This is a genomic window from Sphingomonas sp. GM_Shp_2 (assembly GCF_026540875.1).
Taxonomy (GTDB): Bacteria; Pseudomonadota; Alphaproteobacteria; order Sphingomonadales; family Sphingomonadaceae; genus Sphingomonas; species Sphingomonas carotinifaciens.
The window spans coordinates 1-55,999 of sequence record NZ_JALNUQ010000003.1 but is presented as its reverse complement, the minus strand read 5'-3'; the positions used below and the strand labels follow the sequence as shown (position 1 = coordinate 55,999).

General features: G+C 67.6%; 55 protein-coding genes (1 of these 55 cut by a window edge). 23 read left to right on the top strand and 32 right to left on the bottom strand.

Annotated features, from left to right (window positions below; genetic code table 11):
- From lpdA to OXR08_RS01740, 11 genes are all read right to left on the bottom strand, one after another.
- On the bottom strand, positions 1-489 hold the 5' end (the start) of the coding sequence (lpdA, locus tag OXR08_RS01790; protein ID WP_267347338.1) for a dihydrolipoyl dehydrogenase. It extends 906 nt beyond the left edge of the window; only the first 489 of its 1,395 coding nucleotides appear in the window; it begins with the start codon at positions 487-489; the stop codon falls past the left edge of the window.
- 110 nt (positions 490-599) lie between these two features.
- Positions 600-1,832, bottom strand: coding sequence for a 2-oxoglutarate dehydrogenase complex dihydrolipoyllysine-residue succinyltransferase (gene odhB / locus OXR08_RS01785; protein WP_267347337.1), 1,233 nt, complete (start codon positions 1,830-1,832; stop codon positions 600-602).
- 100 nt (positions 1,833-1,932) lie between these two features.
- Positions 1,933-4,911 (bottom strand): 2-oxoglutarate dehydrogenase E1 component, encoded by a 2,979-nt coding sequence (locus OXR08_RS01780; RefSeq protein ID WP_267347336.1) that lies wholly within the window; start codon positions 4,909-4,911, stop codon positions 1,933-1,935.
- Positions 4,912-5,018: 107 nt separating this feature from the next.
- Positions 5,019-5,903 (bottom strand): succinate--CoA ligase subunit alpha, encoded by an 885-nt coding sequence (gene sucD, locus OXR08_RS01775; protein WP_112382031.1) that lies wholly within the window; start codon positions 5,901-5,903, stop codon positions 5,019-5,021.
- 82 nt (positions 5,904-5,985) lie between these two features.
- Positions 5,986-6,948 carry a malate dehydrogenase gene (gene mdh, locus OXR08_RS01770; protein ID WP_112382030.1) on the bottom strand — a complete coding sequence of 321 codons (963 nt, stop codon included), beginning with the start codon at positions 6,946-6,948 and terminating at the stop codon, positions 5,986-5,988.
- Positions 6,949-7,149: 201 nt separating this feature from the next.
- Positions 7,150-8,271 (bottom strand): cell division protein ZapE, encoded by a 1,122-nt coding sequence (gene zapE, locus OXR08_RS01765; RefSeq protein WP_267347335.1) that lies wholly within the window; start codon positions 8,269-8,271, stop codon positions 7,150-7,152.
- A gap of 128 nt (positions 8,272-8,399) precedes the next feature.
- Entirely contained in the window at positions 8,400-9,179 is a 780-nt protein-coding gene (locus tag OXR08_RS01760; RefSeq protein WP_149682188.1) for a succinate dehydrogenase iron-sulfur subunit, read from the bottom strand.
- A 155-nt stretch (positions 9,180-9,334) separates the two neighbouring features.
- Positions 9,335-9,913, bottom strand: coding sequence for an ATP-dependent Clp protease proteolytic subunit (locus tag OXR08_RS01755; RefSeq protein ID WP_267347334.1), 579 nt, complete (start codon positions 9,911-9,913; stop codon positions 9,335-9,337).
- A 184-nt stretch (positions 9,914-10,097) separates the two neighbouring features.
- Positions 10,098-11,009, bottom strand: a complete 912-nt coding sequence (locus OXR08_RS01750; RefSeq protein WP_267347333.1) for a glycoside hydrolase — start codon at positions 11,007-11,009, stop codon at positions 10,098-10,100.
- 63 nt (positions 11,010-11,072) lie between these two features.
- Positions 11,073-11,465 carry a hypothetical protein gene (locus OXR08_RS01745; protein WP_267347332.1) on the bottom strand — a complete coding sequence of 131 codons (393 nt, stop codon included), beginning with the start codon at positions 11,463-11,465 and terminating at the stop codon, positions 11,073-11,075.
- Between the two features lie 51 nt (positions 11,466-11,516).
- Positions 11,517-12,578 (bottom strand): SDR family oxidoreductase, encoded by a 1,062-nt coding sequence (locus tag OXR08_RS01740; protein WP_267347331.1) that lies wholly within the window; start codon positions 12,576-12,578, stop codon positions 11,517-11,519.
- Positions 12,579-12,680: 102 nt separating this feature from the next.
- Between OXR08_RS01740 and OXR08_RS01735 the strand changes: the two genes are divergently transcribed.
- Positions 12,681-13,061: a helix-turn-helix domain-containing protein gene (locus OXR08_RS01735; RefSeq protein ID WP_112382025.1), complete on the top strand. Its 381-nt coding sequence runs from the start codon at positions 12,681-12,683 to the stop codon at positions 13,059-13,061.
- 16 nt (positions 13,062-13,077) lie between these two features.
- On the opposite strand, the gene OXR08_RS01730 is transcribed toward OXR08_RS01735, so the two are convergent.
- The 4 genes from OXR08_RS01730 to sdhC form a co-directional block, all read right to left on the bottom strand.
- Positions 13,078-13,617, bottom strand: a complete 540-nt coding sequence (locus OXR08_RS01730) for a hypothetical protein (RefSeq protein ID WP_267347330.1) — start codon at positions 13,615-13,617, stop codon at positions 13,078-13,080.
- A gap of 186 nt (positions 13,618-13,803) precedes the next feature.
- On the bottom strand, positions 13,804-15,609 hold the full coding sequence (sdhA, locus tag OXR08_RS01725) for a succinate dehydrogenase flavoprotein subunit (RefSeq protein WP_112382023.1): 1,806 nt from the start codon (positions 15,607-15,609) through the stop codon (positions 13,804-13,806).
- Positions 15,609-15,992, bottom strand: coding sequence for a succinate dehydrogenase, hydrophobic membrane anchor protein (gene sdhD / locus OXR08_RS01720; protein ID WP_112382022.1), 384 nt, complete (start codon positions 15,990-15,992; stop codon positions 15,609-15,611). The genes sdhA and sdhD overlap by 1 nt, the downstream gene beginning before the upstream one ends.
- Positions 15,992-16,405 carry a succinate dehydrogenase, cytochrome b556 subunit gene (gene sdhC / locus OXR08_RS01715; protein WP_112382021.1) on the bottom strand — a complete coding sequence of 138 codons (414 nt, stop codon included), beginning with the start codon at positions 16,403-16,405 and terminating at the stop codon, positions 15,992-15,994. Before sdhC ends, sdhD begins: the two co-directional genes overlap by 1 nt.
- A gap of 190 nt (positions 16,406-16,595) precedes the next feature.
- Between sdhC and OXR08_RS01710 the strand changes: the two genes are divergently transcribed.
- Genes OXR08_RS01710 through OXR08_RS01695 form a run of 4 tightly spaced genes read left to right on the top strand, consistent with a single transcriptional unit; the run spans position 16,596 to position 21,037 of the window.
- On the top strand, positions 16,596-17,957 hold the full coding sequence (locus tag OXR08_RS01710; RefSeq protein ID WP_112382020.1) for a methyl-accepting chemotaxis protein: 1,362 nt from the start codon (positions 16,596-16,598) through the stop codon (positions 17,955-17,957).
- 26 nt (positions 17,958-17,983) lie between these two features.
- Positions 17,984-19,351, top strand: coding sequence for a methyl-accepting chemotaxis protein (locus OXR08_RS01705; RefSeq protein ID WP_240313426.1), 1,368 nt, complete (start codon positions 17,984-17,986; stop codon positions 19,349-19,351).
- Between the two features lie 32 nt (positions 19,352-19,383).
- On the top strand, positions 19,384-20,091 hold the full coding sequence (locus OXR08_RS01700) for an SDR family oxidoreductase (protein WP_112382270.1): 708 nt from the start codon (positions 19,384-19,386) through the stop codon (positions 20,089-20,091).
- A gap of 10 nt (positions 20,092-20,101) precedes the next feature.
- A complete protein-coding gene (locus OXR08_RS01695; protein WP_267347329.1) occupies positions 20,102-21,037 on the top strand; it encodes a 50S ribosomal protein L11 methyltransferase in 936 nt (311 codons plus the stop codon).
- A 221-nt stretch (positions 21,038-21,258) separates the two neighbouring features.
- Here OXR08_RS01695 and OXR08_RS01690 read toward each other — a convergent pair whose 3' ends face one another.
- Positions 21,259-24,396 (bottom strand): efflux RND transporter permease subunit, encoded by a 3,138-nt coding sequence (locus OXR08_RS01690; RefSeq protein ID WP_112382018.1) that lies wholly within the window; start codon positions 24,394-24,396, stop codon positions 21,259-21,261.
- A 4-nt stretch (positions 24,397-24,400) separates the two neighbouring features.
- A complete protein-coding gene (locus OXR08_RS01685) occupies positions 24,401-25,576 on the bottom strand; it encodes an efflux RND transporter periplasmic adaptor subunit (protein WP_267347328.1) in 1,176 nt (391 codons plus the stop codon).
- Between the two features lie 204 nt (positions 25,577-25,780).
- On the opposite strand from OXR08_RS01685, the gene OXR08_RS01680 reads away from it, so the two are divergent.
- A complete protein-coding gene (locus tag OXR08_RS01680; protein WP_267347327.1) occupies positions 25,781-26,518 on the top strand; it encodes an SIMPL domain-containing protein in 738 nt (245 codons plus the stop codon).
- A gap of 151 nt (positions 26,519-26,669) precedes the next feature.
- On the opposite strand, the gene OXR08_RS01675 is transcribed toward OXR08_RS01680, so the two are convergent.
- The 3 genes from OXR08_RS01675 to OXR08_RS01665 all read right to left on the bottom strand — a co-directional run bounded on the left by OXR08_RS01675 (position 26,670) and on the right by OXR08_RS01665 (position 27,727).
- Positions 26,670-26,927, bottom strand: coding sequence for a GlsB/YeaQ/YmgE family stress response membrane protein (locus OXR08_RS01675; protein WP_112382015.1), 258 nt, complete (start codon positions 26,925-26,927; stop codon positions 26,670-26,672).
- A gap of 181 nt (positions 26,928-27,108) precedes the next feature.
- Positions 27,109-27,408 carry a DUF1153 domain-containing protein gene (locus OXR08_RS01670; RefSeq protein ID WP_112382269.1) on the bottom strand — a complete coding sequence of 100 codons (300 nt, stop codon included), beginning with the start codon at positions 27,406-27,408 and terminating at the stop codon, positions 27,109-27,111.
- Between the two features lie 91 nt (positions 27,409-27,499).
- A complete protein-coding gene (locus OXR08_RS01665; RefSeq protein ID WP_112382014.1) occupies positions 27,500-27,727 on the bottom strand; it encodes a hypothetical protein in 228 nt (75 codons plus the stop codon).
- A gap of 195 nt (positions 27,728-27,922) precedes the next feature.
- On the opposite strand from OXR08_RS01665, the gene mnmA reads away from it, so the two are divergent.
- Together mnmA and OXR08_RS01655 are read left to right on the top strand one after the other, a co-directional pair.
- Positions 27,923-29,029, top strand: a complete 1,107-nt coding sequence (gene mnmA, locus OXR08_RS01660) for a tRNA 2-thiouridine(34) synthase MnmA (RefSeq protein WP_267347326.1) — start codon at positions 27,923-27,925, stop codon at positions 29,027-29,029.
- On the top strand, positions 29,026-29,286 hold the full coding sequence (locus OXR08_RS01655; RefSeq protein WP_267347325.1) for a UvrB/UvrC motif-containing protein: 261 nt from the start codon (positions 29,026-29,028) through the stop codon (positions 29,284-29,286). The genes mnmA and OXR08_RS01655 overlap by 4 nt, the downstream gene beginning before the upstream one ends.
- Here the strand turns inward: OXR08_RS01655 and OXR08_RS01650 are convergent.
- Genes OXR08_RS01650 through pdxH form a run of 3 tightly spaced genes read right to left on the bottom strand, consistent with a single transcriptional unit; the run spans position 29,283 to position 31,610 of the window.
- Entirely contained in the window at positions 29,283-30,077 is a 795-nt protein-coding gene (locus tag OXR08_RS01650) for a PhzF family phenazine biosynthesis protein (RefSeq protein WP_267347324.1), read from the bottom strand. The two genes, OXR08_RS01655 and OXR08_RS01650, sit on opposite strands and share 4 nt — an antisense overlap.
- A 10-nt stretch (positions 30,078-30,087) precedes the next feature.
- Positions 30,088-31,035 carry a cation diffusion facilitator family transporter gene (locus OXR08_RS01645; protein ID WP_112382010.1) on the bottom strand — a complete coding sequence of 316 codons (948 nt, stop codon included), beginning with the start codon at positions 31,033-31,035 and terminating at the stop codon, positions 30,088-30,090.
- A complete protein-coding gene (pdxH, locus tag OXR08_RS01640) occupies positions 31,032-31,610 on the bottom strand; it encodes a pyridoxamine 5'-phosphate oxidase (RefSeq protein WP_267347323.1) in 579 nt (192 codons plus the stop codon). The genes OXR08_RS01645 and pdxH overlap by 4 nt, the downstream gene beginning before the upstream one ends.
- Before the next feature lie 121 nt (positions 31,611-31,731).
- Between pdxH and OXR08_RS01635 the strand changes: the two genes are divergently transcribed.
- The 4 genes from OXR08_RS01635 (at position 31,732) to OXR08_RS01620 (ending at position 38,517) form a co-directional block, all read left to right on the top strand.
- Positions 31,732-32,586, top strand: coding sequence for a Ku protein (locus OXR08_RS01635; RefSeq protein ID WP_112382008.1), 855 nt, complete (start codon positions 31,732-31,734; stop codon positions 32,584-32,586).
- Between the two features lie 48 nt (positions 32,587-32,634).
- Complete coding sequence (gene ligD, locus OXR08_RS01630) at positions 32,635-35,076, top strand: DNA ligase D (protein WP_267347322.1); 2,442 nt, start codon at positions 32,635-32,637, stop codon at positions 35,074-35,076.
- Between the two features lie 88 nt (positions 35,077-35,164).
- Entirely contained in the window at positions 35,165-37,636 is a 2,472-nt protein-coding gene (locus OXR08_RS01625; RefSeq protein ID WP_267347321.1) for a circularly permuted type 2 ATP-grasp protein, read from the top strand.
- Positions 37,636-38,517 (top strand): transglutaminase family protein, encoded by an 882-nt coding sequence (locus tag OXR08_RS01620; RefSeq protein ID WP_267347320.1) that lies wholly within the window; start codon positions 37,636-37,638, stop codon positions 38,515-38,517. The genes OXR08_RS01625 and OXR08_RS01620 overlap by 1 nt, the downstream gene beginning before the upstream one ends.
- A 33-nt stretch (positions 38,518-38,550) precedes the next feature.
- On the opposite strand, the gene OXR08_RS01615 is transcribed toward OXR08_RS01620, so the two are convergent.
- On the bottom strand, positions 38,551-38,805 hold the full coding sequence (locus OXR08_RS01615) for a hypothetical protein (protein WP_112382004.1): 255 nt from the start codon (positions 38,803-38,805) through the stop codon (positions 38,551-38,553).
- 101 nt (positions 38,806-38,906) lie between these two features.
- Between OXR08_RS01615 and OXR08_RS01610 the strand changes: the two genes are divergently transcribed.
- The 8 genes from OXR08_RS01610 to OXR08_RS01575 all read left to right on the top strand — a co-directional run bounded on the left by OXR08_RS01610 (position 38,907) and on the right by OXR08_RS01575 (position 44,252).
- On the top strand, positions 38,907-39,860 hold the full coding sequence (locus tag OXR08_RS01610) for a J domain-containing protein (protein ID WP_267347319.1): 954 nt from the start codon (positions 38,907-38,909) through the stop codon (positions 39,858-39,860).
- A gap of 7 nt (positions 39,861-39,867) precedes the next feature.
- Positions 39,868-40,836 carry a YihY/virulence factor BrkB family protein gene (locus OXR08_RS01605; protein ID WP_267347318.1) on the top strand — a complete coding sequence of 323 codons (969 nt, stop codon included), beginning with the start codon at positions 39,868-39,870 and terminating at the stop codon, positions 40,834-40,836.
- Positions 40,833-41,636: an enoyl-ACP reductase FabI gene (fabI, locus tag OXR08_RS01600; protein WP_112382001.1), complete on the top strand. Its 804-nt coding sequence runs from the start codon at positions 40,833-40,835 to the stop codon at positions 41,634-41,636. Before OXR08_RS01605 ends, fabI begins: the two co-directional genes overlap by 4 nt.
- A 4-nt stretch (positions 41,637-41,640) precedes the next feature.
- A complete protein-coding gene (locus OXR08_RS01595; protein ID WP_267347317.1) occupies positions 41,641-42,168 on the top strand; it encodes an N-acetyltransferase in 528 nt (175 codons plus the stop codon).
- Between the two features lie 20 nt (positions 42,169-42,188).
- Positions 42,189-42,431, top strand: coding sequence for a DUF4160 domain-containing protein (locus OXR08_RS01590; protein ID WP_149682209.1), 243 nt, complete (start codon positions 42,189-42,191; stop codon positions 42,429-42,431).
- Positions 42,415-42,669: a DUF2442 domain-containing protein gene (locus OXR08_RS01585; protein WP_149682210.1), complete on the top strand. Its 255-nt coding sequence runs from the start codon at positions 42,415-42,417 to the stop codon at positions 42,667-42,669. The genes OXR08_RS01590 and OXR08_RS01585 overlap by 17 nt, the downstream gene beginning before the upstream one ends.
- Positions 42,666-43,733 (top strand): chorismate synthase, encoded by a 1,068-nt coding sequence (aroC, locus tag OXR08_RS01580; RefSeq protein WP_267347316.1) that lies wholly within the window; start codon positions 42,666-42,668, stop codon positions 43,731-43,733. Before OXR08_RS01585 ends, aroC begins: the two co-directional genes overlap by 4 nt.
- A gap of 63 nt (positions 43,734-43,796) precedes the next feature.
- On the top strand, positions 43,797-44,252 hold the full coding sequence (locus tag OXR08_RS01575; protein ID WP_267347315.1) for a hypothetical protein: 456 nt from the start codon (positions 43,797-43,799) through the stop codon (positions 44,250-44,252).
- Positions 44,253-44,655: 403 nt separating this feature from the next.
- Here OXR08_RS01575 and OXR08_RS01570 read toward each other — a convergent pair whose 3' ends face one another.
- From OXR08_RS01570 to OXR08_RS01545, 6 genes are all read right to left on the bottom strand, one after another.
- A complete protein-coding gene (locus tag OXR08_RS01570) occupies positions 44,656-45,945 on the bottom strand; it encodes an adenylosuccinate synthase (RefSeq protein WP_267347314.1) in 1,290 nt (429 codons plus the stop codon).
- Between the two features lie 112 nt (positions 45,946-46,057).
- Entirely contained in the window at positions 46,058-47,026 is a 969-nt protein-coding gene (locus OXR08_RS01565; protein ID WP_267347313.1) for a glutathione S-transferase family protein, read from the bottom strand.
- 54 nt (positions 47,027-47,080) lie between these two features.
- Positions 47,081-48,181, bottom strand: a complete 1,101-nt coding sequence (locus tag OXR08_RS01560) for an ATP phosphoribosyltransferase regulatory subunit (protein WP_267347312.1) — start codon at positions 48,179-48,181, stop codon at positions 47,081-47,083.
- Positions 48,178-48,522 (bottom strand): DUF559 domain-containing protein, encoded by a 345-nt coding sequence (locus tag OXR08_RS01555; protein WP_267347311.1) that lies wholly within the window; start codon positions 48,520-48,522, stop codon positions 48,178-48,180. Before OXR08_RS01555 ends, OXR08_RS01560 begins: the two co-directional genes overlap by 4 nt.
- Before the next feature lie 171 nt (positions 48,523-48,693).
- Positions 48,694-50,271, bottom strand: coding sequence for a phosphoglycerate dehydrogenase (gene serA / locus OXR08_RS01550; protein WP_267347310.1), 1,578 nt, complete (start codon positions 50,269-50,271; stop codon positions 48,694-48,696).
- 163 nt (positions 50,272-50,434) lie between these two features.
- Entirely contained in the window at positions 50,435-51,589 is a 1,155-nt protein-coding gene (locus OXR08_RS01545) for a phosphoserine transaminase (RefSeq protein WP_267347309.1), read from the bottom strand.
- A gap of 241 nt (positions 51,590-51,830) precedes the next feature.
- Between OXR08_RS01545 and OXR08_RS01540 the strand changes: the two genes are divergently transcribed.
- The 3 genes from OXR08_RS01540 to OXR08_RS01530 are packed head-to-tail and all read left to right on the top strand — an operon-like array spanning position 51,831 to position 54,047.
- The gene (locus OXR08_RS01540; RefSeq protein ID WP_267347308.1) at positions 51,831-52,427 is read left to right on the top strand and encodes a DUF4328 domain-containing protein; all 597 of its coding nucleotides are present in this window, start codon (positions 51,831-51,833) and stop codon (positions 52,425-52,427) included.
- A gap of 39 nt (positions 52,428-52,466) precedes the next feature.
- Positions 52,467-53,117, top strand: a complete 651-nt coding sequence (locus OXR08_RS01535; RefSeq protein ID WP_267347307.1) for an extensin family protein — start codon at positions 52,467-52,469, stop codon at positions 53,115-53,117.
- Between the two features lie 45 nt (positions 53,118-53,162).
- Positions 53,163-54,047 carry an LOG family protein gene (locus OXR08_RS01530; RefSeq protein WP_149682220.1) on the top strand — a complete coding sequence of 295 codons (885 nt, stop codon included), beginning with the start codon at positions 53,163-53,165 and terminating at the stop codon, positions 54,045-54,047.
- A 107-nt stretch (positions 54,048-54,154) separates the two neighbouring features.
- Here the strand turns inward: OXR08_RS01530 and OXR08_RS01525 are convergent, their stop codons facing one another.
- Together OXR08_RS01525 and OXR08_RS01520 are read right to left on the bottom strand one after the other, a co-directional pair.
- Positions 54,155-55,204, bottom strand: coding sequence for a nitronate monooxygenase (locus tag OXR08_RS01525; protein WP_267347306.1), 1,050 nt, complete (start codon positions 55,202-55,204; stop codon positions 54,155-54,157).
- A gap of 7 nt (positions 55,205-55,211) precedes the next feature.
- A complete protein-coding gene (locus OXR08_RS01520; protein ID WP_149682222.1) occupies positions 55,212-55,904 on the bottom strand; it encodes a cytochrome c family protein in 693 nt (230 codons plus the stop codon).
- Positions 55,905-55,999: the final 95 nt, after the last annotated feature.

Genomic DNA, 55,999 nt, shown 5'->3' with positions numbered 1-55,999 from the left:
GGTGGAATCCACCACCACCTTCTGGTCGATCTCGACGCCGGGCAGCGGGGTCACCGACGAGCCCGTCGCGATCACGATGTCGCGCGCGGTAACCGTTTGTTCGCCGACGGTTACGGTGCTGGCGTCGGTGAAGCTCGCCTTGCCCTTCAGCCAGGTGACCTTGTTCTTCTTGAACAGGTACTCGATACCGCCGGTCAGCTCACCGACCGCCTTCTTCTTCTCCGCATGCATCTGCTCGAGGTTCAGCTTCGCGCCCTCCACCTCGATCCCGAACTTCGCAAACGCCCCGTGGCTCGCTTCCTCGAACAGTTCGGAGGCATGGAGCAACGCCTTGGACGGGATACAGCCGACATTGAGGCAGGTGCCGCCCAGCGTCTCGCGCGATTCGGCACATGCGGTCTTCAGGCCCAACTGCGCCGCGCGGATCGCCGCGACATAGCCGCCGGGGCCCGCGCCGATCACCAGGACGTCATAGTCGTACTCAGCCATTTGTCTCTCCCGTTCCCCGGCCTTCGGGGTCCAGCCTTACGGGATCCGTCCCGCTGCGGTCGATATGTGAACGGACCCTCGCCGAAACGAGGGCCCGGCAAGGGTCGTTCTTACAGGTCGATCAGGACGCGCGTCGGATCCTCGATCGCGTTCTTCAGCGCGACCAGGAAGGTCACCGCCTCGCGACCGTCGATCAGGCGGTGGTCGTAGCTGAGCGCGAGATACATCATCGGGCGCACCACGACCTGGCCGTCACGCACCACCGGACGCTCCTCGATACGGTGGAGGCCCAGCACCGCCGACTGCGGCGGGTTGATGATCGGGGTCGACATCAGCGAGCCGAACACGCCGCCGTTCGAGATGGTGAAGGTACCGCCCTTCATCTCGTCCATCTTCAGCGTGCCGTCCTTGGCGCGCTTGCCGAAGTCGCCGATCGTCTTCTCGATGCCCGCGACCGTCAGGTTCTGCGCGTCGCGGATCACCGGCACGACCAGGCCGTTCGGGGCCGACACCGCAACCGAGATGTCCGCATAATCGTGATACACGATCTCGTCGCCCTCGATCGAGGCGTTGACGGCCGGGATGTCCTTCAGCGCCATCGTCGCGGCCTTCACGAAGAAGCCCATGAAGCCCAGGCGCACGCCGTGCTTCTTCTCGAACAGATCCTTGTACTTGGCGCGCGCCTCGATCACCGCGGTCATGTCGACGTCGTTGAACGTCGTCAGCATCGCGGCGCTGTTCTGCGCTTCCTTCAGGCGCTTGGCGATCGTCTGGCGGAGGCGGGTCATCTTGACGCGCTCTTCCTTGCGCTCACCCGTTGCAGCCGACGCCTGCGGTGCGGCAGCGGCCGGAGCGGCAGCGGCCTGCGGCTTGTTCTGCGCAGCGGCAGCCACGTCTTCCTTGGTGATGCGGCCGTCCTTGCCGGTACCCTTGATGGTCGAGGGGTCGAGACCATGCTCCAGGATCGCGCGGCGAACCGACGGAGACAGCGCGGCAGGCGAGTCGCCCGCGGGCTCGCTATCGGCCGATGCGCTCGGCACAGGCGCCGATGCCGGGGTGGCGGTCACCGCAGGCTCCTTGGCCTCCGTCTTCGCAGGGACCGAACCACCGGCATCGACGGTGGCGATCAGCGCACCGACCTGCACCGTGTCGCCGACCTTCACCGCATGGTCGCCCATCACGCCCGCCACCGGCGAGGGCACCTCGACCGAGACCTTGTCGGTCTCCAGGCTCGCGATAGGCTCGTCGACGGCGACCGCGTCGCCGGGCTGCTTCAGCCATTCACCCAGGGTCGCTTCGGTGATCGATTCGCCGAGCGTCGGCACCAGAACTTCAGTCGCCATTGTTTCTATCCTTCTGCCCCGGCGCGGCCGGGGGCCCAGTTGCGCAACGATCCCCGGTCAGGTGCTGCGCGGTTCATCTGCTTGCCCGACCGGGCGGCGATCAGCTCGACGGTCCCTGCGTGGGGCGCGAGGCGGTGGTGCCCTCCTCGCCGCGCGTGCGACGAATCTCGTCGCGCACATTGTGGCCCAGCGCATCGGCGACCAGTGCCCCCTGCTCGGCGGTGTGCCGCTTCATCAGGCCCGTGGCGGGCGATGCGGCCGCGGTACGGCCGGCATAGCGTGCCCGCTTCACCGACGATCCGGCTGCCGCCAGCGACTCCTCGATCAGCGGCTCGACGAAGAACCAGTAGCCGTTGTTCTTCGGCTCTTCCTGCGCCCACACCACGTCCTGCAGGTTCGGCATGCGCTTCACCCGTTCCGCCAGCGCGTCGCCGGGGAAGGGATAAAGCTGCTCGACACGTACGATCTGCGTGGTTTCGTCGCCCGCCGCATCGCGCGCCTCCAGCAGGTCGTACGCCACCTTGCCGGTGCACAGCACCAGCCGCGTCGTCGCCTCGTCGGCCGCGCCATTGGGGTCGGACAGGATACGCCGGAAATGGCTGTCGGACTGGAAGTCCTCCGCCTTCGACACCGCCAGCTTGTGGCGCAGCAGGGACTTGGGCGTGAAGAGCACCAGCGGCTTGCGGAAGTTGCGGTGCATCTGCCGGCGCAGCAGGTGGAAGTAGTTGGCCGGCGTGGTCACGTTCGCGACCTGGATGTTGTCGCCCGCGCATGCCTGCAGGAACCGCTCGGGCCGTGCCGAGCTATGCTCCGGACCCTGCCCCTCGTAACCGTGCGGCAGCAGCATCACCAGGCCGTTGGCGCGCAGCCACTTGGCCTCGCCGGAGGTGATGAACTGGTCGATCATGATCTGCGCGCCGTTGACGAAGTCGCCGAACTGCGCCTCCCACAGCACCAGCGTCTTCGGGTCGGCCAGCGCATAGCCATATTCGAAGCCGAGCACGCCATATTCGGACAGCGGCGAGTCGAGCACCTCGAACCGGCCATGCTCCACCGTCTGGAGCGGCACGTATTTGTGCTCGTCGGTCTGGTCGACCCACACCGCATGACGCTGCGAGAAGGTACCGCGACCCGAATCCTGCCCCGACAGGCGTACGCCATAGCCTTCCGACAGCAGCGAGCCGAAGGCCAGCGCCTCGCCCGTCGCCCAGTCGAAATTCTCGCCCGTGCTGAACATCTGCCGCTTGGCATCCAGCACGCGGGCCAGCGTCTTGTGGATCTGGATGCTGTCGGGAACCGTGGTCAGCGTGCGGCCGATCGCGTCGAACAACTTCTTGTCCAGCCCCGTCTCGACGTTGCGGCGACCCTGGTCACCCTCGCGCGGCGCCGACAGGCCGGACCAGCGCCCGGCGAACCAGTCCGCCTTGTTGGGCTTGTATGCCGCACCCGCCTCGAACTCGCCTTCGAGCAGCGTCGTATACTGCTTGACGTTCTCGTCCAGCCACGCCTGGTCGATCACGCCCTCGCCGATCAGGCGCTTGGCGTAGATGTCGCTGACGCCCGGATGCTGGCGGATTTCCTTGTACATCAGCGGCTGGGTGAAGCCCGGCTCGTCGCCCTCGTTGTGACCGAAGCGGCGATAGCACCACATGTCGATCACGATGTCGCGGTGGAACTTCTGGCGGAATTCCATCGCCATCTTGGTGGCAAAGGTCACCGCCTCGGGATCGTCGCCGTTCACATGGAAGACGGGCGCCTGAACCCCCTTCGCCACGTCCGACGGATAGGGCGAGGAACGCGCGAATTGCGGGCTGGTGGTGAAGCCCACCTGGTTGTTGATGATGAAGTGGACGCAGCCGCCGGTGTTGTAGCCCCGGATGCCGGAGAAGCCGAGGCATTCCCAGACGATTCCCTGCCCCGCGAACGCCGCGTCGCCGTGGATCAGCACGGGCAGCGAGGCGCTGTGATCCTTCAGGTCGCTGGCGATCGTCTGGATCGCGCGGGTCTTGCCCAGCACGACCGGGTTCACCGCTTCCAGGTGCGACGGGTTGGCGACCAGCGACATGTGCACCTTGTGCCCGTCGAACTCGCGGTCGGTGGAGGTGCCCAGGTGATACTTCACGTCGCCCGAACCGCCGATGTCATCGGGGTTGGCCGAGCCGCCGGCGAATTCGTGGAAGATCACGCGCAGCGGCTTGCCCATCACATTGGCCAGCACGTTCAGGCGGCCGCGATGCGCCATGCCGAACACGATCTCGCGCACGCCGTACTGGCCACCATATTTGATGACCGATTCCAGCGCGGGGATCATGCTCTCGCCGCCATCCAGGCCGAAGCGCTTGGTGCCGACATATTTCTTGCCGAGGAACTTTTCCCACTGTTCGGCCTCGACCACCTTGTTCAGGATGGCCTTCTTGCCGTCGGTGGTAAATTCGATCGCCTTGTTCTGGCCTTCCATCCGCTCCTGCAGGAAGCGGCGCTCCTCGACATCGACGATGTGCATATATTCCAGGCCGACATTGCCGCAGTAATTCTTGCGCAGCGTGTCGACCAGTTCGCGAACGGTTGCCCATTCGAAGCCCATCGTGCCGCCCAGATAGATCTTGCGGTCGAGGTCGGCGTCGGTGAAGCCGTAATATTCGGTCTTCAGATCCTCGGGCATCTCGCGCTTGGCGAGGCCCAGCGGATCGAGATTGGCGGCCAGGTGGCCGCGCACCCGGTAGGTGCGGATCAGCAGCTGCGCGCGGATCGCGTCACCGGCCGCCTTGACGATGTCGTCGGTGGAGGGCGCCGCCGCTGCCGGTGCGGCCGGCGCTGTCTTGCCGCCACGCGCGGGCTTGGGCGCGGGCTCCATCTGCGTGGGATCGAGCCCTGCGGTCAGGTCGTCGGTGGTGGTCAGCGGCCACCGCTTGTTGGTCCAGCTCGGAGCCCCGACACCCTGCTCCAGCCCTTCGAAAAAGCTGCGCCAGCCGCCGTCGACCGACGACTGGTCGGCCTGGTACTTGGCATAAAGCGCCTCAATGAACGCCGGGCTGACGCCGGTGGCGATGTCGCTGAAATCCTGACCTTCGTAGCCCATCGTCATTGTCCTTCTGCCCCTCCCGATCGCGAGGGGGTGATGAGGGCGACAGGTTCCGCGACACCCGCGCCCTTAGGGCCGCCTCCCCGGCGGGGGAGGCGATCACCTTACTTGTTCAGCACCGACAGCAGCGTCGAGCCGAGTTCCGAGGGGCTGGCCGCGACCTTGATCCCGGCCTCTTCCATCGCCGCGATCTTGCTCTCGGCATCGCCCTTGCCGCCCGACACGATCGCGCCGGCATGGCCCATGCGGCGGCCCGGAGGGGCGGTGCGACCCGCGATGAAGCCGGCCATCGGCTTGCTCCGACCGCGCTTGGCCTCGTCCTTCAGGAACTGTGCCGCCTGCTCCTCGGCATCGCCGCCGATCTCGCCGATCATGATGATCGACTGCGTCGCCTCGTCGGCGAGGAACAGTTCCAGCACGTCGATGAAGTTCGTGCCGTTGACGGGATCGCCGCCGATGCCGACCGCGGTCGTCTGGCCTAGGCCTGCATTCGAGGTCTGGAACACCGCCTCATAGGTCAGCGTGCCGGAGCGCGACACGACGCCGACCGAACCCTGCTTGAAGATCGAACCGGGCATGATGCCGATCTTGCACTCGCCCGGCGTCAGCACGCCGGGGCAGTTCGGGCCGATCAGGCGCGACTTCGAACCCGAAAGCGCGCGCTTCACGCGCACCATGTCGAGCACCGGAATGCCTTCGGTGATCGTCACGATCAGCGGGATCTCGGCGTCGATCGCCTCCAGGATCGAGTCCGCGGCGAAGGGCGGCGGTACGTAGATCACGCTGGCATCGGCACCGGTCTTCGACTTGGCTTCGGCGACCGTGTTGAACACCGGCAGGTCGAGGTGCGTCGTGCCGCCCTTGCCCGGCGTGACGCCGCCGACCATCTGCGTGCCGTAGGCGAGCGCCTGCTGCGTGTGGAACGTGCCGGTTTCACCGGTCATGCCCTGGGTGATGACCTTGGTATTCTTGTTGACGAGGATGCTCATGGGGGCTCCCGTTGGACGTTGCCCCCTTGTTCAAGGGGCTAAAGATGCCCGCGCGTCGACCATCCGCGCGCGGGCGTTGAAATCAGGCGAGCGTGCCGTCGATGCCCTTGCACGCGACCAGCAGTTCCTTGACCGCATCGACCGAGACCTGAAGATTGCCCTTCGCCTCGTCCGACAGCTTGACCTCGACCACCTTCTCGACGCCGTTCGCGCCGATCACCACCGGCACGCCGACATACAGGTCGTCGATGCCGTACTGGCCGGTCAGGTGCGCCGCGGCCGGCAGGATGCGCTTCTGGTCGTACAGATAGGCTTCCGCCATCGCGATGCCGCTGGTGGCGGGCGCGTAATAGGCCGAACCGGTCTTCAGCAGCGCGACGATCTCGCCGCCGCCGCCACGGGTGCGCTTGATGATCTCGTCGACCTTCTCCTTGGTGGAGAAGCCCATCTCGATCAGGTCGCTGACCGGGATGCCGCTGACCGTCGAATATTCCAGCACGGGCACCATGGTGTCGCCGTGTCCGCCCAGCACGAAGGTGTTCACGTCCTTCACCGACACGCCGAACTCGTCGGCGAGGAAGTGGCTGAAGCGTGCCGAGTCGAGCACGCCCGCCATGCCCACGACCTTGTTGTGCGGCAGGCCGGAGAATTCGCGCAGCGCCCACACCATCGCGTCTAGCGGATTGGTGATGCAGATCACGAACGCATCCGGCGCATTCGCGGCGATTCCCTCGCCGACCGCCTTCATCACCTTCAGGTTGATGCCGAGCAGATCGTCGCGGCTCATGCCGGGCTTGCGGGCGACACCGGCGGTGACGATGATGACATCGGCCCCGGCGATGTCCGCATAATCGTTGGAACCCTTGATGTTCGCGTCGAAGCCCTCGACCGGGCCGCACTGCGACAGGTCCAGCGCCTTGCCCTGGGGAACGCCTTCGACCACGTCGAACAGCACGATGTCACCGAGACCCTTGAGGGCTGCGAGGTGCGCGAGCGTGCCGCCGATATTGCCGGCGCCGATCAGCGCGATCTTCTTGCGGGCCATTCCAATCCTTCTCCGTGATGGACGTGCGTGATTGGTCATGCGGACTACGCCGATTGCCGGCATGCCGCAACCGCTAAAGCACGCGGTTTTGCATTTTAATTGCAACTGGTTCGCAAGAGCAATAGGGCGCCAGAGGCGGCAGCGCCACTGTTTCGGCAGGCTCTCTGACTGGCTGGTCCGAGCAGGTGCGCGGCACGCTCGCTACCGCGTCTCCTCGTCAGCGCCGTGACCCTTGGCCAGATACTCTTCCGAGCGCATCTCCTCCAACCGGCTGATCGTACGCTCGAACTCGAAGCGTCCATCCCCGGTTTCGTAAAGATCGGCGGGCTGCGCATCCGCTGCGGCAAGCAGCTTCACCTTGTGTTCGTACAGCGCGTCGATCAGCGCCACGAAGCGGGCCGCCTCGTTGCGATTCTCCGGCCCCAGCTTCGGGATGCCGACCAGAATCACCGTATGAAAACGCCGCGCGATCGCCAGATAGTCCGCCGCGCCCCGCGCCTCGCCGCACAGCCGCTTGAACGAGAACACCGCCACACCCTTCAGGGCCTTGGGCACCCTGAGCGTCCGGTTGCCCTGCACGGGTAGCTCTTCCGAGGGTACGTGGGCGGCATCCTCCACCGGATAGTCGGTCAGCCGGAAAAAGGCGGCGGACAGTTGCGCGGTCGCCTCCGCCCCGTTCGGCACCAGCCAGGTATCCACCTGACCCAGCCGGTCGCGCCGGTAATCGGTCGGACCGTTCAGCGCGATCACGTCCATCCGCCCTTCGATCAGCGCAATGAAGGGAAGGAAATGCTCGCGGTTCAGGCCATTCTTGTAGAGGTCGGCCGGCGGACGGTTGGAGGTGGTGACCACCGTCACCCCCGCCTCGATCAGTGCAGTGAACAGGCGCGACAGGATCATCGCGTCCGGGCTGTTCGTCACCATCATCTCGTCGAACGCCAGCAGCCGCGTTTCCTCGGCCAGGGCCGCGGCAACCGGCGCGATCGGCTCGCCGACCTGCTTGGCCCGCTCCCGGCCGATGCGCCCATGCACTTCCAGCATGAACTCGGCGAAATGCACCCGTCGTTTCCGCTCGACCGCCACATGGTCGAAGAACAGGTCCATCAGCATCGATTTGCCGCGCCCGACGCCGCCCCACATATAGACGCCGCGCGGCGCCTGCCCGCCACGACCGGTCAGCCGCGCAAAAAAGCCCGCGCGCGGCGGCCTTTCCAATTGGGTTGCCAGGGCATCCAGTCTGGCGGCGGCAGCGGCCTGTTCGGGATCGGGGCGAAGCTCGCCCGCGCCGACCAGGGCTTGATAGGCGGAAAGTACGTCAGGCATGGGGAAACGGTCGCTTCTTCTCCCCTCCCCGTCAGGGGAGGGGTCCGGGGTGGGGCAGTCCCGCAAATGCCGCGCCGGCGGACATGGCCCACCCCACCCTCTTCAGCAGAGGGGTCATCGCAGGCGGATCAGACGATCCGCTCGGCTTCCATCTTCTTGATCTCGGCGATCGCCTTGGCGGGGTTCAAGCCCTTGGGGCAGACGTTCGCGCAGTTCATGATCGTGTGGCAACGATACAGGCGGAACGGGTCCTCCAGCTCGTCCAGACGCTCGCCGTTCATTTCGTCACGGCTGTCCGCCAGCCAGCGATAGGCCTGCAGCAGAATCGCCGGCCCCAGGAACTTGTCCGAATTCCACCAATAGCTCGGGCAGGAGGTCGAGCAGCAGGCGCACAGGATGCACTCGTACAGACCATCGAGCTTCGCGCGATCGGCGGGCGACTGCAGCCGCTCCTTGCCCGCAGGCTCCGGCGTCACGGTCTGCAGCCAGGGCTGGATCGAGGCGTATTGCGCATAGAAATGCGTGAAGTCCGGCACCAGGTCCTTGACCACGTCCATGTGCGGCAGCGGGGTGATGCGCACCTCGCCCTTCACATCCTCGATCGCGGTGGTGCACGCCAGGCCGTTGCGCCCGTCGATGTTCATCGCGCAGGAACCGCAAATGCCCTCGCGGCACGAACGGCGGAAGGTCAGCGACGAATCCTGCTCGCCCTTCATCTTGATGAGCGCGTCCAGCACCATCGGACCGCACTCGTCCAGATCGATCTCGAACGTGTCGTACCGCGGGTTCTGCCCCGAATCGGGGTCGTAGCGATAGACCTTGAACTTCTTGATGCGGCCGGTGGTGGTCGCCTTGTGCGTTTCGCCCTTCTTGATGACGCTGTTCTTGGGCAGGGCAAATTCAGCCATGGGTTCGATGTCCGCTGATGGGCCGACCAGATCGCCGGCAAGGATCGTGCCTGCCCGATACATGACCGGCGCGCAGGCCGCAAATGTCTTGACAGCGAAAAATATGCCGGTCGCGGCTGGCGGGCGTCCGGGAAACGCGGACGCCCGCCCGATCGTCAGATCACGTCGAGCACCAGGCCCAGGTCGCGTGCTTCCTCGGCATCGATATACCAGTTCGCGACCGCCTTTTCGCGGATCGTCTCGAAATCCACCCGCGATCCGGCGACGATCGCGCGAAATCCCTCTTCCTGGATCACGATCGAATGCTCGATCTCGTGAAGCTTGGCCTTCAACACCGCGGGCAGCGTGGTCAGCGGCCCCTTCAGGTCGACCGCGGCGTTCATCTGCCGCTCGTGCAGCATAAGCCGGGTGTTGCGGGTGAGGAAGCGCTTGTCCACCGGGAAGGCCGACATGAACGTCGCGCCCGCCGAATACACCGCTACCTTGCCCAGGAACAGCGTCTCACGGCCCGTATAGTCGCGCAGCAGGCGGATCGAGTCGCCCATCGCCCGCGCCATTTCCGGGTCGCCGCCCAGCGTGGTGATCGACACGACCAGCGGCCCCTCGCCGGCCGAGGCGGCGGCGAGTTGCTGCTTGAACGTCGCGTACATCGCGTCGTCGACGGGTCCGTGCAGTTGGATCTGCGGGACGGCGAGAGCCGGATAGTTCACGGCGTTATTCGGGTGCTGGTCCATGGCACGAGCGAACAAGCGATCGGGGTCATCAGTTCCACGTCGGAGGCGCGCATCGGAGCTGTACGATCGACACGTGCGAGGGCACCCAAAGACCCATGGCACGCAAGCCTTTGATGGACCAGCTTATCGGCATCGCGATGAACACGGCCGTGCATCTCCGGCAACCGGAAAGAAGCGGCCCCGATCAGCACTCTTCGGCGGTAAAGGCCGGCGCCGGCCCCGGCGGCACGCGCGCGGGATGCTCGAAGAACAGGTCCGCGGTCAGCCGGTGGCGATCACCATATACTTCGCGCAGCACGTCCGACAGCGCGGGATCATATCGGCGCAGGTCCGCGTCCGACAATATCGTCACCGCGCCGAAGCGCGCCACCATGTTGGAGTTAAACCAGTATTGGGTGCCCTCCGCCCAATATTCATGCACCGTGGTCGATCCATATTCGCCCTTCCACAGCCCCGCCGCCATCGCCGCGGCATAGGCCCGCCCCACCCGCTGATACAGCAGCGGGTCCACCTGCTCGACCGCGTTGAGGATGGCGTGGCTGAATTCGTGAACGAAGATATTCTCGCCATAATAAGACGTGCCCGGGATCGCGAGCAGGTTTTCCGTCGCGCCGGAGGTCAGCATACCGCCCATTCCCCGCGCGCGGCCGTTCCAATATTGCGCATCGGTCAGTGCCCCGATGCGCACATCGTAGTGCTTGCGCTCGCACCGGGTCAGCGCAGGGTCGTTGCGTTCCGGCTTCTTCCAATCGCGCTGTTCGGGAAGATCGGTCGTGCCCTCTTCGGTCGCCATGATCGCGATCCGCAGGCCACGCGCGATCATCCAGTGCCGCAGGTCGGGCCGTTCGGTCAGCATGTCTTCAACGATGTCACGCGCGAACAGCAACGCCACGGACGGCACCTTGTGCGACGCCGCGATCGGAATGCCATGCGCATCGAGATAGCGTGTGTAAAAGGGGTCGAGCTTCAGCGCAGCGGGCGGCTTTCCGATCATGGCGGCGGCATAATCGGGCAGTGTATGGGCGGGGTCGGCGGGGGTCTGCGCCACCGCTTGGCTGGCCAACAGCATGGCGATCATCGCACCCGGCGTCTTCATTATGCCTCCCCTTCGTAGATAATATACGAATAGGTCAGGCAGCTCAGTTCTGCAATGCGGGCGTCAGGCCATCGCCATCATCACACCGGCCGAGGCAAGCGCACCCGCAAACACCGCCTTGGCCTTCGGCGCCGCTTGCGCACAGCGCGGCAGCGTCGCCACCCGCCGGGGATCGCGCAACAGGTCGATCAGCAATTCGACATCGGTTTGCGAGCCGAAGGGACAGTCGCGGCACGGCGTCCGGCCCAGGCATTGCTCGCCCAGCCGCAGCACGCTGTCGATCACCGGGGCCAGCATGTCGTGGCCGATCGGTGCGAGCAACGCATGGAGCGGGGGCAACACCGGGCGATCCGCCGCGCGCGCCGCGCGCCACACCGCTACCGCCCGCACGATCGTCTCCGCCGCAATTGGCGATGCGGCAAGACGATCGGCTGTGACGGATGCTGCGACACGCATGGCCTTCTCCTTTGAGACCAGGAGTAAAGCTAATGCGAGTCTATTGCAAGTTTATGGGATCAATCGATCCGCCCGCAAACGGCCGAACAAGGCGAAGAACGCATCATCCGTCGGCTGATAGCCGGTAAAGCCCAGCCGCCGGCTCTTCGACATGTCGGTCACCACCTCGATCGGGCGGCCGAGATCGGCATCGCTATGCCATGGCGAGGCCAGCCGCGACAGGTCCGGCTCGATCAGTTGATGCCGCGCCGCGATCTCCCGCCACGTCTGCGCATCGCCAGCCATTTGCGTTTCCAGCGGCCGGACGACGCCATCGAACGGCGCCGGCGCGATCCCGAACCACGCGGCAATACGGCCCCACATCCATTCCCAGCGGAAGACGTCGCCATTGACCACGTTGAACGCCTCGTCATGTGCCGCCGGCGTCTCCACCGCCCAGAGCAGATGGCGGGCAAGCTGGCCCGCATCGGTCATGTCGGTCAGCCCATGCCACTGCGCGGCCGATCCCGGAAAGACGAATGGCCGCCCGGTTTCGCGGCACAGCGTGGCATGGACCGCCAGCGTCGTCCCCATGTTCATCGCATTGCCGACCGCCTTGCCGATCACCGTGTGCGGCCGGTGCACGCTCCAGGTGAAACCGTCGCGTGCCGCCGCGGCAAACAGTTCGTCCTCCTGCGCATAATAGAAATTCTCGACGTCCAGCCGCCCCTGCTCCTCGCGGAACGGCGTTTGCGGCAACGTACCTTTGCCGTAAGCCTCGAACGGCCCCAGATAGTGCTTGAGCCCGGTGACCAGCGCGACATGGCGCGGCCCGGTGGCGGGCGTCAGGCCATTCAGCAGGTTGCGCACCATCGCGGCATTGACGCGGATATTCTCCGCCTCGCTGTCCTGCCGCGCCCAGGTGGTGATGAACACCGCATCGGGCGCGATGTCGGCCAGCGCCGCACGCGTGTTCGCCGCATCGTGCAGGTCTGCGACGACGGGCCGGACGCCGTCCTGCGCCACGGGTCGGCGTGCCAGTCCGTGCACCGTCCATCCCTGCTCTGCCAGCAATGCCGCCGCCGCACTGCCGACAATCCCGCTCGCCCCTACTACCAACGCCGTTTTCGCCATGATCTTCGCACCTTGATCGTTCAAAGATCACAGCTAGGCGTCGCCGGTCGCAGCTTCTAGACGGCACCAAACAGGAACCTAGTCACCAAAAGGTAACCACTCATGCGCCCCGGATCGAACGACGAGGAATGGCGGGAGGATTGCGCCCCGCGCCGCGTGCTGGCGCTGTTCGCGACCAAATGGACCAGCATGATCCTCCACGTGCTCCACGCCCGCCACGCCGGCGCGGCCCGCACCGGCGTCCTCCACCGCAGCCTGCCCGGCATCTCCAAGAAGATGCTGACCCAGACGCTGCGGGAGATGGAAGATGCCGGCCTGTTGACGCGTCATGTCGAAAGCGTTGTACCGCCGGCGGTCGAGTACCGCCTCACCCCCCTCGGCACCCGCTTCGTCGAGCCGGTCGAACTGCTCTACGCCTGGGCGCGCACCAATCCCGACGCCCTCGACCAGCTCGCCCCCCGCCCCACCGCCCGGCGCGTCTGACGCTCTCCCCCGCCGGCTATGTCTGCGGATCGGCCGGCTTGCGCCAGACTTCGATGCGCAGCCCGGGTTCCGGCGTTTTGAAAGCGTCCATCGGGATGGCAAACCCCTTCGCGTTCCATTGAAGCGAATATTCCAGATCGCCCGCCTGAGGACCCGAGGATTTGGAGGGCTCGCCGCTCGGCGGCCCGAGGAGCGCGGTGACCGCCTCGACATAGCGCGCGGATGGCTGGTCCGTCTTGGACATCACCCAACAGCGCATCGGGGCGGCCGGATCGAACAGCGGCATCATCGCACCACTACCCGCCTTGCGATACGTGGTCATACCGTTGCCCGACGGCAGGGCCTTGTCCGCCGCCCACCCCGCCGCCTCCAGCTTTGCGCGGACGCCATCCGCCTTGATGCAGTCGTCCAACGCCTCGGCAATCTGCTGTGGCGAAGCGGTGGGGATCGTCGCCGGACTGTTTTCCATCGCCCAAGCCGACGTGCCACCGGCCGCGAAAAGGCAGAGCGTGACCGCCACCGCCCGATTCGCCAGCCTAAATGCCTCTGCCCCCATCGCATTCCCTCCCCGCTGCCATTCCGGCACGCAGGGCATGATAGACCGGTCGGCGAGGGGCCGGGATATGCATCTTTTTACCGCGGGGTGCGCCCGCACGAACAGCGATCACCGGCATCGGATACGCAAAAACGCCCGCCCGGTCTCCCAGGCGGGCGCTTGCAGCCCGTGAAGATGGCGCCAGGATCAGTAAACGCGCTTCTTCGGCTTGATATAGTCGATATCGTCGGTCAGCGTGTAGTCGTGGACCGGGCGATAATCGATCGCGGTCGCACCGCCCTTGCCGCCCCAGCCGTCGAACGTGGTGATCGTGTGCTTCATCCAGTTCGCGTCGTCGCGCTCGGGGAAGTCCTCGTTCACATGCGCGCCGCGGCTTTCCTTGCGGTTCAGCGCCGACTCCATCGTCACCACCGCCTGCGACACCAGATTGTCGAGCTCCAGCGTCTCGATCAGGTCGGTGTTCCAGATCAGCGAGCGATCCTTGATGCCGACATCCTGCATCCGGTTATAGGTGCCGCGGATCTTCTCGCGACCCTCGGTCAGCAGTTCGTCGGTACGGAACACCGCGCAGTGACGCTGCATGGTCTTTTGCATTTCCGAACGGATCTCCGCGGTCGGCGAGCCGCCGGCGGCGTTGCGGAAATGGTCGAGACGGCCGAGCGACAGCTCCTCCGAACCCTTGGGCAGCGGATTGTGCGGCGTGTTCGGCTTCAACTGGTCCTTGATGCGCAGGCCCGTCGCCCGGCCGAACACCACGAGGTCGATCAGCGAGTTGGAGCCCAGACGGTTGGCGCCGTGCACCGATACGCACGCCGCCTCGCCCACCGCGAACAGGCCCGGGACGATCGAATCGGGGTTGCCGTCGCGCAGGCGCACGACCTCGCCGTGATAATTGGTCGGGATGCCGCCCATGTTATAATGGACGGTCGGCGTCACCGGCAGCGGCTGGCGCGTCAGGTCGACACCGGCAAAGATCTTGCCCGTCTCGGTGATGCCCGGCAGCCGCTCGTGCAGCACCTTGGGATCGATATGATCCAGGTGCAGGTGGATATGGTCGCCTTCCTTGCCGACGCCGCGGCCTTCGCGCATCTCCATCGCCATCGAGCGCGACACGACGTCGCGGCTGGCGAGGTCCTTGGCGGACGGGGCATAGCGCTCCATGAAGCGCTCGCCCTCGGAGTTGGTCAGGTAGCCGCCCTCGCCGCGCGCGCCCTCGGTGATGAGCACGCCCGCGCCGTAGATGCCGGTCGGGTGGAACTGCACGAATTCCATGTCCTGCAGCGCGATGCCGGCGCGCAGCGCCATGCCGCCGCCGTCGCCGGTGCAGGTGTGCGCCGAGGTGGCGGAGAAATAGCAGCGGCCATAGCCGCCCGTCGCCAGCACCACGTTATGCGCGCGGAAACGGTGGATCGATCCGTCTTCCATGCACAGCGCGATCACGCCGCGGCACGCGCCGGCCTCGTCCATGATCAGGTCGAGCGCGAAATATTCGACGTAGAAATCCGCGTCATACTTTAGCGACTGCTGGTACAGCGTGTGCAGCATGGCGTGACCGGTACGATCGGCCGCGGCGCAGGTGCGCTGCGCGGGCGGCCCCTCGCCCATATTCTGCATCATGCCGCCGAACGGGCGCTGGTAGATGCGGCCCTCGTCGGTGCGGCTGAAGGGCATGCCGGCATGCTCCAGCTCGTACACCGCGGCGGGTGCCTCGCGGCACAGATATTCGATCGCGTCCTGGTCGCCGAGCCAGTCGGAGCCCTTGACGGTATCGAACATGTGCCAGGTCCAGTGGTCCGGACCCATGTTGCCGAGCGAGGCGGCGATGCCGCCCTGCGCCGCGACCGTGTGGCTGCGGGTCGGGAACACCTTGGTGATGCACGCGGCCTTCAGGCCCGCCTCGGCGATACCCATGGTGGCGCGCAGGCCCGATCCGCCGGCGCCGACCACCACCGCGTCATAGGTGTGGTCGATGATCTTGTAGGCAGCAGGCATTACGCAGCGGCTCCAAAGGCGATCTTGAGAACGGAGAAGATGGCGACTGATGCGGTCACCGCGGTGAACACGTTGAGGGCGACGAGCGCGGCAACGCGGCTCTCGTCATGCTGGTAATCCTCGATCACCACCTGCAACCCCATGCGGAAGTGCGAGAAGACCGACAGGACGAGCAGGATCATCGGGATCGCAACCCACGCGCTCGACAGCCACATGCGCATCGATTCGTAATCGAATGCGGGCTGGCGCAGGATCGACACGAGCAGCCACACTAGCAGCAGGAAGTTCGATCCCGCGGTCAGCCGGTGGTGAAACCAATGCTTGGCGCCCTGCTTGGACGAACCCAGACCGCGCACGCGGCCGATGCTGGTTCCCGAACGCATCACTTGATGATCCCCAGATAGAGCCAGAACAGCACGGTCAGCGTCACCGACGCGACCATGGTCAGCACGGCATAACGCTTGTTGGTCTTCAGCTCGAACCCCGCGCCCAGGTCGAGTACCAGGTGGCGGATGCCCGTCATCATGTGCTGGAACAGGCAGGCGGTCAGGCCGATGCCGATGACATAGCCGATGATGTTCAGATTGCCGGCATCCGTCGTGAACACGTCGCGGAACGTCGCATAGCTCTCGGCTCCGCCCGCGATCGCGGCCAGAAACCAGACGAGCAGCGCGGTGCCGACGGTCGCCATGCCCGACCCGGTCGCGCGGTGGAGGATGGAGACCAGCATGTGCGGGCCCCAGCGCCAGATCTGGAGGTGGGGCGATAGCGGGCGGGCGGGGTTGCGGGAAGCCAAGGGCAGGTCCTCAGAGCAGTCGATGTCCGGATGATCGCAAACGCCTATGAGGCGAGCGCCCGCGCGATGCAACCCAAGAGCGCATTGCAAGGCCTGGCACCCGGTACCGGGCCGCCGGCGCTACGTTCCTCTAACCGCGCCTTAACCTGTTGGCGGCATACGGATCGACGATCAACAGGGGGATCATTCCTTGGACCATATCGACCTTCCGGTGCCGACCACGATTGCCGCCACCATCGATCTTGATGCGCGGATTCGCGCGTTCGACGGCGGCGACGGCAATCTGCGCCGCCAGGCAGCCGAGTTGTGGGAACTGGTCGAGCCGCGCATCGACGACATCGTCGAGGCCTATTGGGAGCATTGGCGCCGCGCCCATCCCGGTGAGCCCGAATGGACGGTGCTGGACCGCGAACGCCGGGTGGTCGCCGGCCGCGCCTATCTGCGCAATCGCCTGTGCAACCTCAGCGGCCGCGAATGGGTCGAGTCGCTCGAACGCTCGGTGGCCTCGGCCTATGCCAAGGGCGTGTCGACCATGGAGGTGCTCGCCATGTCCTGTGCCAGCGACCGTGCGCTGCTGGCCGCACTGATCGAGCAACTGCCCGTGGGCGATCCCCGGATGCAGCCCGCGATGCATACGCTTCTTCGCCTGTTCGGCATGGAAACCGAACTGACGGTCGAACTGTTCGCCGGCTTTGCCGCACACACCGCGCAGCGTTCGCGCGAACGGCTTGCGGTCGACTTCCAGGGGGGTATCGCCTCCATGGTCGATTCGGCGACGATCGACGGGCAGGATCTCCGCTCCCAGGCGCAGAACGCCTCCACCGCGACGCGCGGCATGCTGGGCAAGTCGAGCGAAGTCGCCGCCGCGGCCGAGCAGTCCGCGGTCGCTATGCGCGAGGCGGCACAGACCGCCGCCGGCCTGATCCGCGCGATCGAGGATGCCCGCTCCGAGGTGGAGGCCGCCGCCGAGATCGCCACCCGAGCCTCTGCTCAGGCGAGCCAGGCGGTGGGCATGTCGGAAACCCTCTCCGATCACGCCAAGTCGATCGAATCGATCCTGGGGCTGATCCGCGACATCGCCGGCCAGACCAACCTGCTGGCGCTCAATGCCACCATCGAGGCGGCGCGTGCCGGCGATGCGGGCCGCGGCTTTGCCGTCGTCGCGCAGGAGGTGAAGAGCCTCGCCAGCCAGACCGCGCGCGCCACCGACGACATCGCCGCCAAGATCGCCGCGATCCAGGCGGCGACCCGCTCCACCGTGGACACCAACGCCTCGATCAAGGCGACCGTGGCGGAGGTTCAGGAGTCGGCCGAGCGGATCCGCTACGCCATGGAGGCGCAGGCCGGCACCGTCACCGCGATCACCGCCGCGGTGGATGAAACCGCGCTTGCGGCCGATTCCATGTCCAACACCATCGCCGCGATCCGCGAGGATACCGAAAGCGTCGCGGACGAGATCGACGCGGTCGGTCGCGGCTTCGACATGCTCGATGGCCGGCTGGGCGATCTGAAGTCGAGCGCGGACCGTTTCATCGCCCGCGTCGCCGCCTGATCCACGCCGGCCCGGAAAAGCAGCAGATGGCAAGGCAAGAGATTGCGGTCGGAACCTGGAGCAGCGCCGAGGAATCCACCTCGGCGATCATGCGCAACTATGACTGGGACAACAGCGTCACCTCCACCTGTGCGGAGATCATGTCGCTGTTGACGGACGAGGACATCGACACGATCTCCCGGACCTTCTGGGATCATTATCTCGGTCAGGCCGAGTTGCGCGACCGGCGCTCGGTCCTCACGCCCGATCGGCTGCGCGACCGCATCGCCAGCAGCGCGCGCTACATCCGCGAGAAATATGGCCGTCCGTTCGACCAGACATGGCTGGACATGGCGGTGGACTACGCGATGCGCGCGCGCGACAGCGGCGTTTCGCTGCGCACGCTGATGAACGCGCTCAACTATTCGCAAAGCCGCACCATGCATGCGCTGGAACAGCGGGTGAAGGGCGACAGCGCGCGCATGTGCCGCCTGGCCGACATGACCGCGCGCATCTCGCTTGCGGAGGCGGGCATCATGGCCAGCGCGCTCGGCCGGTCGGATGCGATGCTGTCCAGGGACGCCCGTCACGAACAGGCGGAAGCGTTTCGCCAGACCATCGCCGGCGCGATCGGCAATGCCGCGGCGCGCGGCGACACCTTGCGCGAGCAGGCGAGCCACGCCGCCGGTTCCACCACCCGCATGCTGGGCAAGTCGCACGAGGTGGCGATCGCCGCCGAACAGTCGGCGCTGGCGATGCGCGAGGCGGCACAGACCGCCGCCGGCCTGATCCGCGCCATGGAGGCCGCGCGCGAGGAAGTGGAAAGCGCCGCCGCGATCACCACCCGCGCCGCGGCGCAGGCGGACGAGGCGGTCGCCCTGTCGGGTGCGCTGTCCGGTCACGCCCGCTCGATCGAATCGATCCTGGGGCTGATCCGCGACATTGCCGGCCAGACCAACCTGCTGGCGCTCAACGCCACCATCGAGGCGGCGCGCGCCGGTGATGCGGGTCGCGGCTTCGCCGTCGTCGCGCAGGAGGTGAAGAGCCTCGCCAGCCAGACCGCACGCGCCACCGACGACATCGCCGCCAAGATCGCCGCGATCCAGGCGGCGACCCATGCCACGGTCGAGACCAATGCCTCGATCAAGACCACCGCGGGTGATGCGCTGCTGATCTCGCAGCGGCTGCGCGGGGCGATGGCGGCGCATGCGCAAACCGTGATCTCGATCACCGCCGCGGTGGACGAGACCGCGCTGGCCGCCGATTCCATGTCGGGCAGCATCGCCGCCATTCGCGAGGATACCGAGACGGTTGCCGGCGAGATCGCGGCGCTCGGCGGCGGCTTCCAGGATGTCGACCGCCAGTTGCACGACCTGTGCGCCGCAGCCGAGGTGTTTTCCGCCAGCGTCGGTTGACGCCTCCCCGGCGCTTGCGGCAGGCGGGCGCGATGACCACCATTCTCCTGACCGGCTCCAGCCGCGGCATTGGCGCCGCGATCGCCGACACGCTGTCCGCCGCGAATGCCACCGTTATCGGCCACGGCACCGCAAGCGGGATCGCCGCCGACTTCGCCGATCCCGCCGCGCCTGCCGCCTTGTGGCAGGCCGCGCTGGCCCGCGCCGGCGGCGCGATCGACGTGCTGGTCAACAATGCCGGCGTTTTCGAGGCGGCACCGCTCGACGCCGGGGACTGGTCCGAGCGGTGGGAGCGCACCATGCGCATCAACCTGACCGCCTCGGCCGAACTCTGCCGCCTCGCCGTCCTGCACTGGCAGGAACGCCGCGCCGCCGGTTGGCAGGGGGATGCGCGCATCGTCAACGTCGCCAGCCGCGCCGCCTATCGCGGCGATTCGCCCGCCCACTGGCATTATGCCGCGTCCAAGGCGGGCATGGTCGCGATGACCAAGACGATCGCGCGCGGCTATGCGGGTGCGGGCATTCTCGCCTTCGCCGTCTGCCCCGGCTTCACCATGACCGGCATGGCCGACGATTATCTCGCCAGCCGCGGCGGCGACAAGCTGCTGGCCGACATCCCGCTCGGCCGCGTCGCCATGCCGGATGAGATCGCCACCACCGTCCGCTTCCTCGCGCTCGACGCGCCCGCCTCGATGACCGGCGCGGTGCTCGACGTGAACGGCGCCAGCTACGTTCGCTGAAGGAGTTCGCATGAGCTGGAAACTCACCCTCCCCTGCACCCGCGCCGAGGCCGAGGCGATCGACGCCGCCGACGATCTCGGGCTGGACGCGGCCCCGGTGCTGATGACCACCGAAACGGTGGAGGACGATACCGAGACATGGCGCCTCGACGCCTATTTCGAGGATGAGCCGGATACCGCCGCCATCGCCGCGGTCCGCGCGCTGGTGCCCAGCGCCAGCGACACCGCGCCCGCGATCGAGGAACTCGGTGACCAGGACTGGGTGACGATGAGCCAGTCGGGCCTGGAGCCGCTGCGCGTCGGCCGCTTCTTCGTCCACACCGGCGCTCACCTCGCCGAAGTACCGGAGGGCGGCCGTGCCTTTCTGATCGAGGCGGGGCAGGCGTTCGGCACCGGCCATCACGAAACCACCAGCGGTTGCCTCGCGATGCTCGATGCGATGGCGGGCACGCCCGTGTCGAACGCGATCGATGTCGGCACCGGTACCGGCCTCCTCGCCTTTGCGGTGCGGCATCTCTGGCCTGATGCCGCGGTGATGGCGACCGATATCGATCCCATGGCGATCATCGTCACCCGCGAAAACGCGCAGGCCAATGCGATCGACCGCGTGGAGTGCATCGTCGCCGACGGTGCGCTGGATGACGCGATCACCGCCGCGGCGCCTTACGACCTCGTCATCGCCAACATCCTGGCCGGCCCGCTCGTCTCGATGGCGCCCGAACTCGCCGCCATCGCCGCACCCGACGCCACGATCCTGCTCGCCGGCCTGCTGGAGACGCAGCGGGACGATGTCACCGCCGCCTATGCCGCCTGCGGCTGCACGGTGGAGGCGGTCGACCGCCGCGGCGACTGGAGCGTCCTGCGCCTCAAGGCCGGCGCCGAACGCTATGTCCCCGCCGCCCCCTTCGACCCCAAGGGTCGCGACGGCTGGGCACTCGATCTGTAGGCGTCCCGCAGTCGCCGCAAAGAGGCGCCATCCCTTTTTCCCGTTCGTGCCGAGTAGAGATCGAGTAGGCTCGTCAGAGCCGTATCGAGAGCTCGTATCGAGGCATCCTCCGCGCGCGGACCTATCGCTCGTCACACGGCTTTGCCGCTACTCGGCACCTGCTCGGGACAAACGGGTAGCTGGCTGCTATCTGATCCCAGACTTCATCCAGCACCCGGCCTTCACTCGGCCGGATGCGTCCCCAGCTTGCCCTGCGCACCGGGTAGCGCCGGGGGTTCGCCCGGCCCCTCGATCAGCGGCCCGCCATCGTCGCCCGGACGATAGGTCAGCAGCTTGTGGCCGAGCTTCGGCCCCAGCCACTGCTCCATCCCGATCGCCAGGCTGAACCCCGCCGGCACGATCAGCAGCGTCAGCAGCGTCGACAGGAACAGCCCGCCGATCACCGTCACCGCCATCGGCTGGTTGAACGATCCATCGCCGGTCAGCGACAGGGCGGTCGGGATCATCCCCGCGATCATCGCCACCGTGGTCATCACGATCGGCTGCGCGCGCTTGTGCCCGGCGTCCAGGATCGCGGCCAGCGGCGGCACGCCGGCGCGCATCTCCTCCAGCGCGAAGTCGATGAGCAGGATCGAGTTCTTGGCGACGATGCCCAGCAGCATCAGCAACCCGATCAGCACCGGCAGCGACACCGGCATCCCGAACAGGTGGAGCGCCACCGCACCGCCCAGCGGCGCCAGCAGCAGCGAGCCCAGGTTCACGAACGGCGGCATCGCGCGGCGATACAGCAGGATCAGCACCGCCAGCACCAGCATCACGCCCGCGAACACCGCAATCACGAAGTTCTGCAGCATTTCCGCCTGCCACTTCGCCTCGCCCGATGCGGCATAATGCACGCCCAGCGGCAGCTTGCTCATATAAGGCAGCTTCAGCACCTTGGCGCGTTCCTCGCCGGCAATCGCGCCGGGCGCCAGGTCCGCGCCGATGATGACGCGGCGTTCCTGGTTGAAGCGCCTGATCTGCGAGGGTCCCGCGCCAAAGCCGATATCGGCCACCACGCGCAAGGGAACGGTGCTGCCGCGCGCGGTCTGCACCGGCAGGTTCTGGATCGTCGACAGGTTGCGCCGGCTATAGGGATCGAGCGCGACGCTGATCGGGATCTGCCGGTCGGGCAGCGAGAATTTCGCCGCGTTCTGCGCGATCTCGCCCTGCGTGGCGATACGGATCGTCTGGCTCAGCGCCGCCGTCGTCACGCCCAGATCGGCGGCAAGGTCCAGCCGCGGCCGGATGACGATCTCGGGCCGCGGCAGATCGCCCTCGACCCGCGGGGAGCGCAGATTGGGCAGCGCCTTCATCTCCTGCACCAGCCCTTGCGCCGCCTTTTCCAGTGCTTCCGGATCGGAACCGGCCAACATGATGGAAACCGCGCGGCCACCGCCGCCGCCACCGCCGCCACCGAAATTGATCCGCGCATCGGCGATCTTGTTCAGCTCGGCCGCGGTTTCCCGCTCGAAATCGGTCGAGGTCCGCACCCGGTCCTTGCGCAGCGTGATCTCCAGGATCGCGCTGCCCGCCTTGATCGTCTCGACCGCGGACTTCACCTCCTGTTGCTGGCGCAGGATGCCCGACACCTGATCGGCCACCGCTTCGGTCTGCTCCAGCGTGGTGCCCGGCACCATGGTGATCGACAAACGGCTGAAATCATTGTCACGCGGCGGCTGGAAGGTGAAGGGCAGCGTCGCGAACGCGACGATCGTGGCGACGAACGCCAGCCCGCCCAGCCCCATCGTCTTCCACCGATTGGCCAGCGTCCAGCGCAGCACGCTCATATAGCGGTCCATCGCCGGGCCCTCGCCATGCTCGGCATGGCCATGCGCCTTCAGGAAATAGGCCGCGACCATTGGCGTGATCAGGCGTGCGACCGCCAGGCTCATCAGCACCGCGACGACCACGGTGATGCCGAAATTCTTGAAGAACTGGCCCGCAATGCCCGGCATCAGCCCGACCGGCAGGAACACCGCGACGATCGAGAAGGTGGTCGCGACCACCGCCAGCCCGATTTCGTCGGCCGCGTCGATCGATGCCTGATAGGCCGATTTGCCCATCCGCATGTGGCGCACGATATTCTCGATTTCCACGATCGCGTCGTCGACCAGCACGCCCGCCACCAGGCTGAGCGCCAGCAGCGTCATGAAGTTCAGGCTGAACCCCATCAGCGCCATGATCCAGAAGGTCGGGATCGCCGACAGCGGAATGGCGAGCGCCGAGATCAGCGTCGCCCGCTTGTCGCGCAGGAACAGGAACACCACGATCACCGCCAGCACCGCGCCCTCGATCAGCGCGCGGATCGCCTCCCGGTACTGGTGCTTGGTATAATCGACGCTGGTGAACTGCTCGACGAAGCGGAACTTGGGGTTCTCCTTCTGGATCTTCGCCAGTTCCGCCACCGTCGCATCGTACAGCGCGACCTCGGAGGCGCCGCGTGCGCGCTGGATGCCGAAGCCGACCACCTGGCGCCCGTTCGCCTTGAACAGGCTGGTCTGTTCCAGCGAGGTGTCGCGGATCTCGGCGATGTCGGCCAGGCGCACGGTGCCCGGCTGGCCGTTGCCCAGCGGGATCTGCAACTGCGCCAACTCGCGCGCCGTCTCGGCGCTGCCGACGATGCGCAGCGACTGTTGCGCGCCGCCGATATCGGCCCGGCCGCCTGCCGCGTTCTGGTTGATCGCGCGCAGCGTCTGGTTCACCTGCGCGGCGGTGATGCCCAGTGCCTGCATCCGGCCCGGGTCCAGGATCACGCGCACCGCGCGCTCCACGCCGCCGGTCATCTCCACCTTCTGCATGCCCGGAATACCGAGCAGCCGCTTGACGACCACCGTGTCGACAAAGGCGGACAGTTCTTCCAGCGTCACGTCGGTGCTCGCCACCGACCAGGTCGCGATCGAGTCGTTGTTGATGATCACGCGGCTGACGTTCGGCTCGATCACGCCGTCGGGCAGTTCGGACCGGACCTGCGCCACCGCGTCGCGCACGTCGGTAACCGCGCGGTCCACCGGCGTGGCGAAGCTGAACTGCACGAAGGTGCCGCTCGATCCTTCGCTGATCGTCGAATTGATCTCGTCCACGCCTTCCAGCCCGCGGATCGCGGCCTCGATGCGCGTGGTGATCTGCGTCTCGATCTCGCTGGGCGCCGCGCCCGGCTGGCTCACCTGCACCCATACCGCCGGAAAGGTGATCTCCGGGCTGTCGTTCACCTGCATGCGGTTGAACGAGATAAGCCCGGCGATCGTCAGCGCCATGAACAGGACGAGCGGGACGACCGGGTTGCGGATCGCCCAGGCGGACATGTTGCGGAAGCCCATGGGATCAGCGCGCCTTCTGCACCGATGGTTTGATGACCTGGCCCGGCGTCAGGAACGCGCCCGCGGTCAGCACCACGCGCTCGGTCCCGTTCAACCCGTCCAGCACGGCAACGCCGTTGTCGGATGCCTCGCCGGTCTTCACCACGCGGCGCTCCACCTTGTTGTCCTTGCCGACGACATAGACATAGGTCGCCTTGTCGTCGCTCAGGATCGCCGTCTCGGGCAGCAGCGGCGCCACCGCCGTGCTGCCGTTGATCGCGGCCGTGGCGAAGCCGCCGGGGCGAAGCGCCGGGTCGTGGCGCAGGGCGATGCGGACCACGCCCTGGCGGGTCTGCGCGTCGATCACCGGCGAGATCTGCCAGACCTCGCCCTCGAAACTGCGGTTCGACCCCACGGGCGTCACCCGCGCGCGCGATCCCACCGACAGCCCGGCCAGATCGCTTTCCGACACCGCCGCGCGCAGCTCGACCTGCCCGTCCTGCTCCAGCCGGAACAGCACGCCGCTGCCCGAACTGACGATCTGTCCCGGCTCGGCGGTGCGCGTTAGGATCAGCCCGGCGGCCGGCGCGCGAATGTCCAGCCGGCCGTTGCGGGCCCGCGCTTCCGCCAGGCTCGCCTGCGCCGCCTTTACCCGCGCCGCCGCCGCATCGCGCGTCGCCTCGCGCCGCTGCAGGTCCGCCTTCGAGATGAACCCGCGGTCGACCAGCGTCTTGGCCCGGTCCAGCTCCGCCTGCGCCAGCACCTGGTCCGACCGTGCGACCGACACCTGCGCCGCCAGTTGCGCCGCCGTCTGCGTCTGCACCGACCGGTCCACCGTCGCCAGCACCTGCCCCGCCTTCACCCACTGCCCGGGCTCCACCAGCACCCGCGTGATCATCCCGCCCTCGCCGGCGATACCGATCGGCAGATCACGGCGCGCCGCCAGCGTGCCCGTCGCCGACACCGTACGCGCCACCGTCTGCCGCCCCGGTACACTCACCGTCACCACCGGCGCCTGCGAAGCATCGTCGCCCGCCGGTCTTGCCGCCTCGTTCTTCTTGCCCCCGAACAGGAACCACGCCGCCACCGCCAGCACCACGATCGCTGCCACGACCCACGGCCACCGCCGCCGACGCGGCGCCTCCGGTGCCGGCAACGCCAGCCGCTCCTCCTGCTCGATCGCCCCGGTTTCGTAGTTCATGCCCGCCATCAATCCTCGCCCGGCCCACCGGCCCCCGACAGGGCTGTGTTATCGGAATATATCACTTCGCTCAAGCCCGTGATTGCCCTTGCTTATGTCGGACGATTACGGCGTCCATGTGTCGATCCGGGGCACCTGTACGTTCAGCCCCCGTTTTGCGCAGGCACGCCAAGGAGCGTCCACCGCTATTTAGGGGAAACAGGCATGAAGACGATGTTCGCACTGGCGCTGGCCACCGCACCGCTGATGGGCGGTGCCGCCGCCGCGCAGGGCGTGCCGCAAACCGTGGAGCCGCTCGTGCCCGCCGCCGGCACGATCCTGGACGTCAGCGCAGAAGGACGCACGACCCGCGTTCCCGATCTGGCGACGATTCGCGCAGGGGTCGTATCGCAGGGGGCCACCGCCGCCGCCGCGCTGTCGGACAACGCCCAGCGCATGACCCGCGTTCTCGCCGCCCTCAAGCGCGCCGGCATCGCCGAGCGCGATGTGCAGACCGCCACCGTGCAATTGCAGCCGCAATATCGCTACGGGGAGAACGTCCCGCCGGTCATCACCGGCTATCAGGCGACGAACAGCGTCGCCATCCGCTTCCGCGACGTCGCCCGGTCGGGCACGATCCTCGACACGCTGGTCGCGCAGGGCGCCAACCAGATCGAGGGTCCGAACCTGTCCATCGACAAGCCCGATGCCGCGCTGGACGAGGCGCGCCAGGATGCGGTCGCCCGCGCCCGCGCGCGCGCCGACCTGTATGCAAAGGCGTCGGGCCTGCGCGTCCTGCGTATCGTCTCGATCGCGGAGGGCGGCAGCGATGCCGGCGGCCCTGAGCGCCCCATGGCCTTTGCCGTCTCGATGCGGGCCAAGGCCGATGCCCCTACCGAGATCGCGGCGGGCGAGCGCGACGTGACGGTCTCGCTCAACGTTCGCTTCCTGCTCGGGCAATAGGCAAAGGAAAACCCTCTTTCCGCATCGGGGAAGAGGGTCGGGAGGCAAAAGAAAACCCTCTCCCCGGTGGGGGAGAGGGTCAGGGGGCCGCCCAACGGCTTTGAGCCTGCGAGCCCCCTCAAGCCTTTCCGGAGAAAGGCAGCGTTCCGATTTAGCGCACCCGGCCGCGACGGACCAGGTTCACGATCGCGAGCAGCACGACCGCACCCAGCAGCGACACCAGGAACGAATAGATCGTCAGGCCCGAATTGTTGATCGAACCGCCCGAGAAGATCAGGCCGCCGATGAAAGCGCCGACGATACCGACGACGACGTTAAGCAGAATGCCCTGCTGGGCGTCGGTGCGCATGATGATGCTGGCCAGCCAGCCGATGACGCCACCGATAATCAGCCAAAGAATAATACCCATGGTCTTCCCTCCGTTGGGCCCGCAAGCGGGTCGCAGGGATAGACGTACAAACCCATATTGTTGTTCCACCCGCGTATCGTAAAGCTTGACAATCGCTGGGGAAAGGATCGGTGCACCGCGCGGGCAAACCGCCCCCCGACGGGAGGGCGGCCCACCGTTCACCGCAACATGTTCACCGCGTTCAATATTTCTGCTGGCGCTCGTACAGAGTGCGGTAATGCTGGATGCGCGTCACCCGCAGCCCCGGCATGCCCGACCGGTCGATCGCGCGCTGCCATCCGGCAAATTCCTCCACCGACAGGCCGTAGCGCTGGCACACCTCGTCGACGGACAACAGGCCGCCATTGACCGCCGCGACCACCTCCGCCTTGCGGCGGACGACCCAGCGCGTCGTGCTGGGCGGGGGCAGCGTGTCCAGGGTCAACGGTTCGCCGAGCGGACCGATCACCTTGGCGGGGCGGATTTTCTGGTTCTCGATCATCATTGTCCCCCGAAACGCTCCGCTCCTGCCCAGGCGCGGTCGTACCAGTCGAGCTTGAAGATCGGCTGAAATGCCACGGTTAACAGCGCCTTCACTCCTTCTTCCATGCGGTCAGCGCGCCTGCCATCGGCCCGTTGAACGCTCCGTCCAGCGGCGCGAACAACCGGGGATCCGCCGCCGCGCGCACGAATCCGGCCTGTCGCACCGCGGTGGGGCTCGCCGCTTGGCGCGCCGCCACCCCCACCATCAACACCGCAAGGTCGCTTGGCAGAACCGTGAGCTCGATCTCGCGATCGAAACGAGGAAAGCTCAGGTCCAAGAAGGCGCCTCTTGCTGCCGGGGTGGAGTGACCCGCTTAGCGACGGAGGATGAATGGCTGGTAAAAATGCTGTAAATTTCTGATGTTCACTGCCAGTCAGTTGATCGAAATCAAAACCGCGGGATGCCGGCGAAAGGCGCGCATCCCGGCTTGTCTTTGCATGTTCGCCCTCCCGCCCCTATGTGCGCGTGCATCATGGACGAAGCGGTGGATTTCCAGCTCGGCGGCGACGCGCGGGGCAAGCGGATCGTGGTGGCGATGTCGGGCGGCGTCGACAGTTCGGTGGTGGCGGCACTTGCCGCGCGCACCGGGGCGGAGACGATCGGCGTCACCCTGCAACTCTACGACCATGGCGAGGCGGTGGGCCGCGCTGGCGCCTGTTGCGCCGGGCGCGACATCCGCGACGCACGCGCGGTCTGCGACCGGTTGGGCATCGCCCATTACGTCTTCGATCACGAAACCAGCTTCCGCACCCAGGTGGTCGATCGCTTTGCCGACGAATATCTGGCGGGGCGCACCCCCATCCCTTGCGTTCAGTGCAACATGGGGCCGAAATTCACCGATCTCCTGGCCCTTGCCCGCGATCTCGGCGCCGATTGCCTCGCCACCGGCCATTATGTCCGCCGCATGATCGGCGAGGACGGGGCCGAACTGCATCGCGGCGCCGATCCCGCCCGCGACCAGAGCTATTTCCTGTTCGCCACCACCCGGACGCAGCTCGATTTCCTGCGCTTTCCGCTGGGCGCCCTGCCCAAGCCCCGCGTGCGCGAGATCGCCGCCGAACTGGGCCTCGGCGTCGCGGCCAAGCCCGACAGCCAGGATATCTGCTTCGTGCCCGACGGCGACTATGCCGGCCTGGTCAAGAAGCTGCGCCCGGATGCCGACACCCGCGGCGACATCGTCGACCTGGCCGGTCGCAAGCTGGGCGAGCATCGCGGCCTGATCCACTACACCGTCGGTCAGCGCCGCGGGCTGGAGATCGGCGGCAGTCCCGAGCCGCTCTATGTCGTCCGCCTCGATGCCGACACCCGCCGCGTCGTCGTCGGTCCGCGCACCGCACTGGCGGTGGACGCGGCCCGGCTGACCGACCTCAACATCCTCGGCCCGCTCGGTGGTCCGCTGACCGCCAAGGTCCGCTCGATGGCGCGACCGGTCCCCGCGCGCATGGTCGGGGACCGGCTGGTCTTCGACGCACCCGAATACGGCGTCGCCCCCGGCCAGGCCGCGGTGCTCTATGCCGGCGACCGGGTGCTCGGCGGCGGCTGGATCGCCGCGACCGAGGCGGCGACGCTGGCGGCATGAGCCGGATCGCGCAGCTGCAGGCCGAGATGGAGGCCGCCGCCGCCGCGCTCGATTTCGAGCGTGCGAAGCGCCTGCGCGACGAGATCAGCCTGTTGCGCGGATCGGATGCGGAGGCGGCCGATCCCACCGGCCTGCGCCGCCAACAGCCGGGCGCCATGGGTCTGGGCACCAGCCGCCAGCGTGTCGAGCCGCCCGAGGGCTGGACCCCGCCGCCGCGCCCCGATCCGATGACGAAAGGCCGCTCGCGCCGCCGTTAGGGCAGCAGGAACGTGCCTTCGATCACCGTCACGCACGTCCCGCCCAGCACGACCCGGTCGCCATCCAGCGTGCACCGCAGCCGCCCGCCACGCGCGCTCGCCTGAAACGCGCTGAACCGGTCGCGCCCCAGCCGCTGCGTCCAGTACGGCGTCAGCACCGCATGCGCCGATCCCGTCACCGGGTCCTCATCCACCGCAAAGGCCGGCACGAACACCCGGCTGACCACGTCCGTCGCCTCGCCCGGCGCGGTCACGATCACCACAAAGGGGCCTTGCGCGGCCAGCGCGCGCATGTCGGGCACGCAATCCCGCACCGCCGCCTCGTCCGCCACCACGACGACCACATAGCCCTTGTCGTGGAACAGCACCGCCTCGGCCGTGACGCCCAGCGCCGCGACCACCCCCGGCATCTCCTGCGGCGTCGGCGCCCATGCCGGCAAGGCCATGGCATAGGCCGCCCCGTCGCGCGCCACCTCCAGCACCCCCGCCTGCCGCGTCGCGAAGCGCACCGCCGCCCGGTTGGTGTCCGACGACAGCACGACATGCCCGCTGGCCAGCGTCGCATGGCCGCACAGCGCCACCTCGGTGCCCGGCGTGAACCAGCGCAGCTCGAAATCCGCCTCGCCGCCCTCGACCGGCACCAGGAAAGCGGTTTCCGACAGGTTGTTCTCCTGCGCGATCTTCAGCAGCGTCGCATCGTCCGGCCAGCGCGACAGCGGCATCACCGCCGCCGGATTGCCGCCGAACGCCGCATCGGCGAACGCGTCCACCTGGGTAAAGGGAATGCGCATCGAACAGTCCTTACAGCCGCTTGCCGAACCAGTGCGGCGTCACATCCGCCTCGACCAGCGGATTGTCGGTATCGACATGCCCTTCGGGGTCGAGATGGATCAGCACCTCCACCTTGGGAAAGGCACGGCGCAGCGCCACCTCGACATCCTCGACGATATCGTGCGCGGCCGCGACGGTCAGCGTCGCGTCCACCTCCATGTGGAACTGCGCGAAGTCATGGCTGCCCGAGCGGCGGGTGCGGAAGTCGTGAATGCCCTTCAGCCCCGGCTGGCGCGCCGCCACGTCCAGAAAGGCCGCGCGCTGCTGGTCCGGCCATTCCTTGTCCATCAACTGGTCGATCGCGTTGGACGACGCCTGGAACGCGCCATATGCCAGCCACAGCGCGATCGCGATGCCGAAGATCGGGTCCGCCCCGTGCCAGCCGGCATATTGATCCAGCGCGATCGCGACGATCACGGACGCGTTCAGCAGCACGTCCGACTGGTAATGGACATTGTCCGCCATGATCGCGACCGATCCGGTCTGCCGGATCACGCGACGCTGATACCAGAGCAGCAGCGCGGTCGCGCCGATCGCGACCAGCGACACGCCGATGCCAAATTCGGCCGCCTGGGTGGGCTGGGTCTCGCCCAGCGCCATGATCGCGCGCCACGCGATGCCGGCCGCGGATGCGGTGATCAGCGCGACCTGGAACAAGGCGGCCAGCGCCTCCGCCTTGCCGTGCCCGAACCGGTGGTCATGATCGGCCGGCGTCGCCGCCAGCCGCACGCCGTACAGCGTGACGAGGCTGGCGAGCAGGTCGAGCGCGGTATCCGCCAGGCTGCCCAGCATCGCGACCGAGCGCGTGTGCCACGCCGCAAAGCCCTTCAGCCCCAGCAGGAACAGGGCCATCGCGACGCTGGCCAGTGCCGCGCGCGTGGCAAGCGGGATCATGCGCCGGCGTTCTTCCCAGGTCATGGGAACAACAGCCCCTCGCGCCACCCCGCGCCTTCCGCAACGAACAGCCGCCGCTCGTGCAGCCGGTGGGCCCGGTCCTGCCAGAACTCGATCCGGGTCGGCGCGACGCGGTATCCGCCCCAATGCGGCGGCCGCGGCACGTCCTGCCCCTCGAACCGCGCCTTCATCGCCTCGAACCGCGCCTCGAACGTTTCGCGCGAATCCAGTGGCCGCGACTGGTCCGACGCCCAGGCGCCAAGCTGCGAGTCGCGCCCGCGACTGGCGAAATAGGCATCCGATTCGGCATCGGTGACGCGCGTCACCGGCCCCTCGATCCGGATCTGGCGGCGCAGCGATTTCCAGTGGAACAGCAGCCCCGCCTTCGCATCCGCGCCCAGGTCCTGTGCCTTGCGGCTTTCCCGGTTGGTGTAGAACACGAAGCCGCGCGCATCATGCCCCTTCAGCAGCACCATGCGCACAGAGGGTTGCCCGGCGGCATCGACGGTGGCCAAGGCCATCGCATTGGGGTCGTTGGGTTCGCTCGCCCTGGCTTCTGCGTACCAGGCGTCGAACAGTTCGAAAGGGCTATCGGCCATCGCCGCTCCATACGCCTTTCGCCGTCGAAAACCAACGCCATGCCCGTGCCGGAACGAGTCCGCCTGTTCACGGATTAAATCGCTCGCGAATTGAATCGCCGCCGCAACGGAAAGGACGACGATGCCCGCACGCGCCTATTGGCAAGGCCAGATCCGCCTCGCGCTGGTGTCGATCCCGGTCGAGATCTATTCGGCCACCAAAAGCGGCGCGACCGTCAGCTTCAAGCAGATTCACGAACCCAGCGGCAAGCCGATCCATTATGAAAAGGTGGTGACCGGCATGGGCCCGGTGGACACCGACGAGATCATGAAGGGTTACGAGATTTCCAAGGGCGAGTTCGTGCTGCTGGAGCAGGACGAGATCGACGCGGTAAAGCTCGAATCGAAAAAGACGCTCGAACTCACCCAGTTCGTCGACGCGCACGAGATCGACGTGCTGTATTACGAGAAACCCTATTTCGTCGTCCCCGCCGACGATCTGGCGGAAGAAGCGTTCATCGTCCTGCGCGAGGCGCTGCGCCGATCGAAAAAGGTCGGGCTGGGCCAATTGGCGCTGCGCGGCCGCGAATATGTCGTCAGCCTGAAGCCGTGCGGACGCGGCATGGTGCTGGAAACGCTGCGCTACGCCGACGAGGTGAACAAGGCGCAAAGCTATTTCCGCGAGATCCCGGATGCCAAGCCCGACCCCGAACTGCTCGACCTCGCCCAGGCGCTGATCGACAAGAAAAGCGCCGCTTTCGATCCGCAGGAATTCCACGACCGCTATGTCGATGCGCTGAAAGGCCTGATCGAACGCAAGCGCAAGTCGAAAAAGGGCGCCCGGATCATCGAGGAGGATGACGACAAGGGCCCCTCCGGCGCCAACGTCGTCGACCTGATGGCCGCGCTCAAGAAGTCGATGGAGAAATCGGGGGGCACCAAGCCTGCGGCCAAGAAGGCGCCCGCGAAGAAATCCGCGGCGAGGAAACGTGCATAGCTTTCGCCCTCTCCCCGTGGGGGCGAGGGAGCCAGCCGGAACCGCCCGATGACCGACCCCCTCGCGCGCTACAACGCCAAGCGCGACTTCACCCGGACCGCCGAACCCGCCGGCACCCTCGCGCCCGGCAAGGGCTCCGGACAGGCGCGCTTCATCGTCCAGAAGCATGACGCCACCCGCCTCCACTGGGATTTCCGGCTGGAGGTGGACGGCGTGCTGAAAAGCTGGGCGGTCACCCGCGGCCCCAGCCTCGACCCCGACGAGAAGCGGCTTGCGGTCCGCACCGAGGACCACCCGCTCTCCTATGCCGGCTTCGAGGGCACGATCCCGGCCGGCGAATATGGCGGTGGCACCGTCATGCTGTGGGACCGCGGCACCTGGGCGCCGGTGCAGGGCAAGTCCGCTGCCGACCTCGACAAGGGCCACCTCCATTTCGTGCTCGATGGCGAGCGGATGAAGGGCGAATGGCTGCTCATCCGCCTGAAGCCCAAGGCCCGCGAAAAGCGCGAGAACTGGCTGCTCCGCAAGATCGCCGACGATTTTGCCGGCGGCACCGACACGCTGACCGAGGACGCGCTGACCAGCGTCACCACCGGCCGCACCATGGTCGAGATTGCCGAGAACAAGCCGCCCGCGCGCAAGACCGCCGCCAAGAGGAAGGCACCCAAACGCGCCAGCGGCAAGGGGGCCGCCCTGCCCGATTTCCGCCCGCCCGCCTTGTGCACGCTCGTCGACCACGTGCCCCCCGGCAATGCCTGGGTGCATGAGATGAAATATGACGGCTACCGCGCGCTCGTCGCGGTTGCCGGCGGCACGGCCCGGGTCTTCACCCGCAACGGCCTCGACTGGACGGACAAGTTCCCCGGCATTGCGGAGGCCGCATCGGCGCTTCCCGTCACCGCCGCGCTGATCGATGGCGAGATCGTCGCGTTCAAGGATGGCCGCCCCGATTTCTCGACGCTCAAGGACGCGATCGGCAGCGGCGGCGCGATGACGCTCTTTGCCTTCGACCTGCTCGCACAGGATGGCGAGGACCTGACCGCCCTCCCCCTCGTCCAGCGCAAGGCCCGGCTGCAACCGCTGATCGCGCACGACGACCGCCTGCTCTATGCCGAACATATCGTCGGCGCCGGCGAACAGCTTTTCGCCTCGTTGTGCGGCGAGGGGATGGAGGGCGTCGTCTCCAAGCGCGCCGACAGCCCCTATCCGAACGGGCGCAGCAACGACTGGCTGAAGATCAAATGCCTGCACCGCCAGGAGTTCGTCGTGCTGGGCTGGCTTCCCTCCGACAAGCGTCGCGGCTTCAAGTCGCTGCTGCTCGGCGTCCACCGGGAGGGCGAACTCCGCTACGCCGGCAAGGTCGGCACCGGCTTCACGCAGGATGCGATGACCGAATTGCGCGAGGCGCTGGATGCCCGCCCCGTCGATGCCGCACCGGTCAAGGCCCCCCGCGCGATGACCCGCGGCGCCCGCTGGGTAAAGCCCGAGCTGGTCGCGGAAATCGCCTTTACCGAAATGACGCCCGACGGCCTGCTCCGCCATCCCAGCTTCCTCGGCCTGCGCGGCGACAAGCCTGCCAGCGATGTCGTCATCGAGGAGCCCGCCCCCCTGCCCGGCACGCCCCGGCCCGACGCCGTCACCATCACCCATCCCGAACGGGTGATCTTTCCCGACAGCACGCTGACCAAGGGCGACCTTGCCGCCTATTGCCGGGCGATCGCCCCGGTCATGCTCCCCTGGACCGCCAACCGCCCGGTTAGCCTGGTGCGCTGCCCACAGGGGCGCGCTCGCGCCTGCTTCTTCCAGAAACACGACGCCGGCAGCTTCGGCGAACAGGTCCATCATGTCGACGTCACGGAAAAGGACGGCTCGGTCGAACCCTATCTCTACGTCACCGATGCCGACGGGCTGGCCGCCTGCGTGCAGATGGGCTCGATCGAGTTTCACGGCTGGGGGTCGTCGGTCGCCACGCTCGAACAGCCCGACCGGATGATCTTCGATCTCGACCCCGACGAGGGCCTCGACTTCGCCGACACCAGAGGGGCCGCCGAGCATCTGAAGAACCAGTTGGCCGAACTCGGCCTGACCAGCTTCCCGCTGCTGTCCGGCGGCAAGGGCATCCATGTCGTCGTGCCGCTCACGCCCCGGGCCGAGTGGCCCGCGGTGAAGGATTTCGCCGACCGCTTCGCCCGCGCCCTTGCCCAGGCCGAACCCGACCGCTTCGTCGCCGTCGCCACCAAGGCGAAGCGAAAGGGCCGCATCTTCATCGACTGGCTGCGCAACCAGCGGGGGGCGACCGCGATCCTGCCCTATTCGGCCCGCGCCCGCGCCCATGCCCCGGTCGCCGCCCCGGTCTCCTGGACCGAACTCCGCAACATCCACACCGCCGCCCGCTGGACCATCGCCGACGCCGCCGAACTGCTCGACCGCGCCGGCAGCGCGGCCCTTGCCGGCTGGGGCATCGCCGACCAGGCGCTGCCCGATCTTTGAACCTGCCCCCGATTCCCGGTTGCGCGCGATCCGGAAACAGTGGAACGGTCCACCGCAGCAAGGCTTACGGCAGGCGTACGGCAAGACCATGGGAACAGCGATGGCGACGCAGATCGACGCTTGCGCGCATGCCGGCCGATGGATCGCCGATTATTGTGCCGGGGCTCCCGCGCATGACGTGCTGTGCGCCGGCGACCGCGCCGCCTGGCACGCCACGCTGGAGGAACTCGCCGCCGTCGCTCCCGACGGGCTCGGCCATGCGCGCGAACGGGTGCAGCGCCACGCCGCCGACATGGGCACCGGCTTTCGCATCCCCGGCGAATCGGACGAACGCCCCTGGCCCGTTTCGCCCGTCCCGCTGCTGATCCCCGCCGCCGAATGGGCGACGATCGCCGCCGGCGCGGTGCAGCGCGCCACCCTGATGGAGGCGATCACCGCGGATCTCTACGGCCCCGGCCGGCTGGTGGCCGACGGCCATATCCCCGCCGCGCTCGTCACCGGCAGTCCGCATTTCCTGCGCCCGATGGTCGGCCTGCCCCCGCCCGGCGGCCATCATCTCAGCTTCGTCGCGTTCGATCTCGCCCGCGGGCCCAGCGGCGAATGGCGCGTGCTGGCCGATCACCTGCGCGGCCCCGCAGGCGCGGGCTATGCCCTGGAAAACCGGCTGGCGGTCAGCCGCACGCTGGGCGGGCTCCAGGCCCGGCTGAACGTACAGCGCCATGCCCCCTTCTTTGCCGCCTTCCGCGCCGGCCTCGCCGCCCAGTGCCGCCGCACCGATCCGCGCATCGGCATCCTCACCCCCGGCCGCTACAATCCCTCCTACCCCGAACAGGCGCACCTCGCCCGCTATCTCGGCCTGTTGCTGGTCGAAGGCGCCGACCTCGCCGCACTGGAGGGCAAGGTCTATGTCCGCACCGTTGGCGGGCTGAAGCGGATCGATGCGCTGTGGCGCCGGCTCGACCCGCGGCTGCTCGATCCGCTCGCCTTCGACACCCATTCGCAGATCGGGGTGCCCGGCCTGATCGACGCCTATGCCGCGGGCGAGGTCATCCTGGCCAATGCACCGGGCGCGGGCATGCTGGAAAGCCCGGCGGTATCCGCCTTCCTCCCCGGCCTTGCCCAACACCTTCTGGGCGAGCAGCTGCGCCTGCCCACCATCGCCACCTGGTGGTGCGGGGCCGACGCGGAACGCGACCATGTGCTGGCGAATCTGGACCGGTTGCTGGTCGCCCCCGCCTTCGCCGCCCGGCCGCTCGGCCTGCCCGCCGGCCCCCGCCCCGGCGCCGGCCTGTCCACCGCCGAGCAGCAGGCGCTGCGCGAGGACATGGCCCGCCGCCCGCAGGATTATGTCGGGCAGGAGATGGTACAGCTTTCCACCATGCCCGTGGTGGTGGACGATCGGCTGGTTCCCCGCCCCTTCACGCTGCGGGTGTTCGCCGCCCGCGATGCCGATGGCCGCTGGATCGTCCTGCCCGGCGGCTTCGGCCGGATCGGCGAGCAGGCGGATGCCACCGCCTCCGTCATCGGGGAGGGCATCTGGTCGGCCGATGTCTGCGTGCATGGTGACGATCCGGTCGCGCCGGTATCGCTGCTCGCCGCCCCCGATTCGCTGCATGTCCGGCGCAATCCCGGTACGCTGCCCAGCCGCGTGGCCGACAATTTCTACTGGCTCGGCCGCTATCTGGAACGCGGCGAGGCCCTGCTGGCGGCGATCCGCGTCATGCTCGGCAACTCGATTGATGCCGATGGCGGCGCCGCGCTGGCCGACCGCACCGTCGGCCGCCTGGCAGGCCTGATCACCGGTGCCGGCGCGGCGCCCTCCCCGCCCAGCCTGCGCCGTGCCGACCTGACCCAGTTCGCCCGCACCGCGATGGAGGACGAGCGCCATCATTCGGTCGCCGCGATCAACCGGCTGGCCCGCGCAATCGGCGCAGGGTCGCGCGACCGGCTGTCGGCGGACATGGTGCGCCTGCTGGAGGCGCCGTTTCCCTCGCATCGCGGCCTGCTCGACCGTGCCGGCTCGCTTCAGCGCCGCTATGCCGCGATCGCCGGGTTGTCAGCCGAACATATGGTGCGCACCACCGCATGGCGCTTCCACGATCTCGGCCGCCGCGTCGAACGCGCCATGGCACTTGCCCGCGCCTGTCGGCTGTTCGGCATGGCCGGCGCGTCCGCCGACGATCTGTCGACCCTGCTCGATCTCGCCGACAGCCAGATCAGCTATCGCCAGCGCTATCCCACCGGGCTTGCCCGCGTCGCCGTGATCGATCTTGTCGCACTCGATCCCAACAATCCGCGCGCGCTCGCCTTCCAGGCGCAGCGTATCGCCGCACTTCTGGCGGAACTTCCCGTCCTGTCGGATGACGAAATGGCCGAACCCCAGCAGGCGCAGGCGACCAAGTTGCGCGCCCTCGTCGACACCGCCGATGCCGCCACGCTCGACGCCGACCTGATGGGCGAGGTCGAACACCGGCTGACCGCGTTGTCGGAGGCGATCGCCCGCCGCTATTTCCTGCAAGGCGCCGAACCGCTGCGCGCTGGCGGACTGACGCTCGCCTGATGCGCTACGATATCCGCCACGTCACCCGCTTCGATTATGGCGCGCAGGTCAAGTTCGCGCGCTGCAACCTGCGCCTGCGCCCGATCGACTGGCCCGGCCAGCGGATCGAGGATTATGCGCTGACCGTCGAGCCCACCGGCCGCACCGCGCCAGCGCTGGCCGAGGCCGGTCTTGCCCATGTCACCCGCCTCGTCGTCGACCGCGCGGTGCAGACGCTCACCATCGAGAGCCGCGCCCGCGTCCTCGTCGACCGCCTCGTCCCCGTTCCCGACGCATCCGATCCCACGCTCGCCGACATCGCCCGGATGGCGCGCGGCAGCGGCGACCTGTCGCCTGCCGGCCCCGCCAACTACATCTTCCCCTCTGGCCTCATCCCGCTCGACCGCGACATCGCCGCCTGGTGCGCGCCCGACCTCTCCCCCGACCGCAACGCGCTCGAAGCCGGCATTGCGCTGGCCCGCCGTATCCAGGACGAATTCGCCTTCGACGCCACCGCCACGCTGGTCGACACGCCCCCGCACGAGGCGTTCCGCCACCGCCGCGGGGTGTGCCAGGATTTCGCGCAGATCATGATCACCGGCCTGCGCGCCGCCGGCCTGCCCGCCGCCTATGCCTCGGGCTATATCCGCACCCTGCCCCCGCCCGGACAGCCCCGGCTGGTCGGCGCCGATGCTACCCATGCCTGGGTGCTACTGTGGTGCGGGCCGGTGCGCGGCTGGGTGGGGCTCGACCCCACCAACGGCATCTGGATGGCCAGCGATCACATCGTCATGGCGATCGGCCGTGACTATGCGGAGATCGCACCGGTCGACGGCGTCGTGCTGGGATCGGGCGCGCAGAAGATGGACGTCAGCGTCGACGTCGCACCGCTCGACGAATAACGGCCCCTCCTGAAAGGGGGAGGGGCCGCCGGTTCACTTCGTTACCGCATTCTCGTTGCCGACATCCGGGTCATCGTCGGTCCCGCCTTGTCCGGTGCCGTGGTAATCGATCTCCGTCTGGCCACCATGGCCCATGAAGCCGCTGTTATCGCCCTTCTTTCCCGTATGCGGATTGGGATAGGCGCCGCCGTCGCTTTCGCTGCCGCCCTGTTTGCCGTGCGTGATGTTGGTGCCATCGGGCGCGCCCTTCAGGCCATCGCCGCCGGTCGCCTGGTTCCGTTCGGTCATGATTCTCTCCTTCGCTGCCACGCACAACGCATCAGCGCCGCGTTGCGCTCCGCGCCGCGCTGCCCCACATAGGCGGGTAATACACCGTTTTGGGGACCAGAGTGGCCGATCCGTATCAGACCCTCGGCGTCGCGCGCACCGCCAGCGAAGCCGACATCAAGAAAGCCTATCGCAAGCTCGCCAAGGAGCTGCATCCCGACCGCAACAAGGACAATCCCAAGGCGGCGGAGCGGTTCAGCCAGGCGACCTCCGCCTATGACCTGCTGTCCGACAAGGACAAGCGCGCCCGCTTCGATCGCGGCGAGATTGACGGCGACGGCAATCCCGCCAGCCCGTTCGGCTATGGCGGCGCGCGCGGTGGACCGGGCGGCGGGGGCGGCGGGCCGGGTGGTTTCTCCAGCCACCAGTTCGATTTCGGCGGTGGTGACGCGGACATGTCCGGGATCTTCGAGGGGCTGTTCGGCGGTGGCACCCGTCCCGGTGCTGGTGGGGGCTTTTCCAGCGGCTTCGGCCGGCGCGGTGCCGCGCCCAAGGGGGCCAATACCGCCTACCGCCTGGCGGTACCGTTCATCGACGCAGCGACGCTTGCTCCCCAGCGCGTCACGCTGGCCGACGGCAAGACCATCGACCTGAAGCTGCCCGCCGGTACCGAAAGCGGCACGCAGATGCGCCTCACCGGTAAGGGCGAGAACGGCCCGGGCGGCGCGGGCGATGCGATCGTCACCATCGACGTGCAGCCTCACCGCTTCTTCACCCGCGATGGCGACGACGTTCGCCTCGATCTGCCGATCACGCTGACGGAGGCGGTGCTCGGCGGACAGGTCAAGGTGCCCACCGTCGAGCGCCCGGTGATGCTCAAGGTCCCGGCCGGCACCAGTTCCGGCCGCACATTCCGCTTGAAGGGCAAGGGTTTCCACAAGAAGGACGGCACCCGCGGCGACCAGCTCATCACGCTGATGATCGCCATTCCGGCCGACGACGCGGCGCTTGCCGCCTTCGTTCGTGATTGGAACGGCGCCGAAACGGGGAACCCGAGGGCCGATATGGGCGTCTGACGCCCTGATGAATGCGACCAGCGGCCTGACCCCGGAAGATCGCGCGCGCCACCACGGCGCGCGCGGCAAGCTCAACAAGCAACTGGCCAGGGTCAGGCCCGGCTCGCAGGTGTTCGAGGTCGCGAAGCGCGCTCTGCTCGGCGTCTATACCGACGGCTTCATCCATGCCGGCAACCTTGCCTATCTGGCGCTAATGACGGTGTTCCCGTTCTTCATCGTCGCCGCCGCCATCGCCTCGCTGGTCGGCCAGAGCGACGAAACGCAGCGCGCCGTCACTTCCTTCCTGCACGTCCTGCCGCCCGATGTGTCCAACATCCTGCGCAAGCCGATCGCCGACGTGCTGGCCGCGCGCACCGGCTCGCTGCTCTGGCTGGGCGGTCTGGTCGGCTTGTGGACGGTTGGCAGCTTTATCGAGACCATTCGCGACATTTTCCACCGCGCATACGGCGTGCGCTCCACCGCGCCGTTCTGGAAATCGCGGCTGTCCTCGTCCTTCGTGATCGTCTGCTCGGTGGTGCTGGCGCTGCTGTCCTTTCTGGTCGGCGGTATCCTGACCGCGGCCGAGCAGTTCATCTACCGCCTTGTTCCGCTGGCGGAAAATGTCGCGGGCTGGGTCGGCTTGTCGCGCTTCATCCCCGGCGCGGTGATGTTCGGCGCGCTTTACATGCTCTTCTACTCCGTCACCCCCTCCAAATACCGCGAAAGCGCCTGCCTCAAATGGCCCGGCGCCCTCTTCACCGCCATCTGGTGGGTCACCATGACCGCCGCCCTCCCCCTCGTCCTAGCGCAACTCGGCGGTTACGATCTAACCTATGGCAGCCTAGCCGGCGTTGTGGTGATGCTGTTGTTCTTCTATCTGATCGGTTTGGGGCTGGTCTTTGGCGCGCATTTGAACGCGGCACTGGCGGAACCGCCCGAACCGGCGCTAGAGGGGCAGCCGGACCAAGGGACACCGGCAGGAGCGGTAACGGCGTGAATGGATTGATGGCGGGCAAGCGGGGGCTGATCATGGGCCTCGCCAACGACAAGTCGCTGGCCTGGGGCATCGCGCAGAAGCTGCGCGAGGCCGGCGCCGAACTCGCCTTCGCCTATCAGGGCGATGCCCTGCTGAAGCGGGTCAAGCCGCTCGCAGAACAGCTCGGCTCCGACCTGTTGATCGATTGCGACGTGTCCGACATGGCCCGGCTCGACGCCGCCTTCGCCACGCTGGCCGAGACATGGCCGACGATCGATTTCGTCGTTCACGCGATCGGCTATTCGGACAAGAACGAGCTGCGCGGCAAATATGTCGACACCAGCCTCGACAATTTCCTGATGACCATGAACATTTCCGCCTACAGCTTTGTCGCCGTCGCCAAGCGCGCCCGCGCGATGATGCCGGAGGGCGGCAGCATGCTGACGCTCAGCTATTACGGCGCGGAAAAGGTCGTGCCGCACTACAACGTCATGGGCGTCGCCAAGGCGGCGCTTGAGGCCAGCGTCAAGTATCTCGCCATGGACCTCGGCCCCGAGAAGATTCGCGTCAATGCCATCTCCGCCGGCCCGATCAAGACGCTGGCGGCCAGCGGCATCGGCGACTTCCGCTACATCATGAAGTGGAACGAGCTGAACTCGCCCCTGCGCCGCAACGTCACGATCGAGGATGTCGGCGGGGCGGGCCTCTACCTCCTGTCCGATCTTGCTAGCGGCGTCACCGGCGAGACGCACCATGTCGATGCCGGCTACAACGTCATCGGCATGAAGGCCGAGGACGCGCCGGATATCGCCCTTTCCTGATCCGATGAGCATCGCCATCCGTCCCGCGACCGGCGGCGATATCGCCGCGCTGGACGCGCTGCTCCGCACGGTTTTTCCCGCCCCGGACGAGGCGTTGCTGGTCCAGCGCCTCTGCCTGTCGGGCGACATGGTGCTGACGCTGATCGCGGACGACAAGGATAGCGGCGAACTCGCCGGCACCGTGGTGTTCAGCCGCATGCAGGTGGATGTCGCGGGCAAGGCGATCGCCGCGGTCGCGCTGGCCCCCGTCGCGGTCGCCCCGGCCTATCGCCGCCAGGGTGTCGGCGAAACGCTGGTCGAGGCCGGGCTGGACCATCTGCGCCAGGCTGGCGTGCATCTGTGCTTCGTGCTGGGCGACCCGGCTTATTACGGCCGGTTCGGTTTTGCGGCGGATTGGGCCCAGGGCTTCGCCTCGCCCTATGCCGGCGAGCATCTGATGGCGCGCCCCCTTCAAGGCGGTGCCATGCCGTGCGGCGTCCGCGGCGACGCGGTCCATGCGCCGGCCTTCGCGCATCTGGGCGAGGGTGCGTGATGGCGCTTCGGTGAAGACCGATGCCTGTCGTGTTTCGGGACCATGGCTTTCGCTTCTTCTTCTATTCGAACGAGGGCGATCCGCGCGAGCCGGTGCACATCCATGTGGCCAAGGACGGCGCGGACGCGAAGCTGTGGCTTCATCCCGTGGTCGAGTTCGCCTATAATCACGGCTTCGACGCCAGAACGCAGCGTTGGATCATGACCTGCGTCGAGGATCGGCGCGACGCTATCGAGGACGCATGGCATGACCATTTCGCCTAGAGCACTGGACGTTGCCTTTGATGACGACCAGATGTGGGTGAAGCTGGAGGATGGCCGCACGCTCGGCATACCCCTTGCCTGGTTCCCACGCCTGCTCCGCGGTTCCGCGCAGGAACGTGCGCAGGTTGCGATCAGCCCTACCGGACTGCATTGGGATGCGCTTGACGAAGATATCTCGATCGCCGGCCTGATCGCCGGGCGCGGCGATCTCACCCGGACAAAGTCGCACGCTGCATGAGCTTCAACACCTTCGGTCGCCTGTTCCGTTTCACCACCTGGGGCGAGAGCCACGGGCCCGCACTGGGTGCCGTGGTCGACGGGTGCCCGCCGGGCATCCCCTTGGCCGAGGCGGACATCCAGCCCTGGCTCGACAAGCGCCGCCCCGGCACCTCGCGCTTCACCACGCAGCGGCGCGAACCCGATCAGGTCCGCATCCTGTCCGGTGTGTTCGAGGGGCGGACCACGGGCACCCCGATCAGCCTGATGATCGAGAATGTCGACCAGCGGTCGAAGGATTATTCCGACGTCGCCAACGCCTATCGTCCCGGCCACGCCGATTATGCCTATGACGCCAAATACGGCTTTCGCGACTATCGCGGTGGCGGGCGCTCGTCGGCGCGCGAAACCGCGGCGCGCGTCGCGGCCGGCGCCGTGGCTCGGGCGGTGATCCCCCAGGTCCGCATCCGCGCCTGGGTGGAGGCGATCGGCGGCGACGCCATCGACTATGCGGCGTTCGATGATGCGCAGATCGACGCCAACCCGTTTTTCTGTCCCGATGTCGCCGCGTCGCAGCGCTGGGAAACAATCGTCGATACCGCCCGCAAGGCCGGGTCCTCGGTCGGCGCGGTGGTCGCCTGCGAGGCGACGGGTGTTCCCGCCGGTTGGGGCGCGCCGCTCTATGCCAAGCTCGATTCCGAACTGGCCGCTGCCTGCATGAGCATCAATGCGGTCAAGGGTATCGAGATCGGTGACGGTTTCGCCGCGGCGGCGCTGACCGGCGAGCAGAATGCCGACCCCATGCGCCCCGGTGCACAGGGTCCGCATTTCCTCGCCAACCATGCCGGTGGCATCGCCGGCGGCATTGCGACCGGCCAGCCGATCCGCCTGCGCTGCGCGTTCAAGCCGACCAGCTCGATCCTGACCCCCGTCGAGACGATCGATCGCGACGGAGCCGCAGCCGAGATCGCGACGAAGGGCCGTCACGACCCCTGTGTCGGCATTCGCGGCGTGCCCGTGGTGGAGGCGATGGTCGCGCTTGTCCTTGCCGACCAAGCGTTACTTCATCGGGGTCAGTGCGGATAAAGTCCGGAACACACCCTATCCCGCTTCGTTGAGAGCAAACACAACAAAGCAGGAGAGAAAGCCATGCGTATCAAGCATATGATCGCGGCTGGCGCGCTGATTGTCCCGGCCATGGCGATGGCGCAGACGTCCACCACGGGCGGCTCGATGGGTGGCCAGACCGGCACCATGGGCGGCCAGACCGGCACGATGAGCGGCCAGATGGGCACGCCGGGCACCACCATGTCGCCTACCCAGGATCGGGGTACCGGCACGACCCAAACCCGCGAGCGCGGCAAGACCACGCGCGATCGCAACCGCGGCTCGGCCACCACGACCGGTACCACCTCGACGCCGGGCACGCCGACCACGATCGACGACACGGGCACCGGCACCACCGGCACGACCGGTGACACCATGGGCGGTACCGGAACGACCGGAACCACGGGTTCGATGGGCACCACCGGCACGATGGGCACACCGGGCGGCAGCGTTGGCGGTACGGTCCCGACCACGCCGGGCACCGGCGGCACGCCGTAAGTCACGTCATACGGGACACCCCCGCGCCACTGGCGCGGGGGTTTCGCCTTTGGGAAGGATGACGGCCATGCATCGCATCGCGGTCGCAACCCTGGTCGCAATCAGTCTGCCCGCCGCCACAACGGCATAAATCAGTGGCGCTCCGGTCGAATCTAAACCGGGTGAGGCCACCGCACCGGGCGAAGAACAGCCTTCGATTCGTGGCGGCGATAATCGCCCGTCTTCGCGCGACGAGCGCCAATCGGACTCGCCGGCCACTACCGCGCCCGCTCCCCGATCAAGCATCCCACCATCGCCCGATGGCACAACCGAGCCCTCCAACGGTACCCCGACGAGCATGTCGGACGCGCCCGCAAAGAACTGACGCTTCCCCCGTACCAACACGCAGGAAGCGCCCGATTCCTCAGTCGACGAACGGATCGCGGACCAAAATCGTGTCCTCACGCTCCGGGCTGGTCGACACCAGCGCAACCGGGCAGCGGATCAATTCCTCGACCCGGCGGATATATTTGATCGCCTGCGCCGGCAGGTCGGCCCAGCTTCGCGCACCCGCGGTCGACTGCTGCCAGCCTTCCATGGTTTCGTAGATCGGCTCGACCTTAGCCTGCTCGGCCGCATGTGTCGGGAAATAATCAAGCGTCCGATCGCCCAGCCGGTAGCCGGTGCAGATCTTCACCTCATCGAACCCGTCCAGCACGTCCAGCTTGGTCAACGCGATGCCAGTGATCCCGCTCACCGCGGCCGACTGGCGCACCAGCACCGAGTCGAACCAGCCGCAACGCCGCTTGCGCCCCGTCACCGTGCCGAACTCATGCCCGCGCACGCCTAGCCGCTCGCCAGTCTCGTTCTCCAGCTCGGTCGGGAACGGCCCCGATCCGACGCGCGTCGTATAGGCCTTGGCGATCCCCAGCACGAAGCCGACCGCGCTCGGCCCCAGGCCCGATCCGCCCGCCGCGGTGCCCGCGATCGTGTTGGACGAGGTGACGAACGGATAGGTGCCGTGATCGACATCGAGCAAGACGCCCTGCGCACCTTCGAACAGGATGCGCTTGCCGCCCTCGCGCGCCTCGTTCAGGTCGCGCCAGACCGGCTTGGCGAAGGGCAGCACGAAACCCGCTATCTCGCGCAGGTCGGACAGCAGGCGCTCGCGGTCGATCGGCGGCTCGCCAAAGCCCGCGCGCAGGGCGTCGTGATGCGCGCACAGCCGGTCGAGCTGCGGCCCCAGATCGTCCAGATGGGCCAGATCGCACACCCGGATCGCACGGCGACCGACCTTGTCCTCATAGGCCGGGCCGATACCGCGCCGCGTGGTGCCGATCTTGCCCGCCCCGCTCGCATCCTCGCGCAGGCCGTCCAAGTCGCGGTGGAAGGGCAGGATCAGCGTGCAGCTATCCGCGATGCGCAGCGTCTCGGGCGTGGCGACCACGCCCTGTTCGCCCAGCCGCGCAATCTCGGCCTTCAGCGCCCAGGGGTCCAGCACCACGCCGTTGCCGATGAACGACGGCGTGCCGCGCACGATGCCCGACGGGAGCAGCGACAGCTTGTACACCTTGTCGCCGACGACCAGCGTGTGGCCGGCATTATGCCCGCCCTGAAAGCGCACGACCATGTCGGCGCGCTCGGCCAGCCAGTCGACGATCTTGCCCTTGCCTTCGTCGCCCCATTGCGCGCCGATGACTGCTACATTTGCCATGGATGCATGTTCCCACCTGCCGCATCGGACCCGCGCGCCCTTCGACAGGACTCGGCACGCAGGCGGTTCATCAGTGGACGGGGGCGGCGGTTAGCGAGCCCGCGCGAACAGGTCAACCGGCAACCCGGTCCGCCCAGGGCAGGACCGGCCCTGCCGGCACGATGCCGCTGGGGTTCAAGTCGCGGTGGCTGGCATAATAATGCGTCTTGATGTGATCCAGATGCACCGTGCCCGCAATCCCGGGCACGTCCAGCATCCGCTCCAGCAGCGCCTCCAGCGCCGGATAGTCCCGGATGCGGCGCAGGTTGCACTTGAAATGCCCGTGATAGACCGCATCGAAGCGCACCAGCGTGGTGAACAGCCGGATATCGGCCTCGGTCATCGCCTTCCCGACCAGCCACGCACCGTCCGCCATCCGCGCCTCCAGCGCGTCCAGCGTCTCGAACAGGGGATGCACCGCCGCCTCATACGCATCCTGCGACGTCGCGAACCCCGCCTTGTACACCCCGTTGTTCACCCGGTCGTAGACCTCGGCATTGACGCGATCGATCTCGGCCCGCAGCGGTTCGGGGTAGAAGTCGCCCGGCGTCGCGCCCAGCCCGTCGAATGCCGTGTTCAGCATGCGGATGATCTCCGCCGATTCGTTGCTGACGATGGTCCCGGTCTCCCGGTCCCATAGCACCGGCACCGTCACCTTGCCGCTGTAACCGGGTCTGGCGCGCGCATAGAGCTGCCACAGATAGTCCGCGCCGTGCAGCGGATCGCCGGTGCCGCCGCGGCCCGTCTCGAACGTCCAGCCATGGTCCAGCATCACCGGATCGACCACCGACACGTCGATCATCGCCTCCAGCCCCTTCAGCGCCCGGACGATCAGCGTCCGGTGCGCCCAAGGACAGGCATAGCTGACATAAAGATGGTAGCGCCCGGCCGCGGCGGGGCGCCCCGGCTGGCCATCGGGGCCTGGGCCGCCATCGGCGGTCACCCATTCGCGAAACCCCGAATCCTGCCGCTTGAAGGCGCCGTCCTTGGAGTCCTCGGTCACCTTGCCCGGCTGCCACGCGCCGTCCACCATCCTGCCCATCTGCGTCTCCCGGTTTTTCGGGGTTGCGAACGCATGAGAGGGGCAAGCGTGCCGCTACAGCCGCTGCGGCACCCCGCCGGTCCAGACATGCGTGCAAAGCTGCGCTTGCGGCGTATCGTCCGCCTCCAGCGCCTGCACCGTCACCCATCCCTGCCCGCGCAGCGCCGCGCCATCGGCATGCGGCGTCCCCACCGGCAGGAACAGGCGCCGCCGCTCGGCCCTGGGCGCGGTTGCCACGATCGCATCGGCATATAGCGAGAAGCCCGTCGCCTTCTCCTCGCGGCCATCCTCGTGGATCAGGGTGTAGGTGCCGCCCCGCCCGACCTCGCGCGGCGGTCCCGCCACGAACAGCGAGAAGCCCAGCCAGCTTTGATATTCGAAGCCATGCCGCTCGGTCGGGTCCAACGTCATCGCGACGCCGTCGCCCAGCGCGGCTGCAATCGCCTCCAGCCCATCCAGCCGGCTGGCCAGCACGCCGTGCACGTCGAGGCGGCGCAACCGCTCGATCGCCGACGCGAACGGCCCCGCCGCCTCGACCAGCGGCAGATAGTCCGGCGCGATCGCCGCCACCCCGCCCGCATCCTTGGCGTCCAGCCGCTCGCGCAAGGGGCCGACCTGCTCCGCTGCCACCGGCAACGGCCCCGCCGCCAGCGTGTCGACCAGATCGGGCAGCGTAAAGTCGATCGAGATGCCCGTCGCCCCGGCCGCGCTCAGCGCTTCCACCGCGACGCGCACGATTTCGGTCGCCGCCGCCACCGAATCGAGCCCGATCAGCTCCGCCCCGATCTGCCGCCACTCGCGCGCAGGCGCCAGTTGCGACGCGCGCAGCTTCACCACCGTGCCCGCATAGGACAGCCGCACCGGCCGCGGGTGGTGCCCCATTCGCGTTGCCGCGATCCGCGCCACCTGCGCGGTCAGGTCGGGCCTGAGCGCCAGCGTCCGCTGCGACACCGGATCGACGAAGCGCACCGCATCGTGCAGCCCCCCCGCCTTCAACCGGGACGCCAACGCCTGCGCAAACTCGATCAGCGGCGGATCGGCCCGCTCATAGCCATGCAGCCGCGCCGCCTCCAGCACCCGCGCCTCCACGGCCGCCGCGGCATCGGCAAAAGGCGGCAGGCGGTCGTGGAATCCTTCGGGCAGGAGGGCGGTCATGCCGCCGCTCCATCACCAAGGATGACGCTCGCCACGCCCTCCAGATTGGTCGTGACATCTTGATTGGAGAAGCGGATCACACGATAGCCCTGCTGTTCGATCTGCACCGTCCGGCGCGCGTCGCGGGCTTGGTCCGTGTGCGTATCGCCGTCAAGTTCGATGACCAATCGCGGCATCCATGCGGCGAAATCGGCGATGTAGGGGCCGATGGGTACCTGCCGCGAAACCTTGATCCCACCGATCTGTCGATTGCGGATGATCCGCCAGAGCCGCGCTTCCGCCTCGGTCATCTGCCGCCGCATCGCACGAGCACGGTCCCGCAACACCGGATCGGTTTTCATGAGGCCTCCCAGACGGGAGACTAACACGCCCTCTCCCCGCCGGGGAGAGGGAAGGGGCCCGCTGCCGTCAGGCAGTGGGAAGGGTGAGGGGCAGACCAGCAGAGCAGCACTGCTGGCAACCCCTCACCCAAACCCTCCCCGCAGGGGAGAGGGAACTTGCAACCCCTCACCTCAAAACTTCAACCCCATCGCCGTCTTCACCCCCGGCAACGCCTTCACCGTCGCCAGCAATTCGGCCGACACCACCTCGTCCAGCGACAGCAGCACCACCGCCTCGCCCCCGGCCGAGCGGCGGCCCAGGTGGAAGGTCGCGATATTCACGCCCGCCTCGCCCAGCGTGGTGCCCAGGCGGCCGATAAAGCCCGGCGCGTCCTCATTGACGACATACAGCATCGGCCCGTCCAGATCGGCCTCGACCTTGATGCCGAACAGTTCGACGAGGCGCGGCGCCTCGTTGCCGAACAGCGTGCCGACCACCGAACGCTCGCCGTCGGAGGTCTTGACGCTGACGCGCACCAGCGTGTGGTAATCGCCCTCGCGCTCGGTCCGCACCTCGCGTACCTCGATGCCCTTGTCCTTGGCCAGGAACGGCGCATTGACCATGTTCACCGTGTCCGAATGGACGCGCAGGAACCCGGCCAGCACCGCCGACACGATCGGCTTCTGGTTCAGCTCGGCCGCCGCACCTTCCGAATGCACCGAAATGCGCGCGATGCCGCCATGCGCCAATTGCCCGACCAGCGAGCCCAGCTTCTCGGCCAGCGCCATGTACGGCTTCAGCTTGGGCGCTTCCTCCGCCGACAGGCTCGGCACGTTCAGCGCGTTGGTGATCCCGCCCGTCACCAGATAATCGGCCATCTGCTCGGCGACCTGGATGGCGACGTTGACCTGCGCCTCGTTGGTCGATGCGCCCAGATGCGGGGTGGAGATGAAGTTGGGCGTGCCGAACAGCGGGCTTTCCTTGGCCGGCTCGGTCACGAATACGTCGAGCGCCGCGCCGCCGATATGGCCCGAATCGAGCCCCTGCTTCAGCGCCGCCTCGTCGATCAGGCCGCCGCGCGCGCAGTTGATGATGCGCACGCCCTTCTTCGTCTTGGCCAGGTTCTCGGCCGACAGGATGTTGCGGGTCTGCTCGGTCAGCGGCGTGTGGAGCGTGATGAAGTCCGCGCGCGCCAGCAGTTCGTCCAGCGTCACCTTCTCCACGCCCATTTCCAGCGCGCGCTCGGGCGTCAGGAACGGGTCATAGGCGACGACCTTCATCTTCAGGCCCAGTGCCCGGTCCGCGACGATCGATCCGATATTGCCCGCGCCGATCAGGCCCAGCGTCTTGGAGGTCAGCTCCACGCCCATGAAGCGGTTCTTCTCCCACTTGCCGGCCTGGGTCGACGCGTCGGCTTCCGGCAACTGGCGGGCCAGTGCGAACATCAGCGCGATGGCATGTTCGGCGGTGGTGATCGAATTGCCGAACGGCGTGTTCATCACCACCACACCCTGTGCCGAGGCGGCGGGAATATCGACATTGTCGACGCCGATGCCGGCCCGGCCCACGACCTTCAGATTGGTCGCATGCGCCAGGATGTCCTTGGTCACCTTGGTCGAGCTGCGGATGGCGAGGCCGTCATACTGGCCGATGATCGCCTTCAGCTCGTCGGGCGTCTTGCCCGTGATCTCGTCCACTTCGACGCCACGCTCGCGAAAGATCTGCGCGGCCTTGGGGTCCATCTTGTCGGAAATAAGTACCTTGGGCATGACATTGCTCCTGCAAGGAATTGGAATCTCGCCCTCTCCCCCATGGGGAGAGGGAGGGGACCCATGGCTCCGCCATGGGGAGGGTGAGGGGCAGACACGGGCGAAAGCGCTGCTTGGCAGCCCCTCACCCAACCCTCCCCGGTGGGGGGAGGGCTGGAAGGGATCACCCCCGCGCGGTCGCGTAGGCCCAGTCGAGCCACGGCCCGAGCGCCTCGATATCCGCGGTCTCGACGGTCGCCCCGCACCAGATGCGCAGGCCCGACGGCGCATCGCGATACCCCGCCACGTCATAGGCCGCGCCTTCGGCCTCCAGCAGCGACGCCATCTTCTTGATCAGCGCGTCGTCCGCGCCCTCGACCGTCAGGCAGACGCTGGTGGTCGACCGGATCGCCGGGTCCTCCGCCAGATGGCCCAGCCAGTCGCGCGCCTCGACGATCCGGTTCAGCGCCGCCGCGTTCGCGTCCGACCGCTTGACCAGCGCCTCGGCGCCGCCCAGCCCCTTGGCCCATTCCAGCGCGAAGATCGCATCCTCCACGGCCAGCATCGACGGCGTGTTGATCGTCTCGCCCTTGAACACGCCCTCGGCCAGCTTGCCCTTGGACACGAGGCGGAACACCTTGGGCAGCGGCCATGCCGGCGTATAGCTTTCCAGCCGTTCGACCGCGCGCGGCCCCAGGATCAGCACGCCGTGCGCACCCTCGCCGCCCAGCACCTTCTGCCACGAGAAGGTGGCGACATCGATCTTGTCCCACGGCAGGTCATAGGCGAACACGCCCGAGGTCGCGTCGGCGAACGACAGCCCCTCGCGATCCTCGGCGATCCAGTCGCCGTTCGGCACGCGCACGCCCGAGGTGGTGCCGTTCCAGGTGAACAGCACGTCGTTGGACCAGTCGACCGCGCTCAAATCCGGCAACTGCCCGTAATCGGCGCGCAGGACGGTGGGATCGATCTTCAACTGCTTGACCGCATCGGTCACCCAGCCTTCGCCGAAGCTTTCCCAGGCGAGCGCGGTGACGGGCCGCGCGCCCAGCATCGTCCACATCGCCATTTCGAAGGCGCCGGTGTCCGATCCGGGTACGATGCCGATGCGGTGGGTATCGGGGAGCTTCAGCAGCTCGCGCATCAGGTCGATGCAATATTGCAGCCGCTGCTTGCCCAGCTTCGAGCGATGCGAACGGCCGAGGCTGTCCGTCGCGAGCTTGGCCGCATCCCAGCCCGGAGGCTTGGCGCAGGGACCGCTGGAGAAATAGGGGCGTGCCGGCTTCGTAACGGGCTTCGCAGGCGCAAGAGTGGCGTCGGCGGCAGTTGTATCAGTCATATAGACTCTCCTCACAGAGAGCACGCGCGGCGTTGGGACCGCGTGGCCCGAGGGCGGCTTTAGCGGCGATCGCTCCGCTGTCAATCGCCGATGCGACGGCCGGCGAACGTACCGGCTCGACTATTGCCGGCCACCGAGCCATGATGATCGCGGGAGATTCATCGACATGCCAAGCGATCCGACGCCGCTCGCCCGACGCGCCATAGTTCTGGTCTGGATATGGTTCGCTACCGACTGCCTTATGGCACTTGAATCGATTTGGGAGATCAGTGTCCTGAGCGGCATCGACAGCAATGCCGACGCGGGTGATCTTTTGGGCGACGCTTCCGATCTTTCGACAATCGCCGGAGTGGCGTATATCCTCGGCCTGTTCGCCAGCGGCTGGATGGTGCTGCGCTGGGTCTATGCGGTCAATCGCAACGCGCATCAGTGGAGCGATGCGATGACGATCGGGCCCGGTTGGAATGTCGGCTGGTTCTTCGTCCCCTTCGCTGCCTTGTGGATGCCGTTCGCCGGCCTGCGCCAGAGCTGGGGCGCGACGGTTGATCCGCAAAACCCGGATTCGGCGCCGGTCCCGGACTGGATGCGCCTGTGGTGGGGACTGTGGATCACCAGCCTGATGCTCGGCAACATCGCCGGGCGGCTCGCCTCGGCGGCCGATACGGCCGGCGAGATGATGGCCGCCAACTGGCTGTACGTGCTGTCCATCCCCATCGATCTGCCGCTGACGATCCTGCTCTGCCGCCTCATGCGTGAATTGTCGGCGATGCAGCGATCCCGCATCGCGGGCATGGCTGTGGTGGAGGAGGAAGGGCCGGCACACACGTCTCACCGCTAAGGGCTTGCCCTGTGGAGCATGCGTCCGCAAACCGATGCGGTGCGCCGACTGACCTCCATCCTCCTCCTCACCCTTGCCCTCACCGCCTGCGGCCGCGCCGATCGCCCCACCACCCCGCGCGCCAGGGCCGAGCCGCTGCGGCCCTCCACCCGCGAAACCGCCCAGTGCCAGGCCGATCTCCGCCGCGAGGGCGTGGACTATCGCGAGCTGCCGCCCAAGGATTACGGAAACGGCTGCGGCCTCTACGGCGCGGTACAGCTGACCGATATCGGCGTCCCCGTCACCGGCGTCACCGCGATGCGCTGCGGCGCGGCGCGGGCCTTTGCCGGCTGGGTGCGCAACGCCGTCGCCCCCGCCGCCTATCAGGTCCTCGGCTCCGAACTCGCGCGGGTCGAGGGGATGGGCACCTATGCCTGTCGCAACATCGTCGGCACGCGCGGCATGGGCGACCGGCGCTCGGGCCACGCGCTCGCCAATGCGGTCGATATCGGCGGCTTCGTGCTGAAGGACGGGCGGCGCATCACCATCCTGCGCGACTGGTCCTCGCCCGATCCGGCGACGCAGCGTTTCCTGCAGGCGATCCGCACCTCGGCCTGCCGCCGCTTCGGCACCGTGCTGACCCCCAATTACAATGCCGCGCACCGCAATCACCTCCATCTGGAGGACGACCGCGCCCGTTTCTGCCGGTAGCGCCGCCCCCTAGCAAGCGGCTGCACTTTCCCGTATTTGGCCGCGATGACCGATACCCGCGTACCAAACCGCGTCTTCCCGCGTGCCAGCCAGGATGCCGAGACCGCCAAGACCAGCGTCTCGACCCCGCAAACCGAACATCCGGCCTATCGCCTCGCCTTTCAGGACATGGATTTCCTGCTGCGCGAGGATCTGCGCCCGATCCGCTTCCAGCTCGAACTGCTGAAGCCGCAACTGCTGCTGGAGGAGGCCAAGATCGCCTCCACCTTCGTCTTCTACGGCTCGGCCCGCATTCCGGAGCCTGCCAAGGCGCAGGCGCTGCTCGACCTCGCCACCGACGATGCGTCGCGCCGGATCGCCGAGCGCCTTGTCGCCAAGAGCAAATATTACGACATCGCGCGCGAGCTTTCGCGCATCACCAGCCGCCTGCCGCGCGACGCCAACGGCATGCGCCACTTCGTCGCCTGCTCGGGCGGCGGCCCTTCGATCATGGAGGCGGCGAACCGCGGTGCAGCGGACGTCGGCGTCGATTCGATCGGCCTCAACATCGTGCTGCCCCACGAACAGGCGCCCAATCCCTACGTCACGCCCTCGCTCAGCCTGCAATTCCACTATTTCGCGCTGCGCAAGATGCATTTCCTGCTGCACGCACGGGCACTTGCGGCATTCCCCGGCGGCTTCGGCACGTTTGACGAGTTGTTCGAGCTGCTCACCCTGATCCAGACCGGCAAGATCCAACCCATCCCGGTGCTGCTGTTCGGCCGCGAATTCTGGGAACGCGTCATCAACTTCGACGCGCTGGTCGAGGAAGGCGTGGTGTCCGAGCGCGATCTCGGCATCTTCACCTATGTGGAAACCGCCGAGGAAGCCTGGGACGTGGTCCGCCACTTCTACGAGGAACAGGCCAAGAAGGCCGACGCGGTAGGCTAACACGCCCCCTCTCCCCTTCGGGGAGCATCAGGTAAACAGCGCCCCGCGCTGTTCAGGTCATGCCGGGGGCATGACCGACCTGCTGCTCCCCGAGGGGGGAGAGGGCTTTACGCGGCTTTTCCCCGCATCTCGCCCGCAATCACCCGCACCAGATCCCCCGCCGGCATCGCCCGCGCCAGCGGCGCCCCCTGCCCCGCCCATTGCGCGCCATATCCCGTCTCGCCCACAGCCTTCGCGGCCGCATTCAGCGCCTTGCCCGCATCATAGGCGACCGGATACGCCGGCACCGCCGCCACCAGCCGCTCGCCCAGCGCCGTAAAGCGATTGGGCAAGCACCGCGCCGGCCGCCCCGAAATCGCCCGCGTCATCACCGTATGCGCCGCCCCCGGCCCCATCAGCGCCGCACGATACGCATCGTCCGCCGCACTTTCCGGGCAGGCGATGAACGCGGTGCCAAGCTGCGCCGCCACCGCCCCCAGCGCCAGCGCGGCATCGACGCCCGCACCGTCCATGATCCCGCCCGCCGCGATCACCGGTAACGAACCCCTGGCCAGCAGCCGCACCAGCGCCAGCGTTCCCAGCGCATCGTCGCGCGCCGCCGGATCGAACACGCCCCGATGCCCGCCCGCCTCGATCCCCTGCGCCACCAGCACATCGATCCCGGCCGCCCGCGCCGCCGCCGCCTCGCCCGGCGACGTCACGCTGGCAAGAAGCAGGCAGCCCGCCGCCCGCAACGCTGCGATCCGGGCCGCACCGGGCAGGCCGAAGTGAAAGCTCACCACCGCCGGCCGCGTCGCCAGCAACAGCGCCAGCATGGCATCATCTTCGGCAAAGCTGGGATAGATGGCGCGCAACGCGGTTGGCGGCACCGCGTCGACTTCGGCAAAGGTCGGTGCCAGCGCGTCGATCCACGCCGCCGCGCGATCGGCGTCATCGTGCGGCGCGGCATGGACGAACAGATTGACCGCAAAGGGCCGCGCCGTCCGCGCCCGCAGGTCTGCGATCATCGCCGCCGCACCCGCCGCATCGCTCGCGCCCAGCGCGACCGACCCCAGTCCGCCGGCCTCGCACACCGCCGCCGCCATCGCCGGGGTGGAGACGCCCGCCATGGGCGCCTGCACCAGCGGCAGCGACAGGTTCAGCCGCGCCGCCGGCATGTGCCGATCACTTGACCGGCGACTTCTCGCCCTCGATCGCCGCCTGCGGGTCGACCGACGGTGCGCCGGAGGCGGGGGTGCCGGTGTTCGCCACCGCGCCCGTCTCGCCGCGCACATCGTCGGTGACGTTCTGCACCGCCTCGGGCGCCGCATCGCCGCCCGCCGCCGCAGCAGCCGGCGCGGCCGGCAAGGGCAGGTTCGACCCTTGCGCGTTCAGATAGACCAGCAAATTCGCCCGGTCCTCGGCATTGGCAAGGCCGGCAAAGGTCATCTTGGTGCCCGGCGCGAACTTGCGCGGCGAACGCAGCCAGGCGTCCATCTTCTCGAAGTCCCAGTTGCCGCCCACCGCCTTCAGCGCGTCGGTAAAGGCAAAGCCGCCCTTGCCCTGCCCGATCGGCTCGCCAAGCGTGTGGTAGAGATTCGGCCCGATGCCATTGGCACCGCCCTGGTTGATCGTGTGGCACGCGGCGCATTTCTTGAACACTTCCGCGCCCTTGGCCGCATCGGCCGTGGGCAGCAGCGAGGCGATCGCCACCTCCGGCGCACCGCCGGCACCGGCTTCCTCGACGCCTTCGATGGCATAGCCCATCTTTTCGGGGCGTTCGCCGTGGAAGATCATGCCCCCCGCGATCGCCAATCCCAGTGCGGCGCCGCACGCGCCCAGCACCCATCCCGCGATCGTGTTGGTCTTCAGATCCATGGCGCAAGGGCCCCCGTTTATGCTCTCCTGACACGACCCTTAGGAAACCACGCCCGCCCCTGCAAGCGGCGCTTGATCGATGCGCGCCGGCTCCG

What these genes read in the sequence shown, in the direction of transcription:
- odhB (WP_267347337.1), bottom strand. Translation starts at nt 1,832, where the DNA reads ATGGCGACTGAAGTTCTGGTGCCGACGCTCGGCGAATCGATCACCGAA.
- OXR08_RS01780 (WP_267347336.1), bottom strand. Translation starts at nt 4,911, where the DNA reads ATGGGCTACGAAGGTCAGGATTTCAGCGACATCGCCACCGGCGTCAGC.
- sucD (WP_112382031.1), bottom strand. Translation starts at nt 5,903, where the DNA reads ATGAGCATCCTCGTCAACAAGAATACCAAGGTCATCACCCAGGGCATG.
- mdh (WP_112382030.1), bottom strand. Translation starts at nt 6,948, where the DNA reads ATGGCCCGCAAGAAGATCGCGCTGATCGGCGCCGGCAATATCGGCGGC.
- zapE (WP_267347335.1), bottom strand. Translation starts at nt 8,271, where the DNA reads ATGCCTGACGTACTTTCCGCCTATCAAGCCCTGGTCGGCGCGGGCGAG.
- OXR08_RS01760 (WP_149682188.1), bottom strand. Translation starts at nt 9,179, where the DNA reads ATGGCTGAATTTGCCCTGCCCAAGAACAGCGTCATCAAGAAGGGCGAA.
- OXR08_RS01755 (WP_267347334.1), bottom strand. Translation starts at nt 9,913, where the DNA reads ATGGACCAGCACCCGAATAACGCCGTGAACTATCCGGCTCTCGCCGTC.
- OXR08_RS01750 (WP_267347333.1), bottom strand. Translation starts at nt 11,009, where the DNA reads ATGAAGACGCCGGGTGCGATGATCGCCATGCTGTTGGCCAGCCAAGCG.
- OXR08_RS01745 (WP_267347332.1), bottom strand. Translation starts at nt 11,465, where the DNA reads ATGCGTGTCGCAGCATCCGTCACAGCCGATCGTCTTGCCGCATCGCCA.
- OXR08_RS01740 (WP_267347331.1), bottom strand. Translation starts at nt 12,578, where the DNA reads ATGGCGAAAACGGCGTTGGTAGTAGGGGCGAGCGGGATTGTCGGCAGT.
- OXR08_RS01735 (WP_112382025.1), top strand. Translation starts at nt 12,681, where the DNA reads ATGCGCCCCGGATCGAACGACGAGGAATGGCGGGAGGATTGCGCCCCG.
- OXR08_RS01730 (WP_267347330.1), bottom strand. Translation starts at nt 13,617, where the DNA reads ATGGGGGCAGAGGCATTTAGGCTGGCGAATCGGGCGGTGGCGGTCACG.
- sdhA (WP_112382023.1), bottom strand. Translation starts at nt 15,609, where the DNA reads ATGCCTGCTGCCTACAAGATCATCGACCACACCTATGACGCGGTGGTG.
- sdhD (WP_112382022.1), bottom strand. Translation starts at nt 15,992, where the DNA reads ATGCGTTCGGGAACCAGCATCGGCCGCGTGCGCGGTCTGGGTTCGTCC.
- OXR08_RS01705 (WP_240313426.1), top strand. Translation starts at nt 17,984, where the DNA reads ATGGCAAGGCAAGAGATTGCGGTCGGAACCTGGAGCAGCGCCGAGGAA.
- OXR08_RS01700 (WP_112382270.1), top strand. Translation starts at nt 19,384, where the DNA reads ATGACCACCATTCTCCTGACCGGCTCCAGCCGCGGCATTGGCGCCGCG.
- OXR08_RS01695 (WP_267347329.1), top strand. Translation starts at nt 20,102, where the DNA reads ATGAGCTGGAAACTCACCCTCCCCTGCACCCGCGCCGAGGCCGAGGCG.
- OXR08_RS01690 (WP_112382018.1), bottom strand. Translation starts at nt 24,396, where the DNA reads ATGGGCTTCCGCAACATGTCCGCCTGGGCGATCCGCAACCCGGTCGTC.
- OXR08_RS01685 (WP_267347328.1), bottom strand. Translation starts at nt 25,576, where the DNA reads ATGAACTACGAAACCGGGGCGATCGAGCAGGAGGAGCGGCTGGCGTTG.
- OXR08_RS01680 (WP_267347327.1), top strand. Translation starts at nt 25,781, where the DNA reads ATGAAGACGATGTTCGCACTGGCGCTGGCCACCGCACCGCTGATGGGC.
- OXR08_RS01675 (WP_112382015.1), bottom strand. Translation starts at nt 26,927, where the DNA reads ATGGGTATTATTCTTTGGCTGATTATCGGTGGCGTCATCGGCTGGCTG.
- OXR08_RS01670 (WP_112382269.1), bottom strand. Translation starts at nt 27,408, where the DNA reads ATGATCGAGAACCAGAAAATCCGCCCCGCCAAGGTGATCGGTCCGCTC.
- mnmA (WP_267347326.1), top strand. Translation starts at nt 27,923, where the DNA reads ATGGACGAAGCGGTGGATTTCCAGCTCGGCGGCGACGCGCGGGGCAAG.
- OXR08_RS01655 (WP_267347325.1), top strand. Translation starts at nt 29,026, where the DNA reads ATGAGCCGGATCGCGCAGCTGCAGGCCGAGATGGAGGCCGCCGCCGCC.
- OXR08_RS01650 (WP_267347324.1), bottom strand. Translation starts at nt 30,077, where the DNA reads ATGCGCATTCCCTTTACCCAGGTGGACGCGTTCGCCGATGCGGCGTTC.
- OXR08_RS01645 (WP_112382010.1), bottom strand. Translation starts at nt 31,035, where the DNA reads ATGACCTGGGAAGAACGCCGGCGCATGATCCCGCTTGCCACGCGCGCG.
- pdxH (WP_267347323.1), bottom strand. Translation starts at nt 31,610, where the DNA reads ATGGCCGATAGCCCTTTCGAACTGTTCGACGCCTGGTACGCAGAAGCC.
- OXR08_RS01635 (WP_112382008.1), top strand. Translation starts at nt 31,732, where the DNA reads ATGCCCGCACGCGCCTATTGGCAAGGCCAGATCCGCCTCGCGCTGGTG.
- ligD (WP_267347322.1), top strand. Translation starts at nt 32,635, where the DNA reads ATGACCGACCCCCTCGCGCGCTACAACGCCAAGCGCGACTTCACCCGG.
- OXR08_RS01625 (WP_267347321.1), top strand. Translation starts at nt 35,165, where the DNA reads ATGGGAACAGCGATGGCGACGCAGATCGACGCTTGCGCGCATGCCGGC.
- OXR08_RS01620 (WP_267347320.1), top strand. Translation starts at nt 37,636, where the DNA reads ATGCGCTACGATATCCGCCACGTCACCCGCTTCGATTATGGCGCGCAG.
- OXR08_RS01615 (WP_112382004.1), bottom strand. Translation starts at nt 38,805, where the DNA reads ATGACCGAACGGAACCAGGCGACCGGCGGCGATGGCCTGAAGGGCGCG.
- OXR08_RS01605 (WP_267347318.1), top strand. Translation starts at nt 39,868, where the DNA reads ATGAATGCGACCAGCGGCCTGACCCCGGAAGATCGCGCGCGCCACCAC.
- OXR08_RS01595 (WP_267347317.1), top strand. Translation starts at nt 41,641, where the DNA reads ATGAGCATCGCCATCCGTCCCGCGACCGGCGGCGATATCGCCGCGCTG.
- OXR08_RS01590 (WP_149682209.1), top strand. Translation starts at nt 42,189, where the DNA reads ATGCCTGTCGTGTTTCGGGACCATGGCTTTCGCTTCTTCTTCTATTCG.
- OXR08_RS01585 (WP_149682210.1), top strand. Translation starts at nt 42,415, where the DNA reads ATGACCATTTCGCCTAGAGCACTGGACGTTGCCTTTGATGACGACCAG.
- aroC (WP_267347316.1), top strand. Translation starts at nt 42,666, where the DNA reads ATGAGCTTCAACACCTTCGGTCGCCTGTTCCGTTTCACCACCTGGGGC.
- OXR08_RS01575 (WP_267347315.1), top strand. Translation starts at nt 43,797, where the DNA reads ATGCGTATCAAGCATATGATCGCGGCTGGCGCGCTGATTGTCCCGGCC.
- OXR08_RS01570 (WP_267347314.1), bottom strand. Translation starts at nt 45,945, where the DNA reads ATGGCAAATGTAGCAGTCATCGGCGCGCAATGGGGCGACGAAGGCAAG.
- OXR08_RS01565 (WP_267347313.1), bottom strand. Translation starts at nt 47,026, where the DNA reads ATGGGCAGGATGGTGGACGGCGCGTGGCAGCCGGGCAAGGTGACCGAG.
- OXR08_RS01560 (WP_267347312.1), bottom strand. Translation starts at nt 48,181, where the DNA reads ATGACCGCCCTCCTGCCCGAAGGATTCCACGACCGCCTGCCGCCTTTT.
- OXR08_RS01555 (WP_267347311.1), bottom strand. Translation starts at nt 48,522, where the DNA reads ATGAAAACCGATCCGGTGTTGCGGGACCGTGCTCGTGCGATGCGGCGG.
- serA (WP_267347310.1), bottom strand. Translation starts at nt 50,271, where the DNA reads ATGCCCAAGGTACTTATTTCCGACAAGATGGACCCCAAGGCCGCGCAG.
- OXR08_RS01545 (WP_267347309.1), bottom strand. Translation starts at nt 51,589, where the DNA reads ATGACTGATACAACTGCCGCCGACGCCACTCTTGCGCCTGCGAAGCCC.
- OXR08_RS01540 (WP_267347308.1), top strand. Translation starts at nt 51,831, where the DNA reads ATGGCACTTGAATCGATTTGGGAGATCAGTGTCCTGAGCGGCATCGAC.
- OXR08_RS01530 (WP_149682220.1), top strand. Translation starts at nt 53,163, where the DNA reads ATGACCGATACCCGCGTACCAAACCGCGTCTTCCCGCGTGCCAGCCAG.
- OXR08_RS01525 (WP_267347306.1), bottom strand. Translation starts at nt 55,204, where the DNA reads ATGCCGGCGGCGCGGCTGAACCTGTCGCTGCCGCTGGTGCAGGCGCCC.
- OXR08_RS01520 (WP_149682222.1), bottom strand. Translation starts at nt 55,904, where the DNA reads ATGGATCTGAAGACCAACACGATCGCGGGATGGGTGCTGGGCGCGTGC.